Annotated in this window: 41 protein-coding genes and 2 tRNA genes; 18 read left to right on the plus strand and 25 right to left on the minus strand. The window is 71.8% G+C overall.

The window, feature by feature from the left end; all coding sequences use genetic code 11:
• Together phaE and B351_RS0108685 are read right to left on the minus strand one after the other, a co-directional pair.
• Positions 1-912 (minus strand): class III poly(R)-hydroxyalkanoic acid synthase subunit PhaE (gene phaE / locus B351_RS16535; RefSeq protein ID WP_019398648.1); only part of this gene is annotated, 912 nt, incomplete at its 3' end.
• Between the two features lie 51 nt (positions 913-963).
• Positions 964-1,578: a phosphatidylcholine/phosphatidylserine synthase gene (locus tag B351_RS0108685; protein ID WP_019398649.1), complete on the minus strand. Its 615-nt coding sequence runs from the start codon at positions 1,576-1,578 to the stop codon at positions 964-966.
• Between the two features lie 120 nt (positions 1,579-1,698).
• Here B351_RS0108685 and B351_RS0108690 point away from each other — a divergent pair, with 120 nt between their 5' ends.
• Positions 1,699-2,457 carry a 3-hydroxybutyrate dehydrogenase gene (locus tag B351_RS0108690; RefSeq protein ID WP_019398650.1) on the plus strand — a complete coding sequence of 253 codons (759 nt, stop codon included), beginning with the start codon at positions 1,699-1,701 and terminating at the stop codon, positions 2,455-2,457.
• A gap of 490 nt (positions 2,458-2,947) precedes the next feature.
• Here the strand turns inward: B351_RS0108690 and B351_RS0108695 are convergent, their stop codons facing one another.
• From B351_RS0108695 to B351_RS0108730, 8 genes are all read right to left on the minus strand, one after another.
• A complete protein-coding gene (locus B351_RS0108695) occupies positions 2,948-3,436 on the minus strand; it encodes an 8-oxo-dGTP diphosphatase (protein ID WP_019398651.1) in 489 nt (162 codons plus the stop codon).
• Between the two features lie 67 nt (positions 3,437-3,503).
• Complete coding sequence (gene thrC, locus B351_RS0108700; protein WP_026010521.1) at positions 3,504-4,796, minus strand: threonine synthase; 1,293 nt, start codon at positions 4,794-4,796, stop codon at positions 3,504-3,506.
• 82 nt (positions 4,797-4,878) lie between these two features.
• The gene (locus B351_RS0108705) at positions 4,879-5,799 is read right to left on the minus strand and encodes a homoserine kinase (RefSeq protein ID WP_050992165.1); all 921 of its coding nucleotides are present in this window, start codon (positions 5,797-5,799) and stop codon (positions 4,879-4,881) included.
• A gap of 11 nt (positions 5,800-5,810) precedes the next feature.
• Positions 5,811-8,330, minus strand: a complete 2,520-nt coding sequence (thrA, locus tag B351_RS0108710; RefSeq protein WP_026010522.1) for a bifunctional aspartate kinase/homoserine dehydrogenase I — start codon at positions 8,328-8,330, stop codon at positions 5,811-5,813.
• A gap of 86 nt (positions 8,331-8,416) precedes the next feature.
• Entirely contained in the window at positions 8,417-8,557 is a 141-nt protein-coding gene (locus tag B351_RS17645) for a hypothetical protein (RefSeq protein ID WP_019398655.1), read from the minus strand.
• 140 nt (positions 8,558-8,697) lie between these two features.
• The gene (locus B351_RS17795; RefSeq protein ID WP_019398656.1) at positions 8,698-8,874 is read right to left on the minus strand and encodes a hypothetical protein; all 177 of its coding nucleotides are present in this window, start codon (positions 8,872-8,874) and stop codon (positions 8,698-8,700) included.
• Between the two features lie 96 nt (positions 8,875-8,970).
• The gene (locus B351_RS0108725; protein ID WP_019398657.1) at positions 8,971-9,345 is read right to left on the minus strand and encodes a GFA family protein; all 375 of its coding nucleotides are present in this window, start codon (positions 9,343-9,345) and stop codon (positions 8,971-8,973) included.
• 142 nt (positions 9,346-9,487) lie between these two features.
• Positions 9,488-9,564 (minus strand) — tRNA-Arg (locus tag B351_RS0108730).
• A gap of 178 nt (positions 9,565-9,742) precedes the next feature.
• On the opposite strand from B351_RS0108730, the gene B351_RS0108735 reads away from it, so the two are divergent.
• The 9 genes from B351_RS0108735 to B351_RS0108775 all read left to right on the plus strand — a co-directional run bounded on the left by B351_RS0108735 (position 9,743) and on the right by B351_RS0108775 (position 17,775).
• A complete protein-coding gene (locus B351_RS0108735; RefSeq protein WP_019398658.1) occupies positions 9,743-11,275 on the plus strand; it encodes an aldehyde dehydrogenase family protein in 1,533 nt (510 codons plus the stop codon).
• 107 nt (positions 11,276-11,382) lie between these two features.
• Positions 11,383-12,165 carry a class I SAM-dependent methyltransferase gene (locus B351_RS0108740; protein ID WP_198006213.1) on the plus strand — a complete coding sequence of 261 codons (783 nt, stop codon included), beginning with the start codon at positions 11,383-11,385 and terminating at the stop codon, positions 12,163-12,165.
• 1 nt (position 12,166) lies between these two features.
• Complete coding sequence (locus tag B351_RS0108745) at positions 12,167-12,907, plus strand: metallophosphoesterase (protein ID WP_019398660.1); 741 nt, start codon at positions 12,167-12,169, stop codon at positions 12,905-12,907.
• A gap of 79 nt (positions 12,908-12,986) precedes the next feature.
• Positions 12,987-13,265 carry a DUF4190 domain-containing protein gene (locus B351_RS0108750; protein WP_019398661.1) on the plus strand — a complete coding sequence of 93 codons (279 nt, stop codon included), beginning with the start codon at positions 12,987-12,989 and terminating at the stop codon, positions 13,263-13,265.
• A gap of 5 nt (positions 13,266-13,270) precedes the next feature.
• Positions 13,271-14,323, plus strand: a complete 1,053-nt coding sequence (locus tag B351_RS0108755; protein ID WP_026010523.1) for a quinone-dependent dihydroorotate dehydrogenase — start codon at positions 13,271-13,273, stop codon at positions 14,321-14,323.
• Between the two features lie 10 nt (positions 14,324-14,333).
• Positions 14,334-15,380, plus strand: coding sequence for a UDP-N-acetylmuramate dehydrogenase (gene murB, locus B351_RS0108760; RefSeq protein WP_019398663.1), 1,047 nt, complete (start codon positions 14,334-14,336; stop codon positions 15,378-15,380).
• Positions 15,380-16,300, plus strand: a complete 921-nt coding sequence (locus B351_RS0108765) for a DMT family transporter (RefSeq protein WP_019398664.1) — start codon at positions 15,380-15,382, stop codon at positions 16,298-16,300. Before murB ends, B351_RS0108765 begins: the two co-directional genes overlap by 1 nt.
• A gap of 65 nt (positions 16,301-16,365) precedes the next feature.
• Positions 16,366-16,442 (plus strand) — tRNA-Pro (locus B351_RS0108770).
• Positions 16,443-16,527: 85 nt separating this feature from the next.
• The gene (locus B351_RS0108775; protein ID WP_026010524.1) at positions 16,528-17,775 is read left to right on the plus strand and encodes an MFS transporter; all 1,248 of its coding nucleotides are present in this window, start codon (positions 16,528-16,530) and stop codon (positions 17,773-17,775) included.
• 3 nt (positions 17,776-17,778) lie between these two features.
• On the opposite strand, the gene B351_RS0108780 is transcribed toward B351_RS0108775, so the two are convergent.
• The 13 genes from B351_RS0108780 to B351_RS0108840 all read right to left on the minus strand — a co-directional run bounded on the left by B351_RS0108780 (position 17,779) and on the right by B351_RS0108840 (position 30,111).
• Positions 17,779-19,053 (minus strand): glutamate-5-semialdehyde dehydrogenase, encoded by a 1,275-nt coding sequence (locus B351_RS0108780; protein WP_019398666.1) that lies wholly within the window; start codon positions 19,051-19,053, stop codon positions 17,779-17,781.
• Between the two features lie 61 nt (positions 19,054-19,114).
• Positions 19,115-20,269 carry a glutamate 5-kinase gene (proB, locus tag B351_RS0108785; RefSeq protein ID WP_019398667.1) on the minus strand — a complete coding sequence of 385 codons (1,155 nt, stop codon included), beginning with the start codon at positions 20,267-20,269 and terminating at the stop codon, positions 19,115-19,117.
• A complete protein-coding gene (locus B351_RS0108790) occupies positions 20,266-20,544 on the minus strand; it encodes a YciI family protein (protein ID WP_019398668.1) in 279 nt (92 codons plus the stop codon). The genes proB and B351_RS0108790 overlap by 4 nt, the downstream gene beginning before the upstream one ends.
• 84 nt (positions 20,545-20,628) lie before the next feature.
• Positions 20,629-21,921 carry an argininosuccinate lyase gene (argH, locus tag B351_RS0108795; RefSeq protein WP_019398669.1) on the minus strand — a complete coding sequence of 431 codons (1,293 nt, stop codon included), beginning with the start codon at positions 21,919-21,921 and terminating at the stop codon, positions 20,629-20,631.
• The gene (gene argC, locus B351_RS0108800; protein WP_019398670.1) at positions 21,914-22,885 is read right to left on the minus strand and encodes an N-acetyl-gamma-glutamyl-phosphate reductase; all 972 of its coding nucleotides are present in this window, start codon (positions 22,883-22,885) and stop codon (positions 21,914-21,916) included. Before argC ends, argH begins: the two co-directional genes overlap by 8 nt.
• Positions 22,882-23,490, minus strand: coding sequence for a GNAT family N-acetyltransferase (locus B351_RS0108805; RefSeq protein WP_026010525.1), 609 nt, complete (start codon positions 23,488-23,490; stop codon positions 22,882-22,884). Before B351_RS0108805 ends, argC begins: the two co-directional genes overlap by 4 nt.
• Before the next feature lies 1 nt (position 23,491).
• Positions 23,492-24,823, minus strand: a complete 1,332-nt coding sequence (locus B351_RS0108810; protein ID WP_019398672.1) for an acetylglutamate kinase — start codon at positions 24,821-24,823, stop codon at positions 23,492-23,494.
• A 58-nt stretch (positions 24,824-24,881) separates the two neighbouring features.
• Positions 24,882-25,982 carry an acetylornithine deacetylase gene (locus tag B351_RS0108815; protein ID WP_019398673.1) on the minus strand — a complete coding sequence of 367 codons (1,101 nt, stop codon included), beginning with the start codon at positions 25,980-25,982 and terminating at the stop codon, positions 24,882-24,884.
• Between the two features lie 13 nt (positions 25,983-25,995).
• Complete coding sequence (locus B351_RS0108820) at positions 25,996-26,439, minus strand: GNAT family N-acetyltransferase (RefSeq protein ID WP_019398674.1); 444 nt, start codon at positions 26,437-26,439, stop codon at positions 25,996-25,998.
• A 2-nt stretch (positions 26,440-26,441) separates the two neighbouring features.
• Complete coding sequence (locus B351_RS0108825; RefSeq protein ID WP_019398675.1) at positions 26,442-26,906, minus strand: GNAT family N-acetyltransferase; 465 nt, start codon at positions 26,904-26,906, stop codon at positions 26,442-26,444.
• 1 nt (position 26,907) lies between these two features.
• Positions 26,908-28,152, minus strand: a complete 1,245-nt coding sequence (locus B351_RS0108830; RefSeq protein ID WP_019398676.1) for an argininosuccinate synthase — start codon at positions 28,150-28,152, stop codon at positions 26,908-26,910.
• 86 nt (positions 28,153-28,238) lie between these two features.
• The gene (locus tag B351_RS0108835; protein WP_019398677.1) at positions 28,239-29,252 is read right to left on the minus strand and encodes an N-acetylornithine carbamoyltransferase; all 1,014 of its coding nucleotides are present in this window, start codon (positions 29,250-29,252) and stop codon (positions 28,239-28,241) included.
• A 304-nt stretch (positions 29,253-29,556) separates the two neighbouring features.
• Positions 29,557-30,111 carry a hypothetical protein gene (locus B351_RS0108840; RefSeq protein WP_026010527.1) on the minus strand — a complete coding sequence of 185 codons (555 nt, stop codon included), beginning with the start codon at positions 30,109-30,111 and terminating at the stop codon, positions 29,557-29,559.
• Positions 30,112-30,250: 139 nt separating this feature from the next.
• Between B351_RS0108840 and cysS the strand changes: the two genes are divergently transcribed.
• The 3 genes from cysS (at position 30,251) to B351_RS0108855 (ending at position 33,406) form a co-directional block, all read left to right on the plus strand.
• Entirely contained in the window at positions 30,251-31,633 is a 1,383-nt protein-coding gene (cysS, locus tag B351_RS0108845; RefSeq protein ID WP_186828163.1) for a cysteine--tRNA ligase, read from the plus strand.
• A gap of 95 nt (positions 31,634-31,728) precedes the next feature.
• A complete protein-coding gene (locus tag B351_RS0108850; protein WP_019398680.1) occupies positions 31,729-32,166 on the plus strand; it encodes a SufE family protein in 438 nt (145 codons plus the stop codon).
• 1 nt (position 32,167) lies between these two features.
• The gene (locus tag B351_RS0108855) at positions 32,168-33,406 is read left to right on the plus strand and encodes an MFS transporter (RefSeq protein WP_019398681.1); all 1,239 of its coding nucleotides are present in this window, start codon (positions 32,168-32,170) and stop codon (positions 33,404-33,406) included.
• 347 nt (positions 33,407-33,753) lie between these two features.
• Here the strand turns inward: B351_RS0108855 and dksA are convergent, their stop codons facing one another.
• Complete coding sequence (gene dksA, locus B351_RS17330) at positions 33,754-34,878, minus strand: RNA polymerase-binding protein DksA (RefSeq protein ID WP_083852425.1); 1,125 nt, start codon at positions 34,876-34,878, stop codon at positions 33,754-33,756.
• 128 nt (positions 34,879-35,006) lie between these two features.
• On the opposite strand from dksA, the gene yidD reads away from it, so the two are divergent.
• The 5 genes from yidD (at position 35,007) to B351_RS0108890 (ending at position 41,687) form a co-directional block, all read left to right on the plus strand.
• Entirely contained in the window at positions 35,007-35,231 is a 225-nt protein-coding gene (gene yidD, locus B351_RS0108870) for a membrane protein insertion efficiency factor YidD (protein ID WP_050992166.1), read from the plus strand.
• Complete coding sequence (locus B351_RS0108875) at positions 35,231-36,583, plus strand: dihydroorotase (protein ID WP_019398685.1); 1,353 nt, start codon at positions 35,231-35,233, stop codon at positions 36,581-36,583. Before yidD ends, B351_RS0108875 begins: the two co-directional genes overlap by 1 nt.
• Positions 36,583-37,431 carry a M23 family metallopeptidase gene (locus tag B351_RS0108880; protein WP_019398686.1) on the plus strand — a complete coding sequence of 283 codons (849 nt, stop codon included), beginning with the start codon at positions 36,583-36,585 and terminating at the stop codon, positions 37,429-37,431. The genes B351_RS0108875 and B351_RS0108880 overlap by 1 nt, the downstream gene beginning before the upstream one ends.
• A 349-nt stretch (positions 37,432-37,780) precedes the next feature.
• Complete coding sequence (locus B351_RS0108885; protein ID WP_050992164.1) at positions 37,781-38,218, plus strand: hypothetical protein; 438 nt, start codon at positions 37,781-37,783, stop codon at positions 38,216-38,218.
• 166 nt (positions 38,219-38,384) lie between these two features.
• Positions 38,385-41,687, plus strand: a complete 3,303-nt coding sequence (locus B351_RS0108890; RefSeq protein ID WP_019398688.1) for a S8 family serine peptidase — start codon at positions 38,385-38,387, stop codon at positions 41,685-41,687.
• Positions 41,688-41,784: 97 nt separating this feature from the next.
• On the opposite strand, the gene folE2 is transcribed toward B351_RS0108890, so the two are convergent.
• Positions 41,785-42,729, minus strand: coding sequence for a GTP cyclohydrolase FolE2 (folE2, locus tag B351_RS0108895; protein WP_019398689.1), 945 nt, complete (start codon positions 42,727-42,729; stop codon positions 41,785-41,787).
• Positions 42,730-42,857 lie beyond the last annotated feature (128 nt).

Here is a 42,857-nt window from a genome sequence, read left to right on the forward strand (position 1 = left end):
GCGCGCGGCTGGCCTGCCCGCGCCTGCCGGCGCCGCGGCGGCCTTTTCCTTGCGCGGCGCACGCGGCGTGGCGCCGGGCACCGCAGCGGCGTTGCGCGCCAGTCCCGCGGCGCGGCGCAGTTCGCGCACGCTGCGCTCCAGCTCGGCGACCTTGCGGTGCACCGCGTCCACCTCGCTGCGCCCGGGCAGGCCAAGCAGCGCGCCCAGGCGCTCGACTTCCTGCTGCAGGCCCTGGCGCACGCGCATCAGCGCATTGGTCAGCGCCGCGTACTGCTGCTGGTATTCCTCCGAGAGCGCAGCCTCGGCCCAGGCCTCCTCGGCGGCGTCGATCCACAGGTCGAACAGCGCCCGCGCGCTGGCCAGCTGCTGCTCGGCGTTCTCCTGCCGCTGCTCCAGCAGGCGCTCGAAGCGGGCGAAGGCATCCTGGCCGATGCGCGACAGCAGCGCGGTGAACGCCTCGTTGCGCTCTTCCCACTCCTGCCAGGCCGCGGCCAGCGCCTGCAGGCGCTGCTGGTGCTCGCGCGCCGGGCCCAGGCCGGGACGGCCAAACCATTCGGAAGCCTGCTGCCGCAGCGGGCGCAGCACGGCCTCGACGAACGGGCGCACCTGGTCGGGCCAGCCGGCCACGGCCGCGCCCATGCCGCCGGGCAGGCCCTGGAACACGCCGGCGAAGGGACTGCCGTCCTGCCCGCCCAGCATCTGCCTCCAGGCCGCGGCGATCTCGGCGGCGCTGCCGCCGCCCTCGGCGAACTGCGCGGCCAGCTGCTGCATGCGCGCGTACCAGTCGAACGCGGCCGGCGCGGGCTCCTCCGCCGCTTCCGGCCGCAGGCCAACGCCGAGCAGTCCGCTCCATGTATCCCAGTACTGGCGCGCCAGCGAATCGAGGTCGCCGGGCGAAGATGCGTTGGCCATGAGCCTCTCCGGTGTCGCCGCCGATTCTAGCAGCGGCGGCGCGCGGGGCCCTTACGGCTTGGGAATATGGATGGTCTTGCTGATCATGAGCGAGCCGGACAGGGCGAACAGCAGCACCAGCGGGTGCAGCTGCCACGGCCCCAGCTGCCACTGGCCCCACCACAGGTCGGCGCCGATCCGGCCCTGCCAGGCGGCCACCGCCAGCACCACCACCAGCACCAGGCTGGTCGGGATCGGCGTGCCCTCGAAGTACTTCACCTTGCCCTCCTCGCCGGCCAGCTGCTCGGCGGTGACGTTGTAGCGCGCCAGGCGGCTGACGCCGCAGCCGACGAAGTACGACAGCACCAGCCAGTCCCAGCCGCCCTGCATGCCGCAGGCGTAGGCCAGCGCCGCCGGGGCCAGGCCAAAGGAGATCACGTCGGCCAGCGAGTCAAGCTCCCGGCCCAGGGTCGAGGACGACTTGCGCCAGCGCGCCACGCGCCCGTCCAGGGCATCGAAGATGAAGGCCGCGGGGATCAGCGCCATGCCGGCCAGCAGGTCGCCCACCCGGCCGTCCTGGAGGAAGCGCATCGCCGCGAACACCGCGCCGGTGCCGCAGAATGCGTTGGCCAGGGTGAACCAGTCGGCGAGCTGGAAGTCGCGCAGCATCGAGAAGTGGCGGGACATGCGTAAGGCCTGCGTGGGAGGCGCACAGGATACGCCCGCGGCGGTCGAAGCCGGGTGCGCGGCGGGGCTTCCGCCGCCGCGGGCGCTTGCTAAAGTCGTGGCGAGCCACCGGAGACGCCCATGCGCAACATCCTCATCACCGGCGCGGCCAGCGGCATCGGCGCCGGCATCGCCCGCGAGCTGGCGGCCGCGGGCCACCACCTGGTCGTCAGCGACCTGTCGGCCGAGGCGGCCGCCGTGGTCGCCGCGGAGATCCGCGCCGCCGGCGGTTCGGCCGAGGCGGTGGCGCTGGATGTGACCTCCGACGCCAGCGTGGCCCAGGCCCTGGCCTCGATCTCCTGCCCGGTGGAGGTGCTGGTCAACAACGCCGGGCTGCAGCACGTCGCGCCGCTGGAAGAGTTCCCGCCGGAGAAGTGGGACTTCCTGGTGCAGGTGATGCTGGTCGGCGTGGCCCGCCTGACCCGCGCGGTGCTGCCGGGCATGCGCGAGCGCGGCTACGGCCGCATCGTCAACATCGGCAGCATCCACGCCCTGGTCGCCAGCCCGTTCAAGAGCGCCTACGTGGCGGCCAAGCACGGCCTGGTCGGCTTCTCCAAGGTCATCGCCCTGGAGACCGCGGACACCGACATCACCATCAACACCATCTGCCCCAGCTATGTGAAGACCCCGCTGGTGGACAGCCAGATCGCGGCGCAGGCGCGCACCCGCGGCATCTCCGAGGAGGAGGTGGTGTCGCAGGTGATGCTCAAGCCCATGCCCAAGGGCGTGTTCATCGGCATGGACGAACTGGCCGGCACCACCGCGTTCCTGATCTCGCCGGCCGCGCGCAACATCACGGGCCAGTGCCTGGTGCTGGACGGCGGCTGGACCGCGCAGTAGCCGCGCGCCGTCGCCCATAAACCCGCCCTGCCCGCGCACCGTTTACGCTGCGCGGGCACGCAACCATGCGCGCCTGGCCGCACGCACCCCACCACGCCACATCGGTAAACCCGCCGCGCCTGCGCGCTTTACCGCGCGCCGCACGGATGCAGCGGTTGCCGCGCGTGATCGAACACATGCCCACCCACCGCCTGGCGATCCGTGGAACATCGGAACCATCGATCCGCACACCGCGGGACAGTGGCGAATTTTTCGCCAGGGATCTTGACGAGTCCGTCACACAAGGCGTCGCGGTGGTTATCCACATACTTGTCCGCGAACCATCCACAGGCGGTGTGGAAAACCGCGTCCCCGACCCCGCGGGGGCTGGCGAAAATTTCGCCACCCATCTTGACATGCTTGTGCCGCAAGCGCGCGCCGCGCTTATCCACACGCTTTTCCCGCTGCTTTCCACATCCGGTGTGGAAAACGGCGCGGGGCGTGGAACATCTCACATGCGCGACCAGTTCCAGGACTGCATGCGCCCGTCGCGGTACGGCATCACCCCGTGGAATGGCCGCGGGTCGCCGTCGAACACCAGCGGCAGGAAGTTGCGGTCGCCTTCCCACATCGGCAGCTCGTCCAGGCGTTCGATTTCCACCCACTCCAGCGTGCCCTCGGGATTGGACTGCAGTGGCGTGCCGGTCCAGCCGTCGATCACGAACACGAAGCCCAGCCAGTCCTCGCCGTGCTTGCCGAAGCCCGGCCAGCTGATGGTCCCGCGCAGCTGCATCGAGGTGCACTCGATGCCGGCCTCCTCGCGGATCTCGCGGCGCATGCCGGCAAGCACGTCCTCGTCACGCTCGATCTTGCCGCCCAGGCCGTTGTACTTGCCCAGCTGGTGGTCGTCCGGGCGCGCGTTGCGGTGGATCATCAGGACCTTCGAGCGGTCCGGCGAAAGCACGTAGCCGAGCGTGGCCACGATCGGGGTGTACGGCATGCAGTTCGGCCCCTGGCGGAAAGCGGCATTCTAGCCAGCGGCCCGCGCCGGGCCGCCGGCCGTCGTGTCAGCGCAGCAGGTGCGCGCGCAGGGCCTCGTACTCCGGCGGCACCGGCTCGGCCTGGGCCGGGCGCGCCAGCAGCTCGGCCAGGGCCGGCGGCACCTCCACCGGATGCCCGACCAGCGGCTCGACCACCGATTCGAACTTGGCCGGGTGCGCGGTGGCGGCAACCGCCCAGTCGCCATCGGTGCCGTCGGCGCGCAGCTCCTGCAGCACGTGCACCGCGGTGGCGGTATGCGGGCAGAACACCTCGCCGTGCTTCTGGCTGCGGGCCTGGATGGTGGCGCGGATGGTGTCGTCGCCGACCGAGATCGCGGTGAAGCCCTCGCGCAGCGCGGCCTCGTCGCCGCCGTAAAGCCACAGCAGGCGCTCGAAGTTGCTGGGCGCGCCCACGTCCATGGCGTTGGCGAGGGTGGCCACGCTGGGCCGCGGGCTGTAGGCGTCGCCGGCGAAGAACTCCGGCAGGACCCGGTTGGCATTGGTCGCCAGCACGATCCGCCCCAGCGGTGCGCCCAGCGCGCGCGCCAGGATCCCGGCCAGGGCGTTGCCGAGGTTGCCGGTGGGCACCACGAAGTTCAGCTCGCGCCCGGTCGCCGCGTGGTGGCTGAGCGATGCGTGCGCGTAGTAGCTCATCTGCGGCAGCAGCCGGCCCAGGCTGATGCTGTTGGCCGAACTCAGCGGCACCTGCGCCTGCAGCTCGGCGTCATTGAGCGCGCGCTTGACCAGGGCCTGGCAGTCGTCGAACGAACCGGCCACCCGCAGCGCCGAGACGTTGCCGCCGAAGCAGCCGAGCTGGTGCGCCTGGCGCGGCGAGACCCGGCCGTCCGGGTACAGCACCACCACGCGCAGGCCCGGCTGGCCATGGAACGCGGCGGCCACTGCGGCGCCGGTGTCGCCGGAGGTGGCCACCAGGATGGTCAGCGGCCGCTCCGCGCCGTGGCGGATGCGCGCCAGGCAGGCGGCGAGGAAGCGTGCGCCGACGTCCTTGAACGCGGCGGTGGGGCCATGGAACAGCTCCAGCACGTGGTCGCCCGGGGTGGCCAGCGGCACCAGCGGCACCGGGAAATCGAGCGCCTCGGCGCAGATCGCCGCCAGCTCCGGCTCCAGCGCGTCGCCGGCGAAAAACGGCGCCAGCAGCGCGGTGGTGGTCTCGGCCAGGCTGGCGCCAGGGCGCAGCTGGCGCGGCGCCGGCAGCGCCTGCGGCACGTACAGGCCGCCGTCGGGCGCGAGGCCGGCGGCAATGGCCTGGCTGAGGTTGACGGCGGGAGCGGCGTTGCGGGTGGAAACGAAGTTCATCATGGATCCGTCGGGGCCTGGGGCGACCGCGGCGCGGCCGGCGGTGGATGGGGGACGCGCGGCCGGCGCCGGCCGCGCATGGCGGTTACAGCAGGGTAGCGCCGGGGCTGTCCAGCGGCGCCACCCAGGCCTGGCTGTCCAGGCCGGCGGCGGCGAACGCCGCCTGCACCGCCGGGGCCGCGGCCTCGGCACTGGCGCGGCTTTCGAACCAGCCGAACACGCTGGGACCGGCGCCGGAAATGCTCGCACCCATCGCCCCGCCGTCCAGCATCGCCGCCTTGGCCGCGGCAAAGCCCGGGATCAGCGCGGCGCGGCGCGGCTCGACCAGCACGTCGCGCAGGCCGGCGCGCACCAGCGCGGCGTCGCCGGCATGGCAGCCGGCCAGCACCAGTGCCAGGTTCGCGCTCTGCGCCACGAACTCCGGCAGCGCATAGCTGCCGGCCAGGGCCTCGCGTGCCTTGCGCGTCTCCAGCACCGCTTCCGGGTGCACCAGCAGGCTGTGCCACGCCTCCGGCACCGGGATCCGCACCAGGCGGTCGGCGGTGGCCAGCACCAGCCCGCCCAGCAGCATCGGGCCGATGTTGTCGCCATGCCGGCCGCCGCTGGCCACCGCCTCGCCTTCCAGCGCGAACGGGTACAGCGCGTGCCGTGTCAGCGGCCGGTCCAGCAGTGCGTTGGCGGCCACCAGCGCGCCCACGCACGAGGCGGCCGAACCGCCCATGCCCGAGCCCAGGGCGATGCCCTTGTCGATCTCGACCTCGAAGCCGAACGGCAGCTGCAGCGCCCGGCGCATCGCCTCCAGGGCGACGCCGGCGGTGTTGCGCGAGGCTTCCAGCGGCAGCGGATGGGCGGCACCGCGGATCTGGCGGATGCGCACCTGCGGCTCGGCGATCCGGCGCACGGTGACCGTGTCGCCGGCGCCGGCCAGGGCGAAGCCGAGGATGTCGAAGCCCACCGCGGCGTTGCCGGCCGAGGCCGGGGCGAAGGCCGTGGCCTGGCGCTGCATCGCGTCGCCGCTCACAGGCGCGCCCCGCGGCCGGCGGCCACCCGCAGCAGGTCGGCGAACACGCCGGCGGCGGTCACCTCCGGGCCGGCGCCGGGGCCCTGCACCACCAGCGGGTTCTCGCAGTAGCGGCGGGTGGTGAACTGGACGATGTTGTCGGTCAGGCGCAGGTTGGCGAAGGCGTGGTCGCGCGGCACCTCGACCAGGCCGACCGAGGCCTTGCCCTGGGCATCCAGGCGCGCGACGTAGCGCAGCACGCTGTTGTTGGCCTGCGCCTGCGCCAGCCGCGCGGCGAAGCCGGCATCGACCTCGTGCAGGCGCGCCATGAAGTCGTCCACGCTGGACTCGCGCAGCGCGGCCGGGACCAGGCTCTCCACCTGCACGTCCTCGATGCTCAGCTCGCAGCCGGCCTCGCGCGCCAGGATCACCAGCTTGCGGCCGACGTCGGTGCCGGACAGGTCGTCGCGCGGGTCCGGCTCGGTGTAGCCCAGCGAACGCGCCTCGGCCACCAGCCTGGAGAACGGCACGCTGCCGTCGTAGCGGTTGAACAGCCAGGCCAGGGTGCCGGAGAAGATGCCCTCGATCGAGATGACCTTGTCGCCTGTGTCCAGCAGGTCGCGCAGGGTGGAGATCACCGGCAGGCCGGCGCCGACCGTGGCCTCGTAGCGGAAGCGCGCGCCGCTGGCCTGGGCGGCGGCGCGGATCTCGCGCCAGCGCTGCAGCGGGCCGGAGCCGGCCTGCTTGTTCGGGGTGACCACGTGGATGCCGGCGGCCAGCCACTGCGCGTAGCGGTCGGCCACCTGCGGGCTGCCGCTGCAGTCGACGATCACCATGTGCGGCAGGTGCGAATCCAGCAGGTGCGCGGTGAAGCGGTCCAGGTCCAGCGGCGCGCGAGCGGCGGCGTAGGCCTCGCGCCAGTCGCCCTCGATCCCGCGCGGATCCAGCAGCTGGCGGCTGCGCGAGGCGATCGCGCGCAGGCGCAGGTCCAGCCGCGCCCTATCCAGCAGCTTGCCGCGCGCGGCCATCAGCTGGTCCAGCAGGGCACCGCCGACGTTGCCCGGCCCGATCACGCCCACCGCGAAGGTCTGCGGCGACAGCCAGAACCCGGCATGCGCCGCGCGCAGGGCGCGGGTGGCCTGCTCGCTGTCGATCGCCACCGAGATGTTGCGCTCGGACGAGCCCTGGGCGATGGCGCGGATGTTGACCTGGGCGCGGCCCAGCGCGCCGAACAGGCGCGCGGCGATGCCCGGCTGCCCGGCCATGCCGTCGCCGACCGCGGCCAGCACGCTGATGCCCGGCACGTGCTGCACGCGCTGCACCTGGCCGATCGCCAGCTCGTGGGCGAAGGCGTTGAGCAGCGCCGCCTGGGCGCGCTCGGCGTCGTCCTGGCGGACCACGCAGCAGATCGAGTGCTCGGACGAGCCCTGCGAGATCATCACCACCGACACCCGCGCGTTGCGCAGCGCGGCGAACACGCGCTCGGCGGTGCCGGGCACGCCGATCAGGCCGGTGCCTTCGAGGTTCACCAGGGCCAGGTTCGGGCTCAGGGTCAGGCCCTTCACCGGCCGGGTCGGATCGCGCCCGGCGCTGATCCGGGTGCCCGGGTGCTCGGGCTGGAAGGTGTTGCGGATGACGATCGGCAGGCCGCGCTCGATCGCCGGGTACATGGTCTGCGGATGCACGACCTTGGCGCCGAAGTAGGCCAGCTCGCAGGCCTCGTCGTAGCTCAGCGACTCCAGCTGCACCGCCTCCGGCACCACCCGCGGGTCGGCCGAAAGCACGCCGTCCACGTCGGTCCAGATGTGCAGCTCGTCGGCCTCGAACAGGGCGGCGAAGATCGCGCCGGAGAAGTCGCTGCCGTTGCGGCCGAGTGTGGTGACGCGGCCGTTGCGGTCGCGCGCCACGAAGCCGGTGGCCACCACCCGCCGCTGCGGGTTGGCCTGGCGCCAACGCGCCAGTTTCTCCGCGCTGCGCGCCCAGTCCACGTCCACGCCCAGTTCGCCGTGGGTGACCACCAGCACCTCGCGCGCGTCCAGCACCGCGCAGTCCTCGCCCAGCGCGCGCAGGTGCATGCCCAGCAGCTGCGCCGAGTACACCTCGCCCAGGCCCTGCACCCGCTGCAGCACTTCCTCCGGCAGGCTGCCGAGCACGTGCACCGCCTCCAGCACCCGCGCCAGCTCGTCGAAGCGCTGGTCGATCCACTCCACCGCGTCGCCGGCGTGCTCGGCCAGCAGGGCCACGGCCGCGCTGCGGTGGCGCGCGCGCAGGTCGTGCCAGGCGTCGTGCCAGTCCGGCTCGCCCTCGCCCGCCGCCGCGGAGGCATGGGCCAGGGCGATCAGCGCGTCGGTGACGCCCTTCATCGCCGAGACCACGGTGACCTGGATGTCCTCGTCGCGCGCCAGCAGCAGCCGGGCGACGTGGCGGTAGCGCTCGGCATCGGCCACGGAAGTGCCGCCGAACTTGTGCACGACGGTGCGGACGGCGGACGGGCGCGGGAGGGATTCGGACGGACTTGCGACTGCGGCAGACGACATCGGAGACCTCGGTTGTGAGGCCCAGCGCGCGTATCGGTGCGGGTCGCCCCGCGCCTGATCCAGGTGCGGGGCCGTGGGTTTCGCAGTTACACGAACACGACGGGCCGCACCGGGCGGGTAATACCGGTGGCGGTGGTAATCGCGGTGGTAATGCCGGTGACCGGCGCGCACGCACGCATCCGCCGCGGCGGCGGAAGGAGGACGGCGGTGGCGTTGCGGTTCGACATGGCCGTCAAGAGGACACGATGCACAGGGGCCGTGTCAAGTGCTGCAACGCCACATCCGCGGAAAAATTTCCGTTGCTAAAGAAACAGTTAGCGCGCATGGCCGGGTACGGCACCAGCGTCGGCAACGCCTGCCAGGCGATTCACGGCTGCGCTTTCGCCACCGGATCCAATACCACCACCAGCAACGTCGCCAGCGGCCCCAGCAGCAGCGACGCCAGCCACCATCCCAGGCCGCTGCGGCCCTTGGCCTGCGCCAGGCCCGCGTTGATCAGCGACAGGGTGCCCCACCCCACGAAGAACTCCGAGCTGGCCTGCATGCATCTTCCTCCTTGCGTTTGCCCCTGTTTCCGGGCGCATGCCGCACGCGCGGCGCGGCTGGCCCGCCTGCGCCGGCAGCGCCCCGCCCGGGACCGCTACCTGCGGTCCTCCTCGTACTGCTCGGCCCCGGGCACCGGTGCCAGCCACGGCTCGCGGCGCTTGACCCACAGCTCGCAGCCCGGCACCAGGCCGGACGGGGCCTGCGCCAGCACGCCGAGCTTGATCTCCGCTTCCTTCGCGTCGAGCGAGAACACCGGCGAGGCGCAGGCCTTGCAGGCGCGCTGCCCGCGGAATTCCGTGGTCTGCCCCGCGTGTTCGAAGCGCTCGGCCGGCCACACCCCGTACCAGGTGAACGCCGAACCGCTCTCCCGGCGGCAGTTGGCGCAGTGGCAGATGCCGACGCGCAACGGCTCCCCGCGCGCGAGCACGCGGACCTGGCCGCACAGGCAGGTGCCCTCGTAGGTCTTCATCGCATCGGCGCCGGCTGGAGGGAGACACAGCTTGCTACATGCGCTGCGCGGCGTGCCAGCCCGGCGGTGATGCAATGGCGGAGGCCGCGGGCGCAGCGGTGCGGGTTCCGCAGGCCAGGGCCCATGGCGCGGGCGGGAAGGATGGCAGCCCCGACACGATTCGAACGTGCGACCTTCCCCTTAGGAGGGGGACGCTCTATCCAGCTGAGCTACGGGGCCAGGACGGCGGATTGTCGCATGGCGCATGCGCGCGGCCAATCCACCCGGGCAGGGGCGCATTGCACGCCGCGGTGCACCAGGGTGCGCCTGCCGCCATTGCTAGAATCGGCCCACGCAATCCGGCCGGTGCGCGCCAGCGTGGCGCGCACCGGCCTGCATCCACCTTCCAGGAGATTCCATGTCCGCATCGCTGCTCCAGGCCCTGGGCCTTGGCGCCACCAATTCCGGCACCTACCTCGGCGACGGCCGCTGGTCCGACGCCACCGGCGCGGGCGTGCTGCGCCCGGCCAACCCGACCACCGGCGAGGTGATCGCCGAGGTCCACGCCACCACCGAGGCCGACTACGAGGCGGTGATCGCCCGCGCCCAGGAAGCCTTCAAAGCCTGGCGCACCACCCCGGCGCCGCGCCGCGGCGAGGCCATCCGCCTGTGCGGCGAGGCCCTGCGCCGGAACAAGGACGCGCTGGGCTCGCTGGTCGCGCTGGAGATGGGCAAGTCCAAGGCCGAAGGCGACGGCGAGGTGCAGGAGATGATCGACATCGCCGACTTCGCCGTGGGCCAGAGCCGCATGCTCTACGGCTACACCATGCATTCGGAGCGCCCCGGCCACCGCATGTACGAGCAGTACCACCCGCTGGGCCTGGTCGGCATCATCTCGGCCTTCAACTTCCCGGTCGCGGTGTGGAGCTGGAACTCGTTCCTGGCCGCGATCTGCGGCGACGTCTGCATCTGGAAGCCGTCCAACAAGACCCCGCTGACCGCCATCGCGGCGATGAAGATCTGCAACGAGGCGCTCAAGGCCGGCGGCTTCCCGGACATCTTCTTCCTGATCAACGACGCCGGCACCGCGCTGTCGGAGAAGCTGGTCGAGGACCGCCGCGTGCCGCTGATCAGCTTCACCGGCTCCACCCAGGTCGGCCGCATCGTCAACGAGAAGGTCGCCCGCCGCCTGGGCCGCTGCCTGCTGGAGCTGGGCGGCAACAACGCCATCATCCTGGACGAGAGCGCGGACCTGAAGCTGGCGATCCCGGGCATCGTGTTCGGCGCGGTCGGCACCGCCGGCCAGCGCTGCACCACCACCCGCCGCCTGATCGTGCACGAATCCATCTACGACACCGTGCTCGACACCCTGGTCAAGGCCTACAAGCAGGTCGAAGGCAAGATCGGCGATCCGCTGGATACCAACAACCTGATGGGCCCGCTCAACAGCGCCGAGGCCGTGCAGCAGTACCTGGCCACGATCGAGAAGGCCAAGGCCGCCGGCGGCACCGTGGTCACCGGCGGGCGCAAGCTGGACCGCCCCGGCCACTTCGTGCTGCCGACCATCATCACCGGCCTGGACAACAGCGATCCGGTGGTGCAGCACGAGACCTTCGCCCCGATCCTGTACGTGATGAAGTACGGCTCGCTGGAGGAGGCCATCGAGATGCAGAACGGCGTGCCCCAGGGCCTGTCCTCGGCGATCTTCACCCAGGACCTGAAGGCGGCGGAGAAGTTCCTGTCCGCGGCCGGCAGCGACTGCGGCATCGCCAACGTCAACATTGGCACCTCCGGCGCCGAGATCGGCGGCGCGTTCGGCGGCGAGAAGGACACCGGCGGCGGCCGCGAGTCCGGCTCGGATGCGTGGAAGGTCTACATGCGCCGGCAGACCAACACCATCAACTACTCCGACGCCCTGCCGCTGGCCCAGGGCATCAAGTTCGACCTGTAAGCGGCACCCGCGCCGGCGGCGGCCAAGCCGCCGCCGGTCGCACCGCGCGGCTCCGGCATTCCGGCCGGGCCGCGCCCCGCAACCGGCACGTGGCCGTTGCAGCCGGCATGGAGGTTCCAGTGGCGGAAGACCTCAGCCCCACCACCCGCTTCAGCGACCGCGTCGCCGACTACGTCCGCTACCGGCCTGGCTATCCGCCGGCGCTGCTGCAATGGCTGCGCGAGGAACACGGCGTGGACGCTGGCTGGCCGGTGGCCGACATCGGCGCCGGCACCGGCATTTCCGCGAAACTGTTCCTCGATGCAGGCCACCCGGTGGTCGCGGTGGAGCCCAACGCCGCCATGCGCCAGGCGGCGGTCGACTGGCTGGGCAAGCATCCGCGCTTCCGCGCGGTCGATGGCCGCGCCGAGGCCACCACCCTGGACGATGACAGCGTCGGCCTGGTCTCGGCGGCGCAGGCCTTCCACTGGTTCGACCAACAGGCGGTGAAGCCGGAATGGCGCCGCATCCTGCGCCCGGGCGGGTTGGTGGCGGTGTACTGGAACTCGCGCCGGCTGGCCGGCACGCCCTTCCTGGAAGGCTACGAGCGCCTGCTGCGCGAGTACGGGCTGGACTACACCAGCGTGTCCGAGCGCTACGGCGACGACGCGCACATGCGCCGCTGGTTCGGCCGCGGCCTGCGCGGCCTGGCCCGCTTCCCGCATTCGCAGCGGCTGGACCTGGAGGCGCTGCGCGGGCGCCTGCTGTCCTCCTCCTACGCCCCGCGCCCCGGCCATCCCCGGCACGCGCCGATGATGGCCGCGCTGGACGGGCTGTTTGCCGCCACCGCGGTGGACGGCCGCGTCGATTTCGATTACGACACGCGCATCTTCGTCGGCACCCCGGACTGAGATGCGCATCGCCGCCATTTCCGACATCCATGGCAACCTGCCCGCGCTGGAGGCGGTGCTGGCCGACATCGCCCGCCGCGGCTGCGACCTCACCGTGAACCTCGGCGACATCGTCTCCGGCCCGCTGTGGCCGCGCGAGACCCTGGAGCGGCTGGTCCCCCTGGACCTGCCCACCATCGCCGGCAACCACGAGCGCCAGCTGCTGGGCAACCCGGCCGGGCTGGCCCCCTCCGACGCCCACGCCCGCCAGGCGCTCACCGCCGCGCAGCTGGACTGGATCCGCGCCCTGCCCCCGCGCCTGCGCCTGGACGAGGTGCTGCTGTGCCATGGCACCCCGGGCAGCGACCTGCAGTACCTGCTGGACGACATCGCCCCACCGGTGCTGGTCGCGGCCAGCGCCCACGCCGTGGCTGCGCGCCTGGACCACCCCGACGCCGCCGGCGCGGCGGTGGTGCTGTGCGGGCATTCGCATACCCCGCGCCAGCTGCGCCTGGACGACGGCCGCCTGGCCTGCAATCCCGGCAGCGTCGGCCTGCCGGCATTCGATACGGAGTACCCGGTGCGCCACCAGTCCGGCACCGGCACCCCGCACGCCCGCTACGCCGTGCTGGAGCGGCGCGGGGGCGGCTGGCACGCCGACCTGGTGGCCGTGGAGTACGACCACCAGGCCGCTGCGCACCGGGCCGCGGAGCTGGGCCGCGCGGACTGGGCCCATGCCCTGCGCACCGGGCGCATGCCCTGAACCGCGGCGGCGCCGCGGGTTTCTGGAATAATCGCCCCTGCGCGCCGCCACGGCCGCCCCGACCCCCCCAGGAAACCGAATGAACCAGATCCCCAAGACCAGCCCCCTGGCCGTCACCAGCCTCGTCACTGGCCTGCTCGGCTGGACGCTGCTGCCGCTGCTGGGTTCGCTGGTGGCCATCGTCACCGGGCACATGGCCCGTTCCGAGATCCGCCGTTCCGGCGGCACCCTCGACGGCGACGGCATGGCCCTGGTCGGCCTGGCCCTGGGCTGGGCGCCGGTGGTGCTGGGCCTGCTCGGCCTGATGGTGGTGTTCCTGTTCCTGGGCGGCGTGGCCTGGCTGGCCTCGGTGGGCTGATGTCGATCTATTCCCTGGCCCGGCCCTTCCTGTTCGGCGCCGACGCCGAGCGCGCCCATGGCCTGGGCCTGAAGGCGCTGGAGCTGGCCCATGCCAGCGGCACCATCGCCTTGCTGGCGCGCCGCAGCGCACCGCTGCCGACCCGCGTGCTGGGCCTGACCTTCCCCAATCCCGTCGGCCTGGCCGCCGGCCTGGACAAGAACGGCGCCCACATCGACGCGCTGCTGGCGCTGGGCTTCGGCTTCGTCGAGGTCGGCACCGTGACCCCGCGCCCGCAGCCCGGCAACCCGAAGCCGCGCATGTTCCGCCTGCCGGCGGCGCAGGCGGTGATCAACCGCCTGGGCTTCAACAACGACGGCGTGGACGTGCTGGTGCGCAACGTCGAGCGCGCGCAACGCAAGGGCGGCCTGCTGGGCATCAACATCGGCAAGAACAAGGACACCGCCAACGAGGACGCCGCCAGCGACTACCTGTACTGCCTGGAACGCGTCTACCCGCTGGCCGACTACGTCACCGTCAACATCTCCTCGCCCAACACCGCCGGCCTGCGCGAGCTGCAGGAGGAGCAGGCGCTGCGGCGCCTGGTCGGCACCCTGCGCGAGGCGCAGGAGCGGCTGGCCGCGCAGCACGGCAAGCGCGTGCCGGTGCTGGTCAAGATCGCCCCGGACCTGAGCGACAACGACATCGACGCCGCCGCGCGGGTGCTCTCCGACCTGGCCGTGGACGGCGTGATCGCCACCAACACCACGGTCGACCGCGCCCGGGTCCAGGGCCTGCCGCATGCGCAGGAGGCCGGCGGCCTGTCCGGCGCGCCGCTGATGGACCAGGCCACCTTCGTGCTGCGCCGCCTGCGCGCGCGCCTGCCCGAGTCGATCCCGCTGGTGGGCGTGGGCGGCATCCTCTCCGGGGCCGACGCGGTGGCCAAGATGGCCGCCGGCGCGGTCCTGGTGCAGTGCTACACCGGGCTGGTCTACCGCGGCCCGGAGCTGGTGGCCGAATGCGTGGACGCGATGCGCCGGCGCAAGGAAGCCCCCAGCCGCGGCACCGCCGACGCATGATCCCGCCGGCATGACTGCTCTCTACCAGCTGGTCCGCGACGCGGACCTCACCGCGCGCAACACCTTCCGCGTGCCCGCTCGCGCGCCCTGGCTGCTGCAGGTCAACGACAGCACCACCCTGCCCGAGACGCTGGTCCTGGACCAGCTGCGCGGCCTGCCGCTGCTGCCGCTGGGCGGCGGCAGCAACCTGCTGTTCGCCGGCGACGCGCCTGGCGCGGTGCTGGTGATGGGCGGCCGCCGGGTGGAACTGCTGCACGACGACGGCGGGCGCGTGCGCGTGCGCGCCGAGGCCGGCGCGGAGTGGCACGGCCTGGTGATGTGGTCGGTGGAGCAAGGCCTGCGCGGCCTGGAGAACCTGGCCCTGATCCCCGGCAGCGTCGGCGCCGCGCCGATCCAGAACATCGGCGCCTATGGCGTGGAGGTCGGCGAGCACATCGCCGCGGTGGAGGCCTGGGACCTGCAGGCCGGTGGCTGGGTGCGGCTGGACCGCACCGCCTGCGCCTTCGGCTACCGCGACAGCGCGTTCAAGCGCCAGCCCGGGCGCTGGATCGTGGCCGCGGTGGAATTCGAGCTGTCGCGCACCGCCGCGCCGCGCCTGGACTACGCCGGACTGGCCGACGAGCTGGCCGCCATGGGCGCCTCCGCGCCCGGCCCGCGCGAGGTGGCCGAGGCGGTGATCCGCATCCGCCGGCGCAAGCTGCCGGACCCGGCACGGGTCGGCAACGCCGGCAGCTTCTTCAAGAACCCGATCGTGCCGCAGGCGCTGGCCGAGGCGCTGCGCGCCGCGCACCCGGCGCTGCCGGTATTCCCCGGCGACGCGGCCGGTACCCGCAAGCTGTCGGCCGGCTGGCTGATCGACGCCTGTGGCTGGAAGGGCTTCCGCGACGGCGACGCCGGGGTGTCCGCCGGCCACGCCCTGGTGCTGGTCAACCACGGCCGCGCCACCGGCCTGCAGCTGCTGGACCTGGCCCGGCGCATCGCCGCCTCGGTGCGGGAACGCTTCGGGGTGGCGCTGGAACCGGAGCCACGCCTGGTCGGCGCGGACTGGGGAAGCTGATGTCTTCCGCGCGCCGCCCGCTTCCGGTACCGCTGCGTGCCGCGCTGCTGATGCTGGGCAGCACCGCGCTGTTCGGACTGATGGTGGTGGCGATCCGGCTGGCCTCGGCCAGCCTGCACACCTTCGAGGTGGCGTTCTTCCGCAACTTCTTCGGCCTGCTGGCGGCGCTGCCGCTGCTGCTGCGCCACGGCCCCGGGCTGCTGCGCACGCAGCACTTCCCGCGCTACCTGTTCCGCTGCCTGGTCGGCATCTGCTCGATGCTGGCCGGCTTCTGGGCGATCGGCCACCTGCCGCTGGCGCAGGCGATCTCGCTGTCCTACTCCACCCCGCTGTTCGCCACCATCGCCGCGGCGGCGATGCTGGGCGAGCGCGTGCGCGCGCGGCGCTGGGCCGCGGTTGTGCTGGGCTTCATCGGCGTGCTGCTGATCGTGCGCCCCGGCACCACCGGCTTCAGCACCGGCACCCTGGTGGCGGTGATGGCGGCGCTGCTGTCGGCGATCGTCGCCATCCAGATCAAGCAGCTGTCGGCCACCGAGCCGGCCGACCGCATCGTGATCTGGACCACCCTGTTGTGGGTGCCGATGTCGCTGGTGCCGGCGCTGGGCGTGTGGACCTGGCCGCAGGGCACCGCCTGGCTGTGGGTGGTGGCCGCCGGCATGTTCGGCACCGGCGGGCACATGCTGTGGACGCGCGCACTGAAGCTGGGCGAGGTCTCGGCGCTGACCCCGATCGGCTTCATGCAGCTGCCGATCGTGGCGGTGTTCGGCTGGCTGCTGTTCGACGAGGCGATCGATGCCTGGACCCTGGCCGGCGCGCTGGTGATCCTGGCCGCCAACGCCTACATCGCGCACCGCGAGGCGGTGCTCGCGCGGCGCGCGGCGACCGGCGCCCCGACCACCGCGGCCAAGCCCGGCGAGTGAGGTGAAAAATTTTTCGGGAAATCCTTGCCCAGCCGCTTCGATATCCAGTATGATGCGCGCCCTGTCGGGGTGTAGCTCAGGCTGGTAGAGCGCTACGTTCGGGACGTAGAGGTCGCAGGTTCGAATCCTGTCTCCCCGACCAATCTTCAAGCGGTACGCAGACCGGCCTCGCGCCGGTTTTTGCTTTCCGGGATCCGGAAAAACCGCAGCCGCCGCGAGGCCATCGCATGCATGCATCCCCTTCCGCAGGCGCGGCCAGGACTTCCGGGCGCGCGCTGGTGCTGGCCGGCATCGTGCTGGCCGCGTTCAACCTGCGTACCGCGGTCACCTCGCTGACCCCGCTGCTGGACGTGCTGGGCCGCGAGTTCGGCTTCGGCCCGGCCTTCGCCGGCCTGCTGGGCATGGTCCCCACCGCCGCCTTCGCCGCCGCCGGCGTCGGCACCCCGCGCCTGGCGCACCGGCTGGGCCTGGAACGCACCGCGGCGCTGTCCATGGGCCTGGCCAGCGCCGGCCTGCTGTGGCGCGCCCTGGGCGGCTCCAGCGCCGCCCTGCTGGCCGCCTCGGCCGTGGCCCTGGCCGGCATGGGCATCGGCAACGTGATCCTGCCGCCACTGGTCAAGCGCTACTTCCCCGAGCGCGTGGGCACGCTCAGCTCGCTGTACATCACCGTGCTGCAGGTCGGCACCATCCTGCCGGCGCTGCTGGCGGTGCCGGTGGCCACCGCGGCCGGCTGGCGGGCGTCGCTGGGCCTGTGGACGCTGCTGGCGCTGGCCGCGCTGCTGCCGTGGCTGCTGGTGCTGCGCCGCGAACGCGAGCCCGGCAGCGAACTGGCGCGGGTGCACGAGGCGGCGGTGCGGCCCGGCGACGCGGCGCCGGAACTGCCGGCGGCCGCCCGCGGCCGGGTCTGGCGCACCGCCCTGGGCTGGGGCATGGCGCTGATGTTCGGCATGACCTCGCTGGTGACCTATGCACTGTTCACCTGGCTGCCGGGGCTGATGGTCGAGGCCGGCGCCAGCGCCGCGTTCGGCGGCACCATGCTGGCGCTGTTCTCGGCCCTGGGCCTGGCCAGCGCGCTGGTGATGCCGGCGCTGGCCGCGCGCCTGCGCAATCCCTACCCCATCGCCCTGCTGTGCGCGGGCTGCCACCTGGCCGGCTTCGCCGGGCTGTACTGGGCGCCGCTGGCCGCGCCGGTGCTGTGGGTGTCGCTGCTGGGCCTGGGCCCGGGCACCTTCCCGCTGGCGCTGACCCTGGTGAACCTGCGCACGCGCTCGCCGGCCGGCTCGGCGGCGCTGTCCGGCTTCACCCAGGGCGTGGGCTACGCGCTCAGCTGCCTGGGCCCGCTGCTGTTCGGCCTGCTGCACGCGCGCAGCCACGGCTGGGGCGCCTCGTTCGCGTTCCTGGCCGGGTGCGTGCTGCTGATGCTGTGCGGCGCCTGGGCGGCGTGCCGCCCGGGCCACCTCGAGGACCGCTGGTAAGGCCTACTCGTCCGCCTGCGCCAGCAGGTCCGGGTGCCGCACCTGGCCCTCGCCGCGGACCACGAAGCGCTCCACGGTCAGCGCCTCCAGGCCCATCGGGCCGTAGCTGTGCAGGCGCGTGGTGGAGATGCCGATCTCCGCGCCCAGGCCCAGCTCGCCGCCGTCGGAGAAGCGCGAGGAGGCGTTGACCATCACCACCGCCGAGCGCAGCGCCTGCACGAAGCGCTCGGCGTGGCTGGCGTCGGCGGTGACGATCACCTCGGTGTGGTCGGAGGTGTAGCGCTGGATGTGCTCGATGGCTTGCTCCAGGCCGTCGACCACGCGCACCGCCAGGATCAAGTCCAGGTATTCGGCGGCGTAGTCGTCCTCGGTGGCCTCGACCATGTCCGGCACGATCGCGCGGCTGCGCTCGCAGCCGCGCAGCTCGACCCCGCGCCCGCGCAGTTCGCGCGCCGCGCGCGGCAGGAACGAGGCGGCCACGTCGGCGTGCACCAGCAGGGTTTCCAGCGAGTTGCACGCGGCCGGTCGCGAGACCTTGCCGTCGACCAGCAGTTCCAGGGCGATGCCCAGGTCGGCCGGCGCGTCCACGTACTGGTGGCACACGCCCTTGTAGTGCTTGATCACCGGCACCCGCGCGTGCTCGGCCACGAACCGGATCAGGCCCTCGCCGCCGCGCGGGATCACCAGGTCGACGATGTCGTTGAGCTGGATCAGCTCGAGGATGGTTTCCCGGCGCAGGTCCTCGACCAGGGTGACCACCGCCTCCGGCAGCCCGGCCTCGCGCAGGGCGCGCTTGAGCGCGGCGGCGATGGCGGTGTTGGAATGGATCGCCTCCCAGCCGCCGCGCAGGATCACCGCGTTGCCGGCCTTCAGGCACAGCGCGGCGGCGTCGGCGGTCACGTTGGGGCGGGCCTCGTAGATCATCGCGATCACGCCCAGCGGCACGCGCACGCGCTCGACGTGGATGCCGTTGGGGCGGTCGTAGGCGCGGGTCACCTGGGCCACCGGGTCCGGCAGTTCCGCCACCTCGCGCAGCGCGTTGGCCACGCCCTGCAGGCGCTTGTCGTCCAGGCGCAGGCGGTCCTGCATGGCAGCGCCCACGCCCTTGGCCACCGCCGCCTCGATGTCGCGCGCGTTGGCCTCCAGGATCGCGGCCGCGTCGGCCTCCAGCGCATCGGCCATCGCCCGCAGCAGCGCGTTCTTGCCTTCCGTGGACAGTTGGGCGATGGCCAGCGCGGCTTCGCGCGCCTGCAGTGCCTGGGTCTTGATGTCGCTCATGGTCGTTCCCTGCTCCTGGTTCGGTCCGGGCCATGCCGCGCCGGCCGGGGCTGGCGCCGGCTCAGGCCGGCAGCAGCACCAGGTCGTCGCGGTGGATCACGTTGCCGCCGTAGTTGTAGCCCAGGATCGACTCGATGTCGCGCGAGTGGCGGCCGGCGATGCGGGCCACGTCCACCGCCGAGTACTGGCTGATGCCGCGGGCCACGGCGCGCACGCCGCCGTCCCCGCGCACCACCACCTCGACCATGTCGCCGCGCCGGAACTCGCCCTCGGCCGCGACCACGCCGCCGGGCAGCAGCGAGGCGCCCTTGGCCGCCAGCGCGGCGGCGGCGCCGGCGTCGACCACGATCCGCGCCCCCCGCTCCACCGGCGCGTGCCGCAGCCAGTACTTGCGCGCGGCGATGCGGCTGCGCGCGGCGCGGATGCGGGTGCCATGCAGGCGGTCGTGGACCAGCTCGCGCACCACCTCCGGGCGGCGGCCGTTGAACAGCACGGTGTCGATGCCGGCCGCGCCGGCCTTGGCCGCGGCCTCCAGCTTGGTGCGCATGCCGCCGGTGCCCACGGCGCTGCCGCTGCCGCCGGCCATGGCCAGCACTTCCGCGGTCAGCTCGGCCACCTCGGGCACCAGCCGGGCCTGCGGGTTGCCGCGCGGATTGGCGTCGTACAGGCCGTCGATGTCGGTGGCGATGAACAGCACGTCGGCATCGATCAGGGCCGCGACGATCGCCGCCAGGTTGTCGTTGTCGCCCAGCTTGAGCTCGTCCACCGAGACGGTGTCGTTCTCGTTGACCACCGGCAGCGTGCCCAGCGCCAGCAGCTCCTTGAGGGTGGCGCGGGCGTTGAGGTAGCGGCGGCGGTTGCGCAGGTCGTCGTGGGGCAGCAGCACCTGCGCCACCGGGCGCTCGAAGAAGCGCTGCCACAGCTCGATCAGGCGTGCCTGGCCCAGCGCGGCCAGCGCCTGGCGCTGGGCGATGGCGGCGCCGGCCTCGGCCGCGCGCGGCAGGATGGCGCGGCCGGCGGCGACCGCGCCGGAGGACACGACCACCACCTCGCGCCCGGCCAGCACCGAGGAGGACACGAACTGTGCCAGGCCCAGGGCGAAGCGCGGCGACAGCCCGCCGCCATCGGCGGCCAGCAGGCTGCTGCCGACCTTCAGCACGGCACGGCGCCAGGCCGGCAGCGGTTGCAGGTGCAGGGACAGGGCCGCGTCGCTCATGCCAGGCCCTTGCCCCGCGCGGCCAGGGTCCACTCGCGCGCCTCCAGGCTGGAACTGCCGGTCAGCGCCAGCGGATCGGCGGCGGCGACGGCCTGGGCCTCGCCAAGGCTGGCGAGCCCGCGCAGCACATAGGCGCCGCCGCTGCCGTCGGCGAACGGACCGGAAGCGGCCAGCAGGCCGCGCGCGTCCAGGTCGTCCAGGTACGCCAGGTGCGGCGCGACCACGGCCGGGTCGAAGCCCGGGCGGCGCATGGCGATGACGAGGTAGTGCTTCATGGTGCGTCCTTCCTGTCGGCAAACCGTCGTTGCACTTCCGCGGACGGCGCGCCGCCCGCGTCTACCACTGCGCCAGCCGGCCCCTTACAGGGCGGCCCAGCGCGCTTCCAGCTCGGCCAGGCGCAGGTCCGCGGCCGCGCCGGGCGAGGTGCGCGCGGCCAGGCTGCCTTCCGGCGTGCGCCCCTGCCCCGCGGTGTCGGCGCTGGCCGCGGCGGCCTTGTAGGCCTCGCGGAACGGCACGCCGGCGATCGCGGCCTCGACCGCCACGTCGGTGGCATACATGCCCGAGTCGATCGCCGCGCGCAGCTTGTCCCCGCGCCACTCCAGGTTGGCCAGCAGCGCCGGCAGCAGTTCCAGCGCGGCCAGGCCGCGGGCGAAGCCGTGCACGATCGCGCCCTTGGAGGACTGCAGGTCGCGCTGGTAGCCGGAGGGCAGCGACAGCAGCTGCTCGATCTCGGTGCGCGCGGCGGCCACGCTGGCGTGGGTGGCGCGCATCAGCTCGATCACGTCCGGGTTGCGCTTGTTGGGCATGATCGAGCTGCCGGTGGTGTACTGCGGCGGCAGCGCGACGAAGCCGAACTCGGCGGTGGTGTACAGCGACAGGTCCCAGGCCAGGCGGCGCAGGTCCAGGGTCGCGCTGCCGAGGGCCTCCAGCGCGGCCAGCTCGAACTTGCCGCGCGACAGCTGCGCGTACACCGGGCTGACCTGCATGCGCGCGAAGCCCAGCGCGGCGGTGGTGTGTTCGCGGTCCAGCCTGAGGTTGACGCCGTAGCCGGCAGCCGTGCCCAGCGGGTTGCAGTCCACCAGCTTCAGCGTGTCGGCGGCGCGGATGGCGTCGTCGATGAAGGCCTCGGCCCAGCCGGCCCACCACATGCCGGCCGAGGACACCACGGCGCGCTGGATGTGGGTGTAGCCCGGGATCGGCAGGGCCTTCTCGGCGGGGGCGCGGTCCAACGCCACCCGCGCGACCTCGCGCGACAGCTGCGCCACCCGCGCCAGCTTCTCCTTCAGCCACAGCCGGGTGGCGACCAGGATCTGGTCGTTGCGGCTGCGGCCGGTGTGGATCTTGCGACCTGCATCGCCCAGGCGCTCGGTCAGGCGCGACTCGATCGCCGAGTGGCAGTCCTCGTAGCGCTCGTCGAGCACGAAGGCGCCGCTGCGGAAGTCCTCGGCCAGGATCGCCAGTTCGCGCTTGAGCCCTTCCAGCTCTTCGGCCGAGAGGATGCCGATGCGCTGCAGTCCCTCGGCGTGCGCGGTGCTGGCGGCGATGTCGTGCAGGAAGAACTCGCGGTCCAGGACCACGTCGTCGCCGGCGAGGAAACGCTGGATCTGCGCGTCCACCGCCACGCCGGGCTTCTGCCACAGCAGCTCAGCCATGGGCACTCTCCTTGAAGGCCGGGATCGAGGCCAGTTCCGGCAGTCCCAGCGCGATGTTGATGTTCTGCATGGCCTGGGTGGCCGCGCCCTTGAGCAGGTTGTCGAGGGTGGCCACCACCACCAGGCGCTTGCCGCCCGGGGCCACGGTGAAGCCGCCGATCTCCACGCCGTGGCGGCCGGCGATGCGGCTCACCCACGGCGCATGCTCCAGCACCTGCACCAGCGGCTCGCCGGCGTAGCGCTGCTCGTAGCGCGCGCGCACCCAGTCGGCCTTGAGCGGCTCGGCCAGCCACATGTTCACGGTCATGGTGATGCCGCGGAAGTGCGGGGCCACGTGCGGCATGAACTCCACCGGGACCCGCAGCTGCGCGGAGACCTCGCGCTCGTGGATGTGGTCGGCCAGCGCGTACGGCATCAGGTTGTCGCGCAGCAGCTCGGGGTTGTTGCGGTCCGAGGGAGTGGTGCCGGCGCCGGAGTAGCCGGACACGCCGAAGCACTGCGGCGGGCCGGCCAGGTACTCGAGCATCGGCCAGATCGCCAGCTGCATCGCGGTGGCGTAGCAGCCGGGATTGCTGATCCGCTTCTGACCCTGGTAGCCGCCGCGGGTGATCTCCGGCAGGCCGTAGTACCAGGCCGGGTCGAAGCGGTGGTCGGCCGACAGGTCGACCACCAGGGTGTCCGGGGCCTGGGCATCGATGCCGGCGACGATCTCGCCGGACTTGCCGTTGGGCAGCGCCAGCACCACCACGTCCGCGCCCTTGGCCGCGACCTGTTCGTGGGCCAGGTTCTCGAAGCGCAGTTCGCCCTGGTAGGCGTCGTTGTGGTCGGCCACGCGCTGGCCGTCCAGCTCGCGCGAGGACACGAACGCCAGCTCCAGCTGCGGGTGGGCCGCCACCAGGCGGATCAGCTCGGCGCCGGTATGCCCGCGGGCGCCGACGATGCCGATGGAATACTTCCTGCTCATGCGTGCGAATCCAGTCGGAACCGGAGGTGGCTGCGCACCCCCGGCCATTCGGTGTCGATGATGGAGAACACGACGGAATCGCGCAGCGTTCCGTCGGCGTGGCGCTTGTGGTTGCGCAGGACGCCTTCCTGCTTCGCGCCCAGGCGCTCGATGGCCTGGCGCGAACGGTGGTTGAACCAGCTGGTCTCGAAGAACACCGCGGCGCAGCCCATCACCTCGAAGGCGTGCTGCAGCAGCATCAGCTTGCACTCGGTGTTGACCCCGGTGCGCTGCACCCGCGGCGCATACCAGGTGTAGCCGATGCCCAGCCGCGGTACCTGCGGGTCCAGGCCGTACAGGCGGGTGGTGCCGACCACCTCGCCGGCGGCGTCGCGCACGGCGAAGGCCAGCGCCTGGCCCGCCTCCTGCGCGGCCACGGCGGCGGCGACGTAGGCCTCGACCTGCTCCGGCGCCGGCACGCTGGCGTACCAGAGCCGGTGCAGGCCGCCTTCCTCTGCCGCCACGCGCAGGCCGTCGACATGGCCGGCGTGCAGCGGCTCGAGCACCGCGTGCCGCCCGGCCAGCACCGGGGCGTGGCGCCAGGCCTGGGGGGATGGCGCGGCCATGTCAGCCGACCAGGGTGGGCTGGCGCGTGCCGCAGTGGGCCACGCAACGCTCGATCCGGTCGAAGCCACCGATGCCGTACCAGAACACTTTCCACTTCTCCTGCTTGATGCAGCCGTCGGACTCGGCGTAGTAGAAGATGTTGACCTGGTTGTTGTGGCGCGAGCGCCAGAACAGCTCCGGCGTTTCCTCGCGCATCACGTTCCACACCGCCCGGCCCAGGCCCTCGCCCTGGGCGTCGTCCAGCACCGCGAACTTGTCCAGGTAGGTGCCGGCCTCGGTGCGCACCAGGACCACCGCCGCGCGGTAGTTCTCGCTGACGTAGGCGCGCAGCAGGTCGGTGCGCTCGAAGTAGTCCGGCACCAGCTCGCGGCCGAAGCTGGACTCGATCAGCGCCTTGATCCGCGCCAGGTCCAGGTCGCGCCACGACTCCACCCGCAGCACGCGCTCGCCGCGGCGCACCAGGGTGCCGGAGCCCTTGTGGGTGAACAGCTCCTTGGCCAGGTCGGCCGGGCGGGTGATCGACACCGAGGACTCCAGCGGCAGGCTGTCCAGCAGGTCCTTGATCTGCTCGATCTTGACCTTCATGCCGCCGTGGATCCACGGCTGCTGGATCAGGTGCTCGTATTCGGTGGACAGGTTGATCGAGTCGATCACCTTGCCCTTCTCGTCGAGCAGGCCGCCGGTGCCGGTGAGGAAGATGATCTTGTACGGCTGCAGTTCGCGCACCAGCTCGTTGGCGGCGAAGTCGGCGTTGATGTTGAGGATCTGGCCGCTGGGGGTCTCGCCCAGGCTGGTGATCACCGGGATCGAGCCGGCGTTGAGGCTGGCCTCGATCGGCGCCAGGTTGACCTTCCTCACCTCGCCCACCAGGCCGTAGGTGACCTGGTCGAGGTAGTCGGCCTCGAACACGCCGCCGGTGATCGAGGTGGCGCGCACGCCGTTGCGCTGCAGCGCCTCGACCAGCTTGAGGTTGGAGGCCTGGAACACGCGGCGCACGATCGCCAGCGCTTCCGGCGAGGTCACGCGCAGGCCGTTGACGGTCTGCTTCTCGATCCCCGCCGCCGCCAGCTCGGCGTCCAGCTGCGGGCCGGCGCCGTGCAGCACAATCGGGGTCAGGCCGACCTCCTGCAGGAACGCCAGCGAGGAAGTCAGGTCCTCCAGCTCGTCGCGCAGCACCGCGCCGCCGACCTTCACCACCGCGAAGCGCTTGGCGTCGACCTGGGAGAAGCGCTTGAGGTACTGGCTGATCTCCTTGGCGCTGGCCATGCTGGACAGCAGGCGGACGATGGTCTGGCGGGTCTGGATCTGGGTCGGGGTGGCGGGAACGTTCACGGTCGGATGTCGGAGGGAAGGAAGGGCCGGCCCGGGGCCGGCGCGGAAAGGGGTTCGCTCAGCGCGGGCCGTTGATGATGCGGTGGACCGACTCGGCGTAGCCGCGCAGCTGGTCCAGGGTCACGAACTCGTCGGCGGTGTGCGCCTGGGCGATGTCGCCGGGGCCGTACACCAGCGCGGTGTAGCCGCCGGCCGAGAACAGCGAGGCCTCGGTCCAGAAGTCCACGGCGTTGCCGATCGGCAGGCCCAGGGCGTCGGCCACGTCGCGCGCGGCCAGGCGGCGCTCCTCGGCGCGGGCGATGTCGCCGGAGGGCAGGCTCGGGCCGCGGAAGATCTCCTCGAAGTGCGCCGCGGCCGGCTCGGCGAAGCCGGCGAAAGTGGCCAGCAGCTGGTCCACGTCCATCGACGGCAGCGGACGGAAGCCGAAGCGCAGCTCGGCTTCCGGCGCGATCATGTTGGCCTTGATCCCGCCCTCGATGCGGCCGATGTTGAAGCGCAGGCCGGTGAGGCCGCCGAAACGCGCGTGCGCCAGCGACTGCACGTGGTCCAGCGCGCGGTCGCCCCAGCGCACGGCCTGGTGCAATGCGCTGGCGGCCGCGTCCTGCTGGCCGGAGGCGTGTCCGGCGCGGCCCTTGAAGCGCACCAGCACCGAGGAAATGCCACGGTGCGCCAGCACCGCCTGGCCCATGGTCGGCTCGGCCACCAGCACCGCCTCGTAGGGGATGCCGCGCCCGAGGAAGGCGGCGATGCAGCGCGGGTCGTTGGCTTCCTCGTCGGAGGAGAACAGGAACGCGGCGTCGCCGTCGCCGGCATTGGCCGCGGCCACCAGGGCGGCGGCGGCGCCCTTGATGTCGCACACGCCCAGGCCGACCACGCGGTCGTCCAGGCGGCGCATGAGGTGCGGGTCGGCGCTCCAGTGCGGCGAGTCCGGCACCGTGTCCAGGTGCACGTTGAACAGGTACTTCGGCCTGCCGCGCACCGCGTACAGGCTGACAGCGCCGGCGCCGTGGTCCACCACCTGCACCTGGAAGCCGGGCAGGTTCGCGCGCAGGTAGTCGAAGATGCCGCCCTCGGCGGCAATCGCGCGCGGCGGGTTGCGGGTGTCGAAGGACACCAGCTTTTCCAGGTGCGCGAGGGTGGATTGGAGCAGGTCGGTCATGGGGTCCGGTGTGTCAGGCGGAAGCGGCCGCGGACTGGCAGATGTCCGGGCGGAGGAGTTCCATCAGGGTCTGCGGCCGCGCCAGCGCGGCGAAACCGAACTGCGCGTACAGGCCGTGCGCGTCGGAGGTGGCCAGCAGGAAGCGGCGCAGGCCCCGCAGCTGCGGATGCTCCATCACCGCGGCCACCAGCTGCTTGCCGTGGCCGCGCCCGCGGTGCCCGGGCAGCACGAACACGTCGGCCAGGTAGCCGAAGGTGGCGCCGTCGGTGACCACGCGGGCGAAGGCCACCTGGCCGGCGTCCCCGAGGTAGCCGCCGAAGCACAGCGAGCCGGCGATCGCCCGCTCCACCGTCTCCCGCGGGATGCCGCGGCTCCAGTACGCCTCCCGTGACAGGAAACGGTGGATCAGGTCGAGGTCCAGTTCGCTGCGGTCGTTGCTGATGCGCAGTCGGGTCATCGTCACAATCCCTTGCTGAACCCGATGAAGCCGTCCGCACGCGCCCAGCCTTCGCTGGCGTAAAGCGCCTGGGCGGTGGCGTTGTCGACCGTGGTCTGCAGCTCGAGCCGCACCGCCCCGCGCTTGCGCGCGTCCTCGGCGGCCCTGCGCAGCAGCGCCCGGCCCACGCCCCGCCCTCGCGCCTGCGGCGCGACGAACAGGTCGTTGAGCAGCTCGATCGGCGCGGTGCCGACCGAGGTGAACAGCGGATACAGCTGGGTGAAGCCCAGGGCGTTGCCTTGCGCGTCCACCGCCAGCAGCAGGTGCGAGTCGCCGCGCTCCAGGCGCTGGCGCAGGAACGCCGCCGCGCGCGTCGGGTCCGACGGCTGCCCGTAGAACACGCGGTAGCCGTCGAACAGCGCCGCCAGCGCCGGCAGGTCCTCCATGCCGGCGCTGCGTACCAGGATGCGGGCGGCCGCTTCGCTCACGTCAGCGGTTGACCTCGGCCCACAGGGTGCTGCTCATGCCGAACAGCTTGATGAAGCCCTCGGCCTCCTCCACGCCCCAGTCGGCCGACTGGGCATAGGTGGCGCCCTTGGCATTGAGGATGTGCGGCGAGCGGATCGCCACGGCGTCCACGCGGCCGCCGCGGGTCTCCAGCACCACCTCGCCGTTGACCTTGGCCTGCGAGGACTTGAGGAAGGCCTCCAGGTCGGTCTTCAGCGGGTCGTGGTAGAAGCCCTCGTACACCAGCTCCACCCACTTGCGCGCCACTTCCGGCTTGAATCGGTTCTGCTGCTTGGACAGCACCGCCTCCTCCAGCGCGCGGTGCGCGGCCAGCAGCGCGGTCAGGCCCGGGGCCTCGAACACGATGCGGCCCTTCAGGCCGATCACGGTGTCGCCGGTGTACATGCCGCGGCCGACGCCGTACTGGGCGAACATGGTGTTCAGCCGGGCCAGGATCTTCGCGCCCTCCAGCGGCTTGCCGTCCAGCTCCACCGCCTCGCCCTCGACGAACTTCAGGGTCACCCGCAGCGGCTCGGCCGGCCACGCGCTGCGCGGCGCGCACCAGGCGCGGGCGCCCTCGCCCGGGGCTTCCCACTTGTCGATCTCGCCGCCGGACATGGTCACGCCCAGCAGGTTCTCGTTGATGGTGTAGCTCTTCTGCTTGGCGCGCACCTCGAAGCCGCGCTCCTCCAGGTACTTCTGCTCGTAGGCGCGGGTCTGGGTGTGTTCCTTCTGGATCTCGCGGATCGGGGCGACGATGCGGTAGTCGCCCTGGGCCTTGACCGCCAGGTCGAAGCGGACCTGGTCGTTGCCCATGCCGGTGCAGCCGTGGGCGATGGCGTTGGTGCCCAGCTCGGCGGCGCGCCTGAGCGCGGCGTCGACGATCAGGTAGCGGTCGGAGACCAGCAGCGGGTACTGGCCCTGGTAGCCCTCGCCCGCCCACACGAACGGCTTGACGAAGCCGTTCCAGATCGCGGCCCCGCCGTCGACGGTGACATGGCTGGCCACGCCCAGCTCCGCGGCGCGCTGCTCGATGTAGGCGCGCTCCTCGGCATCCACGCCGCCGGTGTCGGCGAACACGGTGTGCACGTTCCAGCCCTGCTCCTTCAGGTAGGGCACGCAGAAGCTGGTATCCAGGCCGCCGGAGAAGGCCAGGACGATGTCGCGGCTGGCTGCCGCGGGATTCGGGATTCGGGATTCGGGATTGGTGGAAGCAGCTTGTGACATGGGGGCGTCTCTCTCAGAAATCAGTAGTAGGCAATGGAGGGGGGATCCGGTCCCGCTCTTTCGAATCACGAATCCCCAATCCCGAATCACCGGCCGCGCACCAGCGCGGCCATCACCGCCTTCTGCACGTGCAGGCGGTTCTCGGCCTCTTCGATGGCGATGCAGTTGGGCGAGTCCATGACCGCGTCGGTGGCCTTGACGTTGCGGCGCAGCGGCAGGCAGTGGCTGAACACGCCGTTGTTGGTCAGGGCCATCTTGGCCTCGTCGACGATGAAGTGCTTGTACTGGTCGCGGATCGGCTTTTCCGGCTCCCAGTTGCCGAAGTACGGCAGCGCCCCCCAGCTCTTGGCATAGACCACGTCGGCACCGCGGTAGGCGTCCTCGATGTCGTGGCTGATGCGGAAGGAGCCGCCGCTCTCGGCCACGTTCTGGTTGGCCCAGCCGATGTAGCGCTCGTCGAGGATGTACTCCGGGGTCGGGCACAGCAGGGTCACGTCCATGCCCAGGCGGGTGGCGATGGTCAGGGCGGAGTTGGCCACCGCGGTGTTCAGCGGCTTGGGGTGGTAGGTCCAGGTCAGGACGTACTTCTTGCCGCGCAGGTCGGTGGTGCCGAAGTGCTCCTGCAGGGCGAGGGCGTGGGCCAGCTCCTGGCACGGGTGGGTGATCGTCTCCATGTTGATCACCGGCACCGTCGAGTACTTCGCGAAGGCCTTGAGCACGCGGTCCTCGCGGTCGTAGCTCCAGTCCTTGAACTTGGGGAAGGCGCGCACGCCGATCAGGTCCACGTAGCGGGCCAGCACGCGCGCCACCTCGGCGATGTGCTCCTCGGTGTCGCCGTCCATCACCGTGCCCAGGTCGAACTCGATCGGCCACGCGTCCTTGCCCGGCTGCAGCACGATGGCGTGGCCGCCGAGCTGGAAGGCGCCCAGCTCGAAGCTGGTGCGGGTGCGCATGGACGGGTTGAAGAACACCAGCGCGATCGAGCGTCCCTTGAGCTCGCTGCCCAGCTTGTTGCGCTTGAACGCGGCGGCTTCGGCGAGCAGCGCATCCAGGTCCGGGCGGCTCCAGTCCTGGGTGTTGAGGAAGTGCTTGAGAGACATCGATCGATCCCTTGCGGTGTTGGCCGGCGGGCCGGCGTGGGGTGATGCTTTAGCTGGGAAAAGTCCTTTGCGCATGAAACCGTTGCCGTGCCAGAAACGAAAAAACCCAGCCTGGGGCTGGGTTCTCGAACGGACAGCACGACACTCCGGTCACCCAGCGGAAAAGTGGGATTCCGGTCGGCGCGCACGCGAGGTCATCCCGGAGGCCATCCGGGCGGCGCTCGCAGCGTGCGGCTGAAGGTCGGTATTCATGGGCCGGTGATGGTCGCACGCACCTGCGGCGCGTGCAAGTCCGCAGGCCGCCTCAGGGGGAATGCGCGGGCTCGCCCACCCAGGGGGTCACCGAGACCCGGATCCGCAGCCGGTTGCCGGGGTCCTCAGCCAGGCGCGAGCGGTACTTGGTGCCCTTGTAGACGTAGTCCACGTCGTAGGCGATCGGCCGCTGGAACTGGCGCTCGACCTGGACCAGGCGGCAGTTGGCGCCGCCGCGGGGCGTGGCCGAGACCGGGGCCGGGTCCGGCTTGGCCCGCGGCGTCTCCTCGCGGAACATGCCCTTGACCGACTCCACCATCCGCTCCAGCACCCCCGGGGATTCAGCGCCGGCCTTGCTCGCCCGCGAACGCACCTCCACCACCGGGACGTCGTCGCAGCGCTCCTCGGTGCGGGTGGCGCGCAGGGTCTGGTAGACCGGCTCCACCCGCAGCACCTGGGCGTAATCGAAGCGGACGTTCTCGGCGGGAACGACCCGGACCGGTGCTTCGGGCTGTTCGCCCTTGCGGCTGTCCGGCTCCTGGGCCCCCGCAGCCAGCCCGAACGAGCAGGCCAGGCACAGCACGGGGATTTGCAACGACAGTCGCATTGGTACCAGTGGGGGGCGAACGGAGGCTCCAGTGTAGGGATCGCGCCTTGAACGCCGCTGAACCGCCGCGCCCCCGCGGCGGCCGCGGGCCGGCCACCCGGTCCGCAGGCTAGAATGCGCGGCTCGTCCCCGGTATCCCGTGCCGATGTCCCTGCGCCTGTACAACAGCCTGACGCGCCAGGTCGAAGCCTTCCAGCCACTCGACCCCGCCTGCCCCACCATGTACGTGTGCGGGCCCACGGTCTACAACTACGTGCACATCGGCAACGCCCGCGGCCCGGTGGTGTTCGGGGTCCTGGCCGCGCTGCTGCGCCGGCGTCACGGCGCCCTGAAGTACGCGCGCAACATCACCGACGTGGACGACAAGATCAATGCCGCCGCGGCCGAACAGGGCGTGCCGATCTCGGCGATCACCGAGCGCTTCGCCGCCGCCTACCGCGAGGACATGGCCGCGCTGGGCGTGGCCGGCGACTTCGCCCCGGACATCGAGCCCACCGCCACCGGCCACATCGCGCACATGATCGCGATGATCCAGGGCCTGATCGAGGCCGGCCATGCCTACGCCGCCGAGGGCCACGTGCTGTTCTCGGTGGCCAGCTTCGCCGACTACGGCCGCCTCTCGCGCCGCGACACCGAGGAGATGCTGGCCGGCGCCCGGGTCGAGGTGGCCCCGTACAAGCGCGACCCGGGCGACTTCGTGCTGTGGAAGCCCTCCAGCGACGACCTGCCCGGCTGGGATTCGCCCTGGGGCCGCGGCCGCCCGGGCTGGCACATCGAGTGCTCGGCCATGGCCGAGGCCCATCTGGGCACGACCATCGACATCCACGCCGGCGGCATCGACCTGCAGTTCCCGCACCACGAGAACGAGATCGCGCAGAGCCAGTGCGCCCACGGCGGCGCGCCGTTCGCCCGCTTCTGGCTGCACAACGGCATGCTCAACTTCGGCGGCGCCAAGATGAGCAAGTCGCTGGGCAACATCGAGAAGGTCCACGACCTGGTGCGCGCGCACCCGCCGGAGGCACTGCGCTACGCGCTGATGTCGGCCCACTACCGGCAGCCGCTGGAGTGGTCCGACGCCCTGGTCGAGCAGTCGGTGCGCACCCTGGACCGGCTGTACGGCACCCTGCGCGACCTGGCCGGCGTGGACGCACAGCCGGCGATCCCCGCCGCGGTCGAGGCGGCGCTGGACGACGACCTCAACACCCCGCTGGCGCTGGCCGAGCTGGCCCGCATCGCCGGCGAGGCGCGCAAGGCGACCGACGCCGGCGAGCGTGCGCGGCTGAAGTCCGAGCTGCTGGGCGCCGGCCTGGCCCTGGGCCTGCTGCAGCAGGCGCCGGAAGCCTGGTTCAACCGCGGCGCCTCCGGCGAGGACGACGCCCGGATCCAGGCCCTGGTGGACGAGCGCAGCGCGGCCAAGAAGGCGCGCGACTTCGCCCGCGCCGACGCCATCCGCGACCAGCTGGCGGCCGAAGGCATCCTGCTGGAGGACACGCCCCAGGGGCCGCGCTGGAAGCGGGCCTGACCCGCTTCCTGGTGCCCGGGCAGGACTGCCCCGGGCTGGCGGCCGGAATCTCCCGGCCGCGCCAGGGACGGCCCGCCACAACCACAGAGAAACCCGTGACCACTTCCCCCTTCCCGCTCGAACCCACCGCCGCCGAGGCGCAGACCGCCATCCGCGACGAGTTCGCGTTCTTCGCCGACTGGGCCGAGCGCTACCAGTACCTGATCGACCTGGGCCGCAAGCTGCCGCCGTTCCCGGAGGAATGGAAGACCGAGGAACACCGCCTGCACGGCTGCCAGTCGATGGTCTGGATCGTGCCGCAGGGCAACCGCGATCGCCTGGAGTTCCATGCGATCAGCGACTCGGCCATCGTCTCCGGCCTGATCTACCTGGCCCTGCGGGTCTACTCCGGCCGTCCGGCGGAGGAAATCCTGGCCACCGAGCCGGACTACATCGCCGACATCGGCCTTGCCAGGCACCTGTCGCCGACCCGCAGCAACGGCCTGGCCTCGCTGCTGGCCTTCATCCGCGACACCGCGCGCAGCCAGGCCTGAGGTGGAGGCGGTCCCGGAAACCCCGCCCGGCTCGCCGCTGCGCGAAGGTGGTTTCCGGATCCTGCTCGGCTACCGCCTGTTCGCGATCCTGTCCTACCAGATCGTCGCGGTCACGGTCGGCTGGCACGTCTACGAGCTGACCCGCGACACCTTCGCCCTGGGCCTGGTCGGCCTGGCCGAGGTGCTGCCGTACATCGGCATGGCCCTGTTCGCCGGCTACCTGGTCGACCACCTGCCCAAGCGCCGGCTGGGTGCGCTGGCCACCGCCGGGCTGTGCGCCACCGCGGTGCTGCTGGTGCTGGTCGCGGCCGGGCGCATCGCCCCCGGCGCCACCTGGCCGATCTACGCGGCCATCGTGCTGACCGGCCTGGTCCGCGCCTTCCTCACCCCGGTGTACACCGCGCTGTTCGCGCGGGTGCTGCCGCGCGCCCAGTTCGCGCGCGGCGCCAGCATCGGCAGCGTGGTGTTCCAAGGCGGACTGGTGTGCGGCCCGGCGCTGGGCGGCGTGCTGGTCGGGCTGGCTGGCAAGACGGTGGCCTACGGCGTGGCCGCGGTGCTGGCAATGGCCGCCGGCGCGGTGCTGCTGGCGCTGCGGGTGGACGAGCCGCCGGCGGAAGGGCCGCGCGCGCCGGTGTTCGCCAGCATCGGCGAGGGCCTGCGCTTCGTGTTCGGCAACCAGGTGATGCTCGGCGCACAGGCGCTGGACCTGTTCGCGGTGCTGTTCGGCGGGGCGATCTCGCTGGCGCCGGCCTTCATCCGCGAGATCCTGCACTACGGCCCGGAAGGCCTGGGCATCCTGCGCGCGGCCCCGGCCCTGGGCGCGGTGGCGGTGGGCCTGGTGCTGGCGCGGCACGTGCCCGGGCGCAACGCCGGGCGCCTGTTGCTGTGGGCGGTAGCCGGGTTCGGGCTTTGCATCATCGGCTTCGGCCTGTCGCGGCACTTCTGGCTGTCGGCGTTCTTCCTGCTGCTGTCCGGCGCCTGCGATGGCGTGTCGGTGGTGCTGCGCTCGACCATCATGCAGCTGGTCACCCCCGACGGCATGCGCGGGCGGGTGGCCTCGATCAACGGCATTTTCATCGGCTCGTCCAACGAACTGGGCGCGTTCTACGCCGGCTCCCTGGCGCGCCTGCTGGGCCTGGTCCCGGCGGTGGTACTGGGCGGCTGCGTCACCCTGGGCGTGGTCGCCACCACCGCGGTAAAGGCGCCGCGGCTGCGGCGACTGGATCTGCGCAAGCTCTGACCTACCCGCACCCCGCATGGCCCGACAGGACCGACGGCCTTGCCGGGCCGCCGTCAGGTGACGCGCGGCGGTGGCGGAGACGACCGCTGTGGGGTGCCGCGGACTCCGGACGGAGCCGCGCCGCACCGGGGCATGGCATCGCGCGACTCCGCGTCCGGCTCCAGGGCGGAGGTGAGGGTCGTGGTGCCAGCGGCGTTGGAGAAGCGCCGGCCCGCGTCCCCGGACGCGGGCGTCCGGCGGCATGGGCGCAGTGGCGCGCGCACATGCCGGCCCACCCCGTCGGCGAGGACTGGAAAAACAAAGCCCGCCGTGAGGCGGGCCTTGTCGCCATGCTTGCGGGAGCGGGCTTACTCGCCCTGCTGCTTCTGCAGGTGCTCCCAGCGCTCCTGGGCATCGATGGTGCGCTCGGCGGTCAGGCGCGCCTCCAGGCGCTCCAGGCCGATTTCCTCGCCGGTGTCGACGCAGTAGCCGTAGTCGCCGGCCTCCAGGCGCTTGAGCGTGCTGTCGATCTTGCCGATCAGCTTGCGGTAGCGGTCGCGGGTGCGCAGCTCCAGCGAGTTCTCGGTCTCGCGGGTGGCACGCTCGGCTTCGTCGCCGATGTCGCGCACTTCGTCCTTGAGGTTCTCGATGGTCTGCTTGGACTCCTCGACCAGGTCGGCGCGCCACTGCAGCAGCCGCTGCCGGAAGTACTCCAGCTGCAGCGGGTTCATGTACTCCTCGTCGGGCGAGGGCTTGTAGCCTTCCGGAAGGATGGGACGTCCGGTGGCTTCGTCGATCTTGTATTCCACGACCTTCCTGCGGGTGGGGGCCGGGCTCACATTGTCGGTCTTTTTGGACACCACGGCGACGGCGACCTTGCCCGGGGTCCCCGGGGCGGTCGGGACCGGCTTGGCCGGAGCGTTGGAGCTGGGGGATTTCGGTGCGGGCACTGGCTTTTCTTGCGGAGTTGCGGCGACCGGTGCCTGGTGGACCTTGCGGGTTTCCGGCTGGGCGGTCGCGGTAACGGGTGCGGTCGTCCTGGCGGACTTGGCGGCGGGGGTTTTGGTCTTGCTGGCCGGCTTGGGAGCAGCCGGGGTGGCGACCTTGCGGGGGGCCTGCTTGGCAGCCTTGGCCGGGGTCGCCTGCCGGGCGGTGGTCTTCGCCGCCGCGGCCTTGGTGGTGGGCTTGCTGGTCCGGGTTGCCGCCGCCTTCTTCGCGGGCGCGGCCTTGCTGGCAGCCACCTTCTTCGCCGGAGCCTTCTTCGCCGGCGCCGCGGCCTTCTTCACCGCAGCCACCTTGGCGGGCTTCTTCGCCGCCGGCTTGGCGGCCTTGGTCGCCTTGGCCACCGCCACCGCCTTCTTGGCGGGCTTGGCGACCTTGCCGGCCGCCACCTTCTTGGCGGCAGGCTTGGCGGTCTTCCCTGTCGCCTTGGCAACGGGGGAAGGCTTCTTGGCCGGCTTGGCGGCCTTCTTCACGGGTTTCTTGGCAGCCACGTACGAAGGTTCCTCCGAAGTTTTCCCCGCCTCAGCGGGAAAGCGCGCCTTTATAGCCCACCCCATCCCGGGCGGCAACCTCACGGGGTGGCGGGTATCATGCGGCGGTGATCACACGCCTGCTCATCATGATGCTGCGCTTTTACAAGCGCTTCATCAGTCCCATGCTGGGGCCGCGTTGCCGGTTCGTGCCCAGCTGTTCTGAATACGCGATGCAGGCGATCGAGCGGCATGGCCCGCTGCGCGGCAGCTGGCTGGCCGCCCGCCGCATCGGCCGCTGCCACCCCCTCCATCCGGGCGGCTACGACCCCGTCCCTGACCGCCCGCACGATTCCTGCCAAGGACACCACTGATGCCCTCCACTCTCATCACCAACGCCCGCCTGGTCAACGAAGGACGCCAGACCGAAGGCGACCTGCGCATCGAGAACGGGCGCATCGCCGCCATCGGCAGCGGGCTGCAGGCGCGCGCGGGCGAGGAAGTCGTGGACGCCCGCGGGCGCTGGCTGCTGCCGGGGATGATCGATGACCAGGTGCACTTCCGCGAGCCGGGCCTGACCCACAAGGGCGACATCGCCAGCGAGTCGGCCGCGGCCGTGGCCGGCGGCCTGACCAGCTTCATGGACATGCCCAACACCAACCCGCCGACCCTGGACGCGGCGGCGCTGGAAGCCAAGTACGCCGCGGCCGCCGGCCGCGCCTGGGGCAACCACGGCTTCTACCTGGGCGCCAGCAACGACAACCTCGAGGCGGTGCGCTCGCTGGACCCGAAGGCCGCGCCGGGCATCAAGGTGTTCATGGGCGCCTCCACCGGCAACATGCTGGTGGACGACCCGGAGACCCTGGACGGGATCTTCCGCGAGGCCCCGACCCCGATCATCACCCACTGCGAGGACACCCCGACCATCGACCGCACGATGGCCGAGTTCAAGGAAAAGTACGGCGCCGACGGCCTGAACGCCGCCATGCACCCGGACATCCGTTCGCGCGAGGCCTGCATCAAGTCCACCCGCCTGGCCATGGAGCTGGCGCGCCGGCACGGCACCCGCCTGCACGTGCTGCACATCTCCACCGCCGACGAGCTGGCCCTGTTCGAGCGCGGCCCGCTGCTGGGCGCCGACGGCAAGGTGCGCAAGAAGATCACCGCCGAAACCTGCATCCACTTCCTGCGCTTCGACCGCGCCGACTACGCGCGGCTGGGCAACTTCATCAAGTGCAATCCGGCGATCAAGGACGCCTCCGACCGCCAGGCCCTGGTCCAGGCCCTGGTGGACGACGTGATCGACGTGCTGGCCACCGACCACGCCCCGCACACCCTGGAGGAGAAGCAGAAGCCCTACCTGCAGGCGCCGTCGGGCCTGCCGCTGGTGCAGTACGCGCTGCTGGCGGCGATCGAGCTGGTGCACGAGGGCAGGCTGACCATCACCCGGGTGGTGGAGAAGGCCAGCCATGCCCCGGCGCGGCTGTTCGACGTCAAGGAGCGTGGCTTCCTGCGCGAGGGCTACTGGGCCGACCTAGTGCTGGTCGAGGACAGCCCGCTGACCGTGCGCCGCGAGGACGTGCTGTCCAAGTGCGGCTGGTCGCCGTTCGAGGGCACCACCTTCCGCTCGCGCATCGCCTCGACCTGGGTCAACGGCCAGCTGGCGTGGAACGGCCGCGAGCTGGTCGGCGCCCCCGCCGGCCGCCGCCTGCAGTTCGCCCGCTGATGCGGCACGCGCTTGCCGCGGCGCGCCTGGCGCTGCTGGGACTGGTGCTGCTGGGACTGGTGCTGGCGGTCGTCCCGCTCGCGTCCGCGCAGGACGACACCCGGGTGGTGTTCCCTGCCAGCGTCCAGCAGGGCGCCATGGTGATCGGCAAGGTCCCGCCGGGCAGCCGGGTCGAACACGCCGGCCGCGTCCTGCGCACCACCGGCTACGGCACGGTGGTATTCGGTGTCGGCCGCGACCAGGCCGGACCGGTCGAGGTCAGCGTGGTCCGTCCGGATGGCACGCGCGGCATCGAGCGCATCGCGGTGACTCCGCGCGACTGGCCGGTGCAGCGCGTCGATGGCGTGCCGCCGAAGACCGTGGACCCGCCGCCGGCGATCGCCGAACGCATCGCCCGCGAACAGGCCCAGGTCACCGCGGCGCGTGCCCGCGACGACGACCGCGCCGATTTCGCCCAGCGCTTCATCTGGCCGGTGCAGGGCCGCATCAGCGGCCGCTTCGGCAACCAGCGCGTGTACAACGGCAAGCCCGGCTCGGCGCATTCGGGCATGGACATCGCCGCCCCCAACGGCACCCCGGTCAAGGCGCCGGCTGCCGGCGTGGTCACCTTCGCCGGTCCGGACCTGTACCTCACCGGCGGCACCGTGCTGCTGGACCACGGCTTCGGCATCAGCTCCAACTTCCTGCACCTGTCGCGGATCGACGTGAAGGTGGGTGACCGGGTGGAACAGGGCCAAGTGGTCGGCGCGGTGGGCGCGACCGGACGCGCGACCGGTCCGCATCTGCATTGGGGGATGAACTGGTTCGATGTGCGCATCGATCCCCTGCTGGTGCTGGAGCGCCCCTGAAAAAGGTGGTTCACCAACGCTGCGCGCAGCGGCGGGTTCATCTAGACCGCGATCCCTGGGATCTTGGTGTACATCGGGGCGCGGTTCGATGTGCGCATCGACCCCTTGCTGGTGCTTGAGCGCCCCTAGGCTGGCTGTTCACCAGCGCTGCGTGCGGCGGGGGGGTCATCTCCACCGCGGTCCCCGGGTACGCCGGGCGCAGTTCGATGTGCACGTTGCCCGTCGCTGGTACTTGAGTGCTCCTGGGCTGATTGTTCACCAACGCAGCGCGCGGCGTGTTCGTCATACCGCACACGCGGCGGAGATGTGATTTGATGCCACGCTCCCCCGCTTCTGGTACAGAAGCGGGATGAGCCAGCATCCCTGCCCTGCCCTCCGGTCCCTGCCCGCCATCCGCATGGCCGGTCCGCTACTGCTGGCCGCCACCTGCGCCTGCGCGGCTCCGCCAGCGCAGCGCGCTGCATCCACCGCTCCCGACACCAGCGGACCCATCGCCAGCAAACCTCCCATCGAACAGCCGCCCGGCAAGGACCTCCCCCGCCCCGGCCAGCCAGGCTACGAGGTCCCTGGCAGCCGCATCGTGGTGCCGACGCGGATGCAGCCTGGCAGCCAGGCCACCGCGAAGGTCCCTGTCGGGTCGATCGTCGAGGCATTCGGCACGCGCATGGAAGCCACCGACGGAAGGGTCCTGCTGCAGGCGCCGACCACGCCCGGCCGTTACGACGTGCGCGTGACAGCGCCGGACAGGCCGCCGATGAAGCTGGTGGTCGAAGTCGCAACGCCTTGAATCTTCGAACCCGCTGCAAGCATTGCTTGCAGGCCATTGTCCTGAACGCAAACTAAAGCTAGTTTCACTGGGCACGGTCTCGATGCCGTGGCGCTTCCCAGCACAAGGACAGCAAATGAACACGAAGTTCCCGATCCGTGGGCGCAGGTCCCGTGGACACTCCGCCTTGGCGCTTGCCATCGCTGCCGGAATCTCCTCCCTGGCCGCACTGCCGGCCACTGCCGCCACCTTCGACAGCCTGGAGCAGCACGCGGCAAAGGCCGCGGTTGCCAATGCGTTCCGCATGACGCGGCCGCAGGTCGAACGTTCGGCCACTTTCGTGCTGCCGCAGGATGCTTTCAGCCGCACCTGGCAGGCGGTCACGCCCGGCAACCCGGGCGACCCCGCATCCTGGGCCGACGAGGAGTTCCAGGGCGACTGGGGCCTGGCCGCGATCAATGCCCAGCACGCATACGCGCGCGGTCTCAGCGGCGCCGGTATCCGCCTGGGCCTGCTGGACACTGGCGTCAGCTTCGCCGACCACACCGAATTCGCCGGCAAGGACCACCGCGGCCTGGAGATGGCCGACCTACTGGAGGATGGGACGCGCTGCAGCTCCACGACCGTGCTTGGCGGCCCTGACGCCTGCTTCTATTCCCGCGGCGACCAGAGCGCGATCATCGCCGAGTGGTGGGATCCGGAGCTGCAGGACTATTTCCCCAACCCGGCCAACGACTACCTCTGGGACAACACGTTCCTCTACTTCAATACCCACGGCATGCACGTGGCCGGCACCATCGCCGCCAACCGCGATGGCGATGGCATGCACGGCGTGGCCTTCGGCGCCGACCTGAGCGCGGCGCGCCTGTTCAACGACTCGCTGACCGTGGTCGACCTGGACTGCATCTTCCTCAACGACTGCCTGGAACTGGGCACCAGCGCCAGTGCCAGCGCGTTCGAGCACATGTACGACCAGGCGATCGCGCAGGGCGTGCGCGCGATGAACCACAGCTGGGGCTACACCTACTACGCCTACACCCCGGAAGTGGCGGAGGCCTACCACGACCTGCTGATGGCCGACCCGCGCATCGGCGCGATCCACCAGGCCATCGCCGACGCCTCGCTGCAGTCGGGCATGATCCAGGTGTTCTCCGCCGGCAACACCAACGTCATCATCCCGACCCCGGCCCAGAGCCCGGAGCCGACCCTGCCGGCCACCCTGCCTGCGATCATCCCGGAGATCGAGCAGTACTGGGTCAGCGTGGTGAACCTCAACGAGAACCTCACCCTCAGCAACCGCTCGATGAAGTGCGGCATCTCCGCACAATGGTGCATCGCGGCGCCCGGCACGAACATCCTCTCCACCGTGCTCGACGAACGGGGCAACGAGGATGGCGACTGGCTCGGCGACTGGGAGTTCGACGAGGCCGGCAACCTGCACCTGGTCACCGGCGACCGCACCGGCGACCCGGCCTATGAACTGAACTCCGGCACCTCGATGGCCGCCCCGCACGTCACCGGCGCGCTGGGCCTGCTGTTCGAGCGCTTCCCCTACCTGACCGGCGCCCAGGTGCGCGACGTCATGCTGACCACCGCCACCGACCTGGGCGAGGAAGGCGTCGACGAGATCTACGGCTGGGGCCTGCTGAACCTGGAGAAGGCGATCGAGGGCTACGGCCTGCTGCGCGTGGACACCAACGTGGTCATGGACGTGGCCGCCGGCGGCAACAAGGTCTGGCAGGGCGGCGCCTGGGACGACTGGACCAACGACATCGGTGGCCCGGGCCGCCTGACCAAGTCCGGCGCCGGCTGGCTGCGCCTGTCCGGCGACAACAGCTTCGCAGGCGCGACCGTCACCTCCGGCATCCTCGAGTTCGACGGCGACAACAGCCTCACCGGCGACGTCCGCGTCGAAGGCGGCACCCTGGTGGTCAACGGCAGCTTCACCGGCAGCCCGCTGGACGTGCTGGGCGGCGTGGCCGTGATCAACGGCAGCTTCGGCGGCGCCCCGACCTTCGTCGGCGCCAACGGCACCATCGGTGGCAGCGGCGTCCTCGGCGACACCCGCGTGGAAGGCACCATCGCCCCGGGCAACTCGATCGGCACCCTGACCATCGACGGCAACTACGTGCAGGAAGCCAACGCACGTTTCATCGCCGAACTGCTGCCGCCGGACCAGGCCGACCTGCTGCGCGTCACCGGCACCGCCACCCTCAACGGCGGCACCCTGGTGGCCAGCAACCTGTCGGGCAACGACTACGTGCTGGGCCAGACCTACCAGATCCTGTCGGCCGAGGGCGGCATCACCGGCGGCTTCGCCGGCATCGATGGCTCGGCGATCTCGCCGTTCCTGTCGCTGTCGCTGCTGCAGGCCGCCAACACGGTCAGCATCGACGTGGCCCGCGGTGCGTCCCTGGCCAGCGCCGGCACCACCGCCAACCAGCGTGCCGCCGCCGCGGCCGTGGATGCCCTGGCGGACACCAACACCCTGGTCCTGACCGCCACCCAGCTGTCGCTGGCCGAAGCCCCGGCCGCGTTCGACAGTCTGAGCGGCGAAGTCCACGCCAGCGCCCGCCAGGTGCTGCTGGAGGGCAGCCGCCTGGTCCGCGATGCAGCCCTGGATCGTGCCGCCGGCGGTGGCGCGTTCGGCCGCCAGGCCGAGGGTGCGACCGGCGCCTGGGTCCAGGTCCAGCACCAGGGCGGTGACTTCGGTGGTGACGGCAACGCCGCCGAGGTCCGCTACAACAGCGACGCGGTCCTGGTCGGTGTCGACCACGTGTTCGGCGGCTGGCGCGTTGGCGTCTTCGGCGGCGCCGGCGACAGCGACTTCAACGTGGGCGAGCGTGGTTCCCGCGGCGAGTCCAGCAACCGCCACGCCGGCATCTACGTCGGCAACGCGTGGGGTGCGCTCGGCCTGACCGCCGGCTACAGCCAGAGCTGGAACCGGGTGGAGATCGACCGCAAGGCCGGCTACCGCGGCTTCAGCGACGCGCTGTCCAGCCGTTACGACGCCGACACCAGCCAGCTGTTCGCCGACCTGGGCTACCGCTTCGATGCCGGTTCCATCGGCATCGAGCCGTACCTGCAGTACGCCCGCGTCGAAGTCAGCACCGACGGCTTCAGCGAGAGCGGCGGCGCCGCGGCGCTGGCGGGCCGGGGTGGCGACGCCACCGTGGACATGACCACGGTGGGCCTGCGTTTCGGCGCCGATCTTTCGGCGGAGAACCAGGAGCAGAGCTGGCTGAGCCTGCGCGGCAACCTGGGCTACCGCCATGCCGACGACCAGGTCCAGCGTGCGCAGCTCGCGTTCGCCGGCGGCCAGTCGTTCGAGGTGTCCAGCCCGGCCATCCGCGACAACGCCCTGCTCGCCGAGTTCGGCGTGGCCGCGCGTACCTCGGCCAACAGCCTGCTGGAGCTGGGCGTGAGCCACCTGGAGTCGGACGACGCGGTCGACACCGGCGTCAACGCCCGGTTCACCATCAACTTCTGACCGCCGTGGAACGGAAAAGGGCGCGGCCTCGGCCGCGCCCTTTTTCATGCCCGCCATCCTGGCGCGACTGCGCCGGCAGGGACGTACAACCGCTGGATCAGGCGGCCGGGCCGCTGCCGCTCACGCTGGCCACCGCGTCATGCGGGTGCAGGCTCTCGAAGTGCGACACCGTGGCCTGGTAGTGCTCGATCCGCGGGTCGGCGGACAGCACCGAGGCCACGCGCCGGGCGGCGTCCTCGCAGAACATCAGGTTGGCGGCGTTGAGCTCGGCGAAGGCCTGCTCGTCCTCGCGCTTGACCGCGGTCTGCACCGGGGTGCCCAGCGAGGCCTCCAGGGCGTCGATCAGGGCCACCAGCGGCAGTTCGTCGAACTGCGGGCGCAGCTCCACGCGGACCCTGGCCTCGCTGCGCTGCGCATGCGGGGTGGCCGCCATGCCGCGCTCGGACGACAGCCACTGCGCGATCTCCTCCACCCGCAGCGCCTCGGCATCGCCGAAGTCGGCACGCAGGCGCGCGGCATTGGCCTGGCGCGACAGCGCCGCCGAGCACGGGCAGGTGCTGGAGTACTCCAGGGAGAATCCGAGCACCAGCTTCAGGTGACCATCCTCCAGCAGCGCCTCGATCTCCACCGGGTAGCGCTTCCAGCCGGCGTTGTCGCTGCGCAGGGCGCGGCGCAGCAGCAGCGCCTCGTAGCGCAGGCGCAGGCGCGCGCGGGTGGCCAGGCCGGCCTGGGACTCGACGCTGTCCTGCAGGATGTGGCGCAGGCCGGCCGGGGTGACCTCGTGCCGGGCCAGCTCCTGCTGCAGGCGCAGGTACAGCCGCGACATGTGGATGCCGCGCTCGCCGGCGCGGTGCAGGTTCACCGACAGGTCGGCCTGGGCCGCGACCTGGACATGGCCGCCGGCGCCGTCGGGCACGCGCACCGGGATGGCGATGCCTTCCATGCCAACCCAGTCCAGCGGACGGGCCAGCGCGGCCGGCTGGTAGGCGACGTCCGGCAGCAGGTCGCCGGCGCGGGAGAGATCGGGAGCGGGAAGGGACATGGGAGGGCTGGGGAAGTTCGGGGAAGCATCCGGCCTGGCCGCGGCGGCAGCCGTCGAATGGCCGTGGAAGCGGGAAGGACCGGACTGTCGTTGCCGTGCATTGTAACGGCTGGGGCCGGCCGGCCCGG

Origin of the sequence: Pseudoxanthomonas sp. GW2, assembly GCF_000283075.1 — a bacterium.
In the GTDB taxonomy this organism is placed as follows: Bacteria; Pseudomonadota; Gammaproteobacteria; order Xanthomonadales; family Xanthomonadaceae; genus Pseudoxanthomonas.

Excerpts from the sequence above, each read along its gene's own strand:
- B351_RS0108885 (WP_050992164.1), top strand. The coding sequence starts at position 37,781 with ATGAGCCAGCATCCCTGCCCTGCCCTCCGGTCCCTGCCCGCCATCCGC.
- B351_RS0108805 (WP_026010525.1), bottom strand. The coding sequence starts at position 23,490 with ATGGCCGCGCCATCCCCCCAGGCCTGGCGCCACGCCCCGGTGCTGGCC.
- murB (WP_019398663.1), top strand. The coding sequence starts at position 14,334 with ATGACTGCTCTCTACCAGCTGGTCCGCGACGCGGACCTCACCGCGCGC.
- B351_RS0108840 (WP_026010527.1), bottom strand. The coding sequence starts at position 30,111 with ATGCGACTGTCGTTGCAAATCCCCGTGCTGTGCCTGGCCTGCTCGTTC.
- B351_RS0108740 (WP_198006213.1), top strand. The coding sequence starts at position 11,383 with ATGGAGGTTCCAGTGGCGGAAGACCTCAGCCCCACCACCCGCTTCAGC.
- B351_RS0108745 (WP_019398660.1), top strand. The coding sequence starts at position 12,167 with ATGCGCATCGCCGCCATTTCCGACATCCATGGCAACCTGCCCGCGCTG.
- B351_RS0108820 (WP_019398674.1), bottom strand. The coding sequence starts at position 26,439 with ATGACCCGACTGCGCATCAGCAACGACCGCAGCGAACTGGACCTCGAC.
- B351_RS0108705 (WP_050992165.1), bottom strand. The coding sequence starts at position 5,799 with ATGCAGCGCCAGGCCACGGCCTTCGCCCCGGCCTCGGCCGGCAACGCC.
- folE2 (WP_019398689.1), bottom strand. The coding sequence starts at position 42,729 with ATGTCCCTTCCCGCTCCCGATCTCTCCCGCGCCGGCGACCTGCTGCCG.
- B351_RS0108880 (WP_019398686.1), top strand. The coding sequence starts at position 36,583 with ATGCGGCACGCGCTTGCCGCGGCGCGCCTGGCGCTGCTGGGACTGGTG.
- B351_RS0108695 (WP_019398651.1), bottom strand. The coding sequence starts at position 3,436 with ATGCCGTACACCCCGATCGTGGCCACGCTCGGCTACGTGCTTTCGCCG.
- argH (WP_019398669.1), bottom strand. The coding sequence starts at position 21,921 with ATGGCTGAGCTGCTGTGGCAGAAGCCCGGCGTGGCGGTGGACGCGCAG.
- B351_RS0108750 (WP_019398661.1), top strand. The coding sequence starts at position 12,987 with ATGAACCAGATCCCCAAGACCAGCCCCCTGGCCGTCACCAGCCTCGTC.
- B351_RS0108775 (WP_026010524.1), top strand. The coding sequence starts at position 16,528 with ATGCATGCATCCCCTTCCGCAGGCGCGGCCAGGACTTCCGGGCGCGCG.
- B351_RS0108735 (WP_019398658.1), top strand. The coding sequence starts at position 9,743 with ATGTCCGCATCGCTGCTCCAGGCCCTGGGCCTTGGCGCCACCAATTCC.
- B351_RS0108690 (WP_019398650.1), top strand. The coding sequence starts at position 1,699 with ATGCGCAACATCCTCATCACCGGCGCGGCCAGCGGCATCGGCGCCGGC.
- B351_RS0108765 (WP_019398664.1), top strand. The coding sequence starts at position 15,380 with ATGTCTTCCGCGCGCCGCCCGCTTCCGGTACCGCTGCGTGCCGCGCTG.
- thrA (WP_026010522.1), bottom strand. The coding sequence starts at position 8,330 with ATGTCGTCTGCCGCAGTCGCAAGTCCGTCCGAATCCCTCCCGCGCCCG.
- argC (WP_019398670.1), bottom strand. The coding sequence starts at position 22,885 with ATGAGCAGGAAGTATTCCATCGGCATCGTCGGCGCCCGCGGGCATACC.
- thrC (WP_026010521.1), bottom strand. The coding sequence starts at position 4,796 with ATGATGAACTTCGTTTCCACCCGCAACGCCGCTCCCGCCGTCAACCTC.
- B351_RS0108875 (WP_019398685.1), top strand. The coding sequence starts at position 35,231 with ATGCCCTCCACTCTCATCACCAACGCCCGCCTGGTCAACGAAGGACGC.
- B351_RS0108835 (WP_019398677.1), bottom strand. The coding sequence starts at position 29,252 with ATGTCTCTCAAGCACTTCCTCAACACCCAGGACTGGAGCCGCCCGGAC.
- B351_RS0108725 (WP_019398657.1), bottom strand. The coding sequence starts at position 9,345 with ATGAAGACCTACGAGGGCACCTGCCTGTGCGGCCAGGTCCGCGTGCTC.
- B351_RS17795 (WP_019398656.1), bottom strand. The coding sequence starts at position 8,874 with ATGCAGGCCAGCTCGGAGTTCTTCGTGGGGTGGGGCACCCTGTCGCTG.
- B351_RS0108815 (WP_019398673.1), bottom strand. The coding sequence starts at position 25,982 with ATGACCGACCTGCTCCAATCCACCCTCGCGCACCTGGAAAAGCTGGTG.
- B351_RS17645 (WP_019398655.1), bottom strand. The coding sequence starts at position 8,557 with ATGTCGAACCGCAACGCCACCGCCGTCCTCCTTCCGCCGCCGCGGCGG.
- B351_RS0108685 (WP_019398649.1), bottom strand. The coding sequence starts at position 1,578 with ATGTCCCGCCACTTCTCGATGCTGCGCGACTTCCAGCTCGCCGACTGG.
- B351_RS0108780 (WP_019398666.1), bottom strand. The coding sequence starts at position 19,053 with ATGAGCGACATCAAGACCCAGGCACTGCAGGCGCGCGAAGCCGCGCTG.
- B351_RS0108830 (WP_019398676.1), bottom strand. The coding sequence starts at position 28,152 with ATGTCACAAGCTGCTTCCACCAATCCCGAATCCCGAATCCCGAATCCC.
- B351_RS0108790 (WP_019398668.1), bottom strand. The coding sequence starts at position 20,544 with ATGAAGCACTACCTCGTCATCGCCATGCGCCGCCCGGGCTTCGACCCG.
- proB (WP_019398667.1), bottom strand. The coding sequence starts at position 20,269 with ATGAGCGACGCGGCCCTGTCCCTGCACCTGCAACCGCTGCCGGCCTGG.
- yidD (WP_050992166.1), top strand. The coding sequence starts at position 35,007 with ATGATGCTGCGCTTTTACAAGCGCTTCATCAGTCCCATGCTGGGGCCG.